The following is a 54921-nucleotide window of genomic DNA, read 5'->3' on the forward strand; positions in this document are numbered from 1 at the left end:
CCTTCTTACAACTGGCGTCTATTCGACTCATGCTGCGAAAGCTCTGCCAGAAAAAGATATGACTTCGGACAGACTCTAAGGAGATCTTGCCGAAGGAATGCCCACCGTCGGAAGCGATCGTGCCCAACAAAATGACAGTGATTCGCGCTCTTCAGGCAGGAACGCCAACCCCAGACGATTTCAAGTCACACGCGGCTCTGGGGAAGCAGAATCACTCGGATTGTTCGCCGTGCAGATGGGCTTCTTGCTCTGTCTTCGTCCCGCCTTCAAGGCTGAGTAAGCTGCCAAAAATAAGAAAATATGTCTATTGGGCTTACCTCGCCGTCGATGATCAAACCGGAAAGGTTTTGCCCGGCAAAAAAGGCCACATAGATCTGTGGATGTTTTCGTCGTTCGATCCAATGGCGGCCATCATCGATGTAGTTGAGAGGCCGTCCTGATGGCAGCGCGACAAGATTCAAAATCTGCCAAGTTGATACAAACTCTCGTATTTCACGATGAGCCGCAACTTGCGTTATTCGAAACAGATCAGGGCAGAAAGATGCTCGCCGTCGCGATAGACGACGCTATGTCAGAGAGCAAATTCTTTTGTAGTGAAGTGTTAGATAAGGCATTTAGGGCATACAAGAACGGGCGCGTAGACTTAAATTTTATCTTTAGGTTTTCAACAGGGCGGCGAAACTACACATTTGACTGGTCGGATATCTCTGATAATCTTGAGGTAAATCTCAATCGTGCTTCACAAGCAGAGATTAACAACAAAGAACTTTACCCGGACCGCGGGTTTTTTGAGGAAGATCATACAGAAGAGTGGATTTCAGGAAAAATCCTGTCTTCGAAAGAACGTTACGTGATAGATGGGAGATGGGAAGCATCTGATTTTTCTCGCTTTTATACGAAAATTGGTGATGTTTATTCTTTCCTGGCAATCGTAGAGGACTTAGAAAACGATAATATAGGTCCAGACGAGAAAAAGAAAATCATTGGTGCCGTTAACGACCCATCATGGCGTGGTGGGGGAAGTTACGTGGGATTTTACAATGACCTTGCGAGCCATAGTCAGGACGTGAGGCCCTTGCGTGTTTCCGCAATTCAGTATGCGTCCCTTGGGCATATAGAGGTTGAGGGTAGAGCATCAGTATTTCGTGAAATTGAAAACGGTATCGATGCTTTTAAAAACAGCGATGGGAAACTCAGGAAGCTCTATTCGGCGCTCAACCGCACTCTTGAGAGAGAAGGGTTGAAGACTGCATCGAAAGATGCAGACTTCTCAGATTCCGAATTGAAAAAATGGGTTTCGAAAAATAGTATGGAATTCGCATGTGAAATGAAAATCTCTGATGCGGGCAGAGTGTTAGATGCCTGCCAAAGCAATGTACTAATTTTTACGAAGATCATTATGTCTTATTACAGGCGTCTAAGAGATCTAAATGATTTCCAGAGAGAGGGTAGGTTATCAGTCAATTCGCCACTCGCTGCCAGTACGCCTTCCACGTCCGCGACACCGGATGCTGCAAGACCGCCTCCGTCGCCATGAGATACTGCTGCCCATTGGACACGCGACGGTTGTCTTCCCGCCACGCCATCTCACTGCTGCAAGCTTGGAGGTAGGGGCCGGCGATGTGGATGCCGGTCTTGGACCTGCAACCCGACCGCAGCCGTTCACTCCGGGTCCCTCTGCAGCCGCACGCCAATCCCACCTGGATCAAAGACAACACCAGCCGCCTCGCAAACTGCCTGGATGTTGGCAGCTTGAGCGATAGTGATGGGCGGCGTGCTGTCGGTGTTCTCGGCGCGCTGTAGGGTGGAGAGCTGCAGCTTTGCGCGCACACACAGCTTGCTGGCATCCATAATTACCTCCGCAGGGGACCGTCGCCTTTAGACGACGGGGGAATGCGGCCTCGCGACCGGGTTGACGTTATAAGGATGGCTACCGTATATTTACTCGCATGACGCGATACCGGCGCAATGCGGGCGCAACATTCAGCCTCAAGTTCCACATTGTGTGGTGCCCGAAGTACCGCAGGCCAGTGCTCGTGCCGCCGTTTGATGCGAGGCTGAAGGAGATCATCGCCGAGGTTGCGGCCGAAGCAGACATGATCATCCACGCGCTCGAAGTTATGCCCGATCACGTGCACCTGTTCGTCGAGGCCGACGCGACGCTTGCCGTGGCCGAGATTGTCAACCGCTTCAAGGGCAGGTCCTCCCGCCTGATGCGGGCCGAGTTCCCTGCTCTCAAATCCAAACTGCCGACGCTTTGGAGCCGAAGTTATTATGCGGGTAGTGTCGGCAATGTCAGCGCCGAGGCAGTCAAGGCGTATATAGCCGCCCAGAAGGGCGCCTGAGGCATGCCGCTGCGCTCCTACAAGTTCCGCATCAGACCGAACCGGGCGCAATCCCTCGCACTCGACGCGATGCTTCGAGACTTCTGCGGCCTGTACAACGCCTGCTTGCAACAGCGTATCGAAGCCTACGAAAGGCGTCGCGTCAGCTTGCGCTATAGCAACCAAGCCTCCGAACTCAAGGCTTGCCGTACCGATGACCCGGATGGGCTCGGGCGCTGGTCCTTCTCCGCCCTTCAGCAGGTCTTGCGGCGGGTTGACCAGACCTATGCAGCGTTCTTCAAGCGCAAGCGCGGCTTCCCGAGGTTTCGCGCCTCGGCCCGCTATCACGCCGCAACGTTCCGCGTCGGCGACGGAATGACGATTAAGAAGGATCGCCGCATCGGCATCGTCGGAATTCCGGGTGCGATTAAGGTGCGCTGGCACCGCGATATGCTAAAGGGCGCCAAGCTTGGAACCGGCATTTTGACCCGTCAGAACGGCAAGTGGTTCGTCGTCTTCTCCGTCGAAGCCGGATTTGCCGAAGCTTGCGGCACCGGGGATATCGGCATTGACTTCGGCCTCAACAGCCTGATCGCAACGAGCGACGGCGAGACCGTCGAGGCGCCACGCTTCGCCCGTAAGGCGCAGGCAGCACAACGTCGCAGGCAACGGGCGCTCGCGCGATGCAAGCGCGGATCGAAAAGAAGGCTGAAGGCCAAACATCGCTTGGCTGTCGGTTCCGCTAAGATTGCGAACCAACGCCGCGACTTCGCCCATAAGCTCTCGCGATCCCTCGTCAATCGCTACAAACGGATAGCCTTCGAAGATCTCAATCTGACCGGGCTCAAGCGAGGCATGCTCGCCCGGTCGATCCACGACGCCGCATGGAGCCAAATTGTCCAGTTCACCCAGTATAAGGCTGAAAGTGCCGATACCGAGGTGAAGATGGTCGATCCGCGCGGCACATCGCAAACCTGCCCGATGTGCGGAATCATCCAGGCCAAGACGCTCAAGATCCGGGTCCACCGCTGCGAATGCGGCGCTGTTCTTGATCGTGATGTCGCGGCTGGCATGATCGTCAAGCAAAGGGCTTTTGGGCCGGGACACGGCCTTCGGACGCCAAGCCAGCGGGTTGCCGCATAGCTTGTCCGAGAAGCCGCCTGCTTCAGCGGGCGGAGTTGTCACTCCCAAGAGCTTCCGAGCTTCACGGATCTGCCGGCCGGTGATCATTTCAACTTCGAACTCAGCCGACGACTTTTGAGGTTGGCGGGGTCGTTCTTCGGGACGGCTGGCGCATCACGTTCATGGCGCCGTGAAAACCTGCTGGCCACCGTAGGCCGTGAACGAGCTCAGCACCTTTTCGATCATGCCATCTTTGGCCTCGACCGAAACCCGGAGTTTGCCGGCGAGTGCGGGGTGCGGCTCGGTGCCGGCCTTGTCCCCGGCATTCTCATTGTCGCTTCCGGCGACCGCCGTGCCGGCGCTGTTCTCGGCTGTGACAGGCACGATTGAAATCGCGCTCGGATCGATCCCGTGTTCTTGAGCGAGATGCTCGACCGTCATTTCGGACTCTCGGCGTGTTTCAAATTCGGCGGCCAGTGTCTTCGGCATGTGAGGCTCCCTGGTGCCCGTAAGAGGCGGGCTCCCGCCGTCAACATCGTGCATGACCGGCTGTTCCCACCAGGTCCGCCGATAGACGTCTGCGTTTGATCAGCATCACGACCTCCGCTGTTCCCGCCGCGCACGTCTGACCTCGGTCGCGATCCGGTCGGACTCCTCCTTGGCTAAGCGCAAGGCGCGCAGCTTGGCCATCTTCTCGGCCTCGGCATCCCTGGAGGCTTCTTGGAGCTGCTGGCTCACATTGGGCACTTCTCGCTTGAACAGCGCTTCGGCTCTGGCTTTCGCCGCAGTCTTGTCAGGTGCTGCCGTCATTCTCGTGTTCGCTCATTTCCGCCCACTTTTCTAAGCTACACCCAGGCAACTGCGAGAGCACTCGATCGTTACAGAGCAACCGGTCGGAGATCATGCGATCGTCGGCGCAGCGGTCAAGCCTCGACGATGAAACATCCTGCCCGCGCCCGTGCGCCGCTCCGCCAAACTCGTGCGGTCGTTACGAGCACTTTTCATCGCCGCAACACCCTGGAGTGCTCAGTCTGGCTCGGCCGTGTGCTGGATGGGTCAGGCGGTCATGGCTGGCGCGGATTTCTCGGCCAAACCACCTTGTTTCCGCGGCTCAGCCGATAATGCCAGTCTGCCCGGCGGGTTTTCAGTGCGTCCTCTTCGGTCAGATATCTGCCAACATCCGACACCCACCGACCCTCGAGATCTACCCTGGTAAGGAGGTACGGCGGAAGCTTCTCCCCGTCATCCGGTACGGGGATGCCCGAGTCTTCCTCAATGGCGGTCATCGGCCTCTAATCCTTTGTGCAACAACTGTCTAACCGCCTCTGCCCTGAAGGTCGCGGGTCAGGCTGACGGGCGATCCACGCGTCGAGCGCTCTTAGGATAGGCTGTACGATGCGGCCGATGATCACTTCCGCTTCGGCCTCGGTTGGCGGCCTTTGAGGTTGGCGAGGTCGTTCTCCGCCAGGGCTTTCCGCATCACGTTCATGGCGGCCTCCGGGCTTGGTTCATCAGCATCGGGAATGGTGGCGATCTTGTCTTCGAGCGCCTCGATCTGAGTGGAGATGGCGGGCGCCACGTTCGCCGGCGGAATCAGGCCTTCATGGACAAGCCGGTCTTCCAAAATCTTCCGAATCATCTCAGAGCGCGAGGGTTTGGGATCTGGCTGACGGTCGGAGTAGGCATCGAGTCCGGCAACAATCTCATCAGTAAGTCTGGATGTGACTGCGGGGCCTCGCCCTGTCGCAGGACGACCGCGTCCTTTTTTCTGGTGTACCTTTATTGACGTGTCCATGATAAAGGTGTACCAGAAAGGCGGGCCGGGCGAAAGGGTGCAACCTTCCGATCCAGCCCTGACCACACCGAAACTTCTTGGAGTCTCGCCATGGCTGCTCCCGCCAATAGCACACCTATGCCTGACGGTCCGCCACTTGGCGCCGTCGGCCGCATCCCTTGCCGAGTGGATCTCGAAAGCGAGTTCCTGGCCCTCAGCGCTCTCCGGGACCGCACCACGGCCCGGCTCTATGAGCTGCTCGACATCCTGAAGCCGCCATGCCCGGTCCGGCCGACGGTCGCCCATCCGCCGCGATCCGGCCTTGTCCAGGCTGCGCCCCGCGTGCTCCTGTTCAAGGGAGGGCGCGATGCTTGAGCGACGCGGATTCCTGCGCGCGCTGGCCGCGCTTCCGCTCGTCGGCGGCGGCGTAAAGCTGATCGGCGAGCCGACAGCCGCCGCGGTGCCCGTCACCGAAGGGTTGATGCTGAAATACGCGACGTTCCTCGCTCACGAGCATAGGGAAGCGATGTTCCAATACATGCGGATGACAGCGGCGAGCGATCGGGATCGAGATAGGACCACGCGGCGCCTCGTGCCGATGGAGTGGTATCCAGAGGACGACCAGATCCATGGCCTCCTGCAGACTGTGGAGCCCGCCAAGCGAGCTGCGATCATCCTCAGCGCTGCGGGAGTTCCTTTTCGGAGTGCCGCGGCATGAACGCGAAAGCCGCCGTGGCCGCGCTCATCGAATATGAAGACGACGTGCGGAGTGTTCCGTCGGAACTTGCGGCCCTCAGCGCGCTGATGCGGCTTGCGGCGCTGTCCGGTGACCCACTGGATGCGGTCGAGCTAAGAGGGGTGGACGAACTCCTCAGCTTGGTGGCTTGTCAAGCGCGCAACGCCGAGAAGGCCTTCGACTGCGCGTTCGAAGCATTGCGCGACATCCGCTGACATCCCTGGCCCGGCCTGCACGCGCAGCGCCGGGTTCTTCTTGGGTGGGCTACTTGCCCTTCTTCGCACCCTTCCGCTGAGCCAGATCGGAAGCCGCCACTTCCTTCTCTTTCTTGCTCGATTTCGGATCGCGCAAGATCTTGCTGGCGTCAGACGCAGCCTTCTTACCGGTCGGCATTTACGTTCCCCTCTCGCTGACATTGTGCTGACACGCACAAGCTACGGAAAAGACAACCTAACCCTAAGTCTTTGAATATATTGGTGGAGCTGAGCGGAATCGAACCGCTGGCCTCTGCAGTGCGATTGCAGCGCTCTCCCATCTGAGCTACAGCCCCATGCGTCGCTGTTTAGGGCGGCGGTGTTCGGCTGTCAACGTGGCCCCCGAGACCGGACAACTCGACGGTCCAGCCTGCCCCGTAGCTTCAACAACTTCATCCCGTCCGGCAAGGCCCCACGATCACCATGCCGCCGATTGCATCGAAGATGTGTCGCGGCGTCCACCCCTCTCGCCCTTGAGGTCGCAAGGCTTCTCGATCGCCTCGCTTGATCACCCCATTCTTTGCATGTTGTCCCCACCGGTCCTGTCAGATGTCGCGACTGGTGCTCCCGCGAGGAGCAGGGCGCCATCCAGCGCATCGAGAAGAGGCGGGCTGAGCCGCATACGTGTGTCCTCCGGCAAGTGCGGACCAAGAGCCGACGCGAGGCCGCCGACGAGCGACACCCTTGGCGCCCCGCGCTGCACCAGGGCCGTAGCGAGCTCCGCAATCGCACGACCCGCTTCGACGGCAATTGCGAGTGCGGCGGCGTCGCCGATCGCGGCCGCAGCGAGAATCTGTGGCGCAAAGGCTGCGAATTCCGCCGATGTGGCTTGACGTCCCCAAGCGATCACTGCGACCGGGTCGTCTGCAAACCTCGACAAGAGATCGCTGAGCAAGGCTGTCCTTGGTTCCATCCCGTCCAAGGCCCGGAGTGCCCGTCGCCATGCTTGCCGGCCCACTACGGCGCCTGATCCGTCATCGCCCAGCAGAAACCCACGGCCACCGAAATTCGTGTCGCTTCCATTCAAGCGCAAAACGGCCCCGCTGCCAGTGCCGGCGATCACGATCCCTCCGTCGGCTCCCGCGTGCGCCCCCAAACACGCGATGACGGCATCATTGGTGACCGCAAGGCGACCAAAGGCATGTTGCAGACGTGTCGCTACGCGTGTCGCAACCGCCGGCGAAGACACGCCCGCAAGTCCGATGCCGGCATGGCACTGCGCCGAGGGGCCGAGGGAGCTGCACGCAACCTCAACTGTCCGCTCGATGACCGCGAGGGCGTTTTCAAAATCGAGATAGACGTTGGCAGATCCGCCTTCAGCGCTGGAAACCAGATGGCCGGCCCCATCGACGACCCTCACCCGGCACCGAGATCCACCCCCGTCGATACCGACATACAGCGAGCCACTGGCACAAGATCCGGGCATGCCCGCCTCACCTAGTTTGAAAGGTGTTGCCTGGGCCAGCACAGCCGAGTCGATCATCCGCTGCCATGCGTCATCGAACTGACTGTCGTCGTTGGAACCTTCTCAGGTTCCGACCGCGTCAGACACGCATTTTTTTGTGAAGCTGGTCCGAGCGGCGCCCGCGAGCTTTTTACCGGTTGCTGTCGTGTCGCAGGTTGCACCTGCATCCTTCTGGCACTTGGTCATGAAGCTGGTCAGCGCTGCCCCGGCCAATTTCTTGGCGCTCGCGCGGGAGGTGCAAGTGTCGTCCGCCTGAGCGCAAGTCACACTAGCCGCGAAGGCGCCTGCAATTACGATGAAGCGGAGCATCTCATTCCCCAGTTAGCCTAGTAGGTTAAGTGTAGCGCAGAGGCACAGGACCCGCAACGCGGTCAGAGGCAGCCTGGCAATTCGGACAGTGGGCTCAGTGGAAAACCGCCTGGGACCGGCAATGATGCCGAGGATCAGGAGACCGAGTGACGAAGCGAGCACGACGGACGGATAGCCCGGCCTTCAAGGCGAAGGTGGTGTTGGCGGCGATCAGGACGAGACGACGTTGGCCGAATCGGCGCAGCTTATGAGATCCACGCGAACCAGATCGCGGCGTGGAAGGCTCAGTTGGCCGAAGGGGCAGCCGAGATCTTTGGATCTGGTCCGGCCGGGACGCCTGCGGCACCGGCGGTGGACCTGAAGGTTCTGCACGCCAGGATCGGCGAGATGACGCTGGAGAACGATTTTTTGTCTGGTGCGCTCGGCAAGGCCGACCTTCTGAGCGCCCAGCGATGATCGACCGCCGTCATGGCTTGGCATTGTCTTCGTTGGACAGCCAAAAGTACTAATCTTTGGCCTCGGGTGGGCCGTTTCAGTTGCTCAACTGTTCTACCTGGTGCCTCGGGTCTACCTCGAGGTGCTGCGGGATTTTCGTATGATCACGATCTTGACAGCGTCCAGCGCGGTCGCCGGGATCTGGATCGTCACTGTTCTGCTGCTGACGGTCGCGGCAGTCTTCTCCCTCTTGGGCAACTTCGTCTCGGAATCCGTGGTCCTCGTTTGGTGCTGGGTCGCTGTCAGTCGGGCGGAGGCAATTCAGCTGAAGCGCGTCGGACACGTGGTTCTCCGAGATGCAAAAAAGGAATCGCGCGCGTTCGATGCGCCCGGCCGAACCGTGTAAAGCTATCAGGGCGGCAAAGCGGTCGAGGGGTTGGGATCATTGGACGACACTCACGCCCGCCTCGTTCCAGTGGAGAAGCACGGCTCTTTCTCGACTGCTCAGCCGCGAGAGCGTAACCAAAGTCCCTCAGCAGCGAACTTGTGCGTGCACCCGGAGGTTCACTGTGGAGATGCATCAGGTCCGCTATTTTCTAGCGGTTGCGAACCACCTTAATTTCACACGAGCCGCGGATGCTCTGTGCGTTGCGCAGCCCTCGCTCACGCGGGCCATTCAGAAGCTGGAGGCTGAGCTTCAGGGCCCTCTGTTCCGGCGAGAGCGAGCCAACACCCACCTCACAGAACTCGGGCAGGTGATGCTGCCGTATCTTCAGGCCGCGTTCGATGCCGCCGAGGCAGCCAAACGCCAGGCGCGCATCGTGCAGAAGCGGGAGGCGGGATCGTTGAGCTTGGGTGTCTGCGCCGGGATCGATGCGAGAGGGCCGGCCGAGCTCGTTTTCGACATCATCCGCAATATGGAAAATGTCGAAGTCTCCGTTGAGATCGCAGAACCGGAGGCCATCGAGCGGCGTCTAATAGGCGGTGACTTCGACGCGGCGCTCATGGCGCCCGTCTCAGACTTGCGCGAACGCTTCGATCTGCATGTCATTCACGATGACGCAATGGTGGTCGCCTTCGCGAACGGCCACGACTTCGCGAGACACGACCGTGTCGAACTCGAGGCGCTCGACGGCGAGCCGCTCATCGAACGCACGGACTGCCACTTTGAAAAGGCTCTTGCGGCGATCATGCACCAGCGCGGCGTCACGCGGATCGTCCGACATAACAGCAACGATCCCTGCTGGACTGCTGAATTCGTACGCAGTGGCCTGGGCTGCGCAATCATGCCGGCGGCCATGGCCGCGAGCCATTCGCTCCAATTTCGGGTTCTCGACGGATTGACCTTGCGGCACGCCACGATGCTCGCGACTGTGCGGGGACGGCGATATTCCACCGCTTTGGCGGCCCTGATGCAGTCGATCCGGCAGAGGTCGCGATCCTGATCAACACGACAATCGCCCTCGTTGCAGTTCCTCGACCAGGATTTTCGGGTCGAGCCTGCGCGTGAAATCCGACTCGAGATATGAGAGCGAGATGACACCATTGGCGCCAACGATGAAATCGGCGGGGATCGGCAGGAGCCACGACCCCGTGCTCAATTCCCGCGAGAGATCGAACTGCCTGGCCAAGTAAAACATTCGGAGGCTTTCTGGCACCAGATAGACGAGGCCGTATTGTAGAGCGACTCCAAGCATCGGATCCCGTAGCAGGTAGGCCGACGGTCCTAGTGTGGCGACTTCGCCGATCAGCTTTGCGCTCGCAGGCTCGGGAGAAACCAACACCAGGCTGGCGCCAAGCCGGGCCATGTCGGGCTGGCTAGCCAGCAGAGCATCGAGTTCGGCACGGCAGAACGAGCACCACTCGCCACGGAAGAAGCTCATGACGATGGGGCCGTCTCGCAAAAGCTCCGAGAGTACGACGACACGGCCATCGGCGGTCGACAGGGCGAAGTCGGGCGCCCGATCGCCAACCCGCTTCGCTCTCGCCGGCACACCCCAGAGCTCAAGTTGCCTGGCGGCGTCGGCGATCTGGTCGAGATAGGCAGGCTCGGCCGATGCACGCCTTGCACAGAGTTCAGCTTGCAAAGACATAACCGCGCCCTCTGGGTCTCGAACCGCTGTGATCAACGACGCCCGCCCCCAGTGGCAAAGCCGGGTGTACCCAACGAAGGCCGATGGAGGAAGACGGACGGCGTGAGCGCCTCTCAGGGCAAACCGAATCCGGTCCTCGACCGTACAAATCTGATCCGGCAATCACGGATCACGCGAAGCACGTTCGATGCAGTGCGCGCGTAGCTACGTCAAGACATGAAAACCATAGCTTTTAGGCATTTCCAATCCTTGGTGGGATGCCGTGAGGTTGGGTTCCGCAGGCTGCTGTTCGCGCCGGTCTCCGGTCCTGCATCCTCCGAGGTTAAATGTCGTCCACTCAGCGCGCCCTTCTTCACCCACGATCCCAGCGACTTCATCCCTGGCCTTTGCGGATCATGCATTGGACCAATGCCGTCGCGGTGCTGATGATGATCGCCAGCGGTTGGCGGATCTGGAACAACGATCCGATCTTCCCCGCGATCGAGTTTCCCGTCACCTGGACGCTCGGCGGCGAACCGGCCCTCACCTATCGGCTGCATGGCGATGCCGGGTTCGGCAATGCCTTGCTCTGGCACTTCGCCTTCATGTGGCTCCTTGTCCTCAACGGCCTCGCTTACCTGGCCTATGGGGTTGTGACGGGTCGCTTCCGCCGCATGCTTTGGCCGATCCGGCCAGCGGACTTGGTTGCGACTATCAAGGACGCATTGCGGTTCAAGCTCGGGCATGACGACGTCACCATGTACAACGCCGTTCAGAAGGTTCTGTACGTCGGGGTGATGGCCGCGCTCGTGGTGATCGTCGCGGCGGGACTCGCGATCTGGAAGCCCGTGCAACTGCATTGGCTCACCGCGCTCTTCGGCGGCTTCCAGGGCGCACGCCTCGTGCATTTCCTGGCCATGAGCGCAATCGTGGCATTTCTCGTCGTCCATGTCGCGCTGGCGCTGCTCGTGCCTCGCACGCTGTTGGCAATGGTGACCGGCGGACCCAGTGTCCCGGCGAGGCGCTTGCCGGCCTCCCTGCACACCGTTCCGGGAGAATGACCGGTGAGTGACGCTCCCCGCTTCGCATCGATGTTCAAGCCAGCCGGGGGTGTCGATCAGACGATCCTTTCCGAGCAGGCCCATCTTGTCGCTTCCATCAATCGGCGCGGCCTCTTGCGCGGCGCCGTCAGCCTGGGGGCGCTGACCATGCTGACCGGCTGCGATGTGTCCAACGACGAGCAGGTCCGCGGAGTGCTGAAGCGCGTCTCCGCCTGGAACGACCGCGTCCAGACCACCCTGTTCGACCCCAACAAGCTCGCGCCAACCTATTCGGAGGCCGAGGTCCTCAAGCCGCCGCGCTATAACGCCTACTATCCTATCGACAAGGTCAAGCCGGTCGACCGGACCGTATGGCGGTTGGAACTGACGGGGCTCGTGTCGGACAAGCGCCCGTGGAACGTCTCTCAGTTCGCGGCCATGCCGCAGGAAGAATGGATCATCCGGCACGTTTGCGTGGAGGGGTGGGACTACGTCGGTCAATGGTCGGGCGTGAATCTTCGGGTGTTCCTCGAAAAGATCGGCGCCGATACGACCGCCGCCTATGTGAACTTCCGCTGCGCCGATGGCTACACCTCGTCCATCGACATGCCGACGGCGCTGCATCCGCAGACCATCCTGGCGACCAAATATGCCCGCGAGACCCTGGCCGATCCATTCGGCGCGCCGCTGCGGCTGCGGACGGCGACCAAGCTCGGATTCAAAAATCCGAAATGGATCACCGGGCTGGAGGTCAGCAACACCCGTGGCGGCGGCTATTGGGAGGACCGGGGCTACAATTGGTTCTCGGGGCTCTGATGCTCGCATCGTCGTTCTCCGAGACGAGCCCCCGAGGCAGGTCATGCGGCATCGCCGTGATGGCCAAGGCATCCGCCCCTGGCCGCACAAAAACGCGCTTGGTGCCGCCGCTGACGTTCGAGGAAGCCGCGGACTTCAACACCGCCTTCCTGCGCGACATGGCCGCGAAGATGCTTCTTGCCGCCCGGCAGTGTCCAATCGCCCCCTTCATGGCTTTCGGACCGCCAGGGTCCGAACCGTTCTTCCGCGACATTCTCCCGACTGGCGTGGGTCTCATCGAGTCCTGGCTGCCAAACTTCGGCCAATGCCTGTTTCGGGCGATTTCCGCCCTGCTGGACTTGGGGCATGGTTCGGCTTGCGTGCTCAATGCCGACAGTCCGACCTTGCCGGTCGGCTACCTCGTCGAGGCGGCGCGCGTCCTGGATGAGCCAGCAGACCGAATGGTCCTCGGCCCTTCGACCGATGGAGGCTACTACCTGCTGGGGGTCAAGCAAGCGCATCGGCGTTTGTTCGAGGACGTGGACTGGAGCACGGAGTACGTCGCCGCGCAGACGCTCGATCGAGCCTCCGAGATCGGTCTTCCCGTACACTTGTTGCCGACCTGGTACGACGTCGATGATGCGGCCAGCCTTGATTTGGCTTTGAGGGACCTGACGGCTGGAGGGGACGCTGCAAACATGCCGGCGGGGCGACCGAGCGCGACGCTCGCCTTGATGCGACGGCTCGGTGGGCAACACTTGGCGGATCGCCTTGGCCTGGTTCAGTCGGAACCTACCTTCTCGCCTTCGGCCCCTGCGTTGAGCGGGGCGCGGGTTTGAGTTCGGAAGCAACGTCGGGTGGTTGGTCACCTACGGCCCCCATCTGCATGCCTGCGCTGGTTCGGTCGCCAGGAGTGGTTGCCGCTTTGGGCCTGGCGATGCTTGTTCTGGAAGGTTCCGCGTTGGCGGCACAGAGCTTCGATGCGCTGCACGCCAATCTCGTTTTCACCCTAGCAGAGGGCGTGGCCTATATCGCGGCGGTTGCGCTGCTTCTGCGAGGTGCCCCGGTCTCATTGCCCGTTGTCCTGGCACTGGCGTTGGCGTTCCGGCTGATGGTGCTGTTCGCCGCGCCGTTCCACTCCACAGATATTTACCGGTACGTCTGGGACGGGAAAGTCCAGGGCGCGGGGATCAACCCCTATCTGCATGTCCCGAACGACCCGGCGCTCGCGGCGCTGCGCGATGCCGCCATATGGCCTCGCATCAACCGGGCGGATTACGCTCCCACTATCTATCCACCTATGGCGCAGGCGCTCTTCTTCATGGTTACGCGCGTCAGCGCGTCCGTGACGGGAATGAAGCTCGCGCTCGTGGCTCTGGAAGGGGTCACGGCCTGGGCGATCCTGCGCCTGCTCGACATGGCCGGCCTGCCGCGCTCGCGCCTCCTTGTCTATGCGTGGAGCCCCTTGGTGATCTGGGAGGTGGCGGGAGCAGGTCATGTCGATGCCGCCATGACCGCCTTCGTGGCCTTTGCGGTTCTGGCGCGTGTGCGGGACCGCGATGGTTTCGCGGGACTCGCACTCGGCGCCGCGGTGCTGATCAAGTTCCTGCCGATTGTGATTTTGCCCGCCGTCTGGCGACGGTGGAACTGGACTTTGCCGGCCGCCGTCGTGGCCATGCTGGTGATCGGCTACCTGCCGTATCTCGGCGCGGGCTGGAAGGTGCTGGGGTTTCTTCCGAGCTATGCTGGCGAAGAGGGCTTGCGTGACGGAACGGGCTTCTGGATCGCACGGCTTGTCGGCCGCCTTACGGGGAGGCCGATCCCGCCGATCCTTTTCGTCTGCGCCACCGGCCTCGTCATGGGTGTGCTGGCCATTGCCATCACCGTGAAGATCGATGAGCGGGCACGTCCGATCGTCGGTTCGCTGGTTCTTGCCGCCGCCGGCATGGTCGCCCTTTCGCCGGTTTATCCGTGGTATTTTGTCTGGCTCGTGCCGTTCCTCTGCTTTGTGCCGAGCCCGCCGCTCCTCTGGCTGACCGCCGGCGGCGCGTTGCTCTACTGGGACGATGCCAGGACTGTGCCGTGGATGCGCGATGTCCTTTTCGGCGGCGCGGGTGTTCTCGCCGCCGCCATGCTGGTGGGCCGCTTCGCTCCCACTCGATCAGGAAGCCGATGACCCACGTCACGACCGCAACACGAACGGACCTGAACCCGCGTCGCTACCACGAGTCCGCGCCCGCGTTCCCGGTCGCGCGGGCCGAGCAGCCGCCGGTCTGCCTCTATCTGGAGACGACCAACCGCTGCAACTTGCTCTGCACCACATGTCCCCGCACCTACGTCGAACTCGAACCTCCCGCCGATATGAGTTGGGAGCTGTTCACCTCCATCGTCGACCAAGTGCCGGAGGCGAGGCGTGCCGTGCTGCACGGCGTGGGCGAGCCCATGCTGGTCAAGAACCTGGCCCGCATGGTGCGCTATCTCAAGGATCGCGGGACCTACGTCCTGTTCAACACCAACGGCACACTGTTGAACGACAGGAACGGCCGCGCGATGATCGACGCGGGCCTCGACGAATTGCGGGTGTCGCTCGACGCCTCGACGCGGGAATCCTACCTCGCGGTTCGCGGCAAGGACTACTTCCATCGCATCCTCCGCAACGTGCGTGCCTTCCGCACGCTGCAGGAGCGGGAGGGCCACACCAACCCGCGCGTCTCGGCCTGGTTGACCGGGCTGAAGGAGACCTTGCCGGAACTGCCAGCCTTCGTGCGAGTGGCGGCGGACCTTGGCGTCAAGGAAGTCTATCTCCAGCGCCTCGTCTATTTCGACGAGGCCATCGGTCACGCGCGGCCCGACCAAGCGCTTTACGAAAAGATGTCCCGCGAAGATGCAGCGTTCCTGGCCGAGGCGGAAGCGACGGCGGAGAGTCTCGGAGTCACCTTTTCGGCATCCGGGGCGGCCTCCGAGCCGGGCATGAGCCTGAAGCGCGAGGAGAAGGGCGCGGGCCGGAGTCCGTGGTCGATGTGCCGTCGACCCTGGACGGTCATGTATTTCACCGCAAACGGGCGGGCCCTGCCGTGCTGCATCGCGCCTTTCGCGCAGCGCGGCTACGAGCACTACACACTAGGCGACGCCACTCAGAGCAGCCTGCGCGACATCTGGAATGGCGAGGCCTACACCGACTTTCGCAAGGCCTTGCTGTCCGACATGCCGCCATCCGCCTGTGCAGGGTGTGGCATGCGCTGGAGCCTCTGAGATGATTGGCGCGCTTCGGGTCGCTCTGGTCGTTCCCACCCTCGACGAGGCCGATGCGATCGGCGTGGCCCTTGCCCGGGTTCCCCGTGATCTCGTCGATCGCATCATCGTCGCGGACGGCGGCAGCCGGGACCAGACGGTCGAACGCGCTCTCGTTGCAGGTGCCGAGGTTCTCGCCGTCGGGCGCGGTTACGGGCGGGCCTGCCGGGATGGTGCGAGCGCGGCGGCCGATTGCGACATCATCGTATTCATGGATGGGGACGGCGCCGACAGGCCCGAGGTTCTGCTGGCGCTGATTGGTCCGATCGCCGAAGGCCAGCAGGATTTCGTGATCGGTTCGCGCACACGCGGATCACGCGAGCCCGGCAGCATGGCGCCGCATCAGGTCTGGGCCGGCCACGTCGTGGGATGGCTGCTCGGGCTGTGGTCGGGTGTCCGCTACTCGGACATGGGAGCGTTCCGTGCGATCCGCCGCGACGCGCTCATCGGGTTGCGCATGCGCGAGATGGGTTTCGGATGGAACGTCGAGATGCAGATGCGAGCGGCGCGCGCGAGCCTGCGCATCCTTGAAGTGCCGGTCCCCTATGGTGTCCGGGCGGGCGGGCGCTCCAAGGTCGCTGGCTCGATGAGCGGGACGGTCCGGGCCGGTCTGCGTATCGCCGCCACGGTCGCGAGGGTCGCTCGTGAGCCCGCCTCCGCACACGCCAAGCATGAGGAACAGCCAACGTGAAACGCGTGCTCGCCGTGCAGAACTTGATCGGGTCCCCGCGCATGCCAGAGGGCTCTCCCCTGTTGGCCCGTGACGACCATGCTGCGCCGTCCGTGTTTCGCCCCGAGAACATGCTGCGGGAGGCGAGGCGGCAGAAAGGCCTGCGACTAGGATACGTTCCCCCCGTCTGCATTCTCGACCCCGACGGCGATATCGTCCGTCACGTTCGCGGGCTCCACCACGCGACTCGCTCGACACATTGGGCCTGCTACCACACTGACATGTGGGAGTGGCAGGACACGGTAGGGGACTTGGGCATCGTCGGCAGCGCCGTGGGCGGCTCATTCGCGGTCTTGGTCGCCGAGCAATTGTTCGCCTCTGGTTGCGAGCTTCTGATCAGCATCGCGTCTGCGGGCAAAATCGCGCTGGACCTGGAAGCATCGACCTATGTTCTGGTCGACCGTGCCCTTCGCGACGAGGGAACCAGCCATCATTACCTCCCGGAGGCGCCGTTCGTGGAGACCGACCCGCATCTTCTCGGCCTGGCCGACGCCGCCTTGAGAATGGCCGGCCACCGCGTCGCTCGTGGGTCCACCTGGACCACGGACGCACCCTTCCGCGAAACCCGCGACACGATCGTGGCGCGGCGCGGCCAAGGGATCCTGACGGTCGAGATGGAAGCCGCTTCTCTGCTGGCCTTCGGCCGTGCCTGCGAGCGTCCGGTGTTGTGTCTGGCACATGTCACCAACCAGCTTGGCTGCGTCGACGGCGATTTCGAGAAGGGAGAATTCAACGGCGCAGCCCGTTCGTTGAGCATCGCCCGGACGATGGCCGAGGCCTGCCGCGAAACGGTGAGGGAAAGACGGTCCGCGTGATGCCAATGGTCTGAAGGGCTTGAGAGCGTCGGACGCGGCTTCCAGAATCCGATCTATTAAAGTCGTTGCTTGGGTCCGCCCCCATCATGCCCGGTCGGATCTTGCAGGCTTGGCGTCTCAATGATCTCCCTGAGAGGATGCTAGTCTCGGCTCGCGGCGAACGCGAGGCGAACGCAATCAGGTCAGCGGCATGCGGAAGACAAACCGCGTCTCCTCGGGCGTCGAGTCGGCACTCAGGGCGCCACCGTGGGCCTTGGCAATCTGGGTCGCGATATAGAGCCCGAGCCCCAGCCCCTGCTGGCTGGGCTTCATCGCGCCGCGTTCAAACGGTTCGAAGAGGCGTTCGAGGGCGGCGGGCGGTATCTGTTCGCCGGCGTTGCTGACGCAGATCACAAGTATTCCATTCTTGGCGATTGCGGTGACATGCACGGGGCTTTCAGCCGCCCCATGGGTCAGGGCATTGGCCACCAGGTTCGAGACCAGTTGCGACAGCCGGCTGCCGTCGCAGTCGACGGGACCGTCCAGACCGAGTTCCGTTTGGATCAGGCGATCCGGTTGGCTCGACTGAAGTTCGCTCACGACTTGGCCGATGAGAGAGGCCACATCCCATTTGGCGCGAGTGAGCGTCAGCCCGGTGCCAAGACGGCCTCTTGCAAAATCCATCACGTTGTCGATCAGCCCCGCCATGCGGGCGATGCTCGACTGGACCATCGGAACGATCTTCGCCGCCCTGTCGTTGAGCGGCGTCTTGGCGATCAATTCGACACCACCGCCGATCGCCGCGAGCGGATTGCGCAAATCATGGCCCAAGACGGCAATGAATTGCTCACGCAATTCGGACGTGCGTCTCTCGTCAAGGAGGATGGCCGCGCTCGCGGTCAAATTGAGGTGGGCCTGCAACTGAAAGCCGATCATCTCAGCATACAGCGTGAACATGCCAATCGTCGCTGGCGTGTTGAGGCGGATCGGCTTGGCGTCGATGCCGCAAAGTGTTCCGAAAAACGTGCCATCCGGCAGGGTGATTGGCACGGAAATATAGCTTTGGAAGCCATACATGGCCGGAGTCGGGTGATTGCAGAATTCGGGATCATCCACGACATTGTCGATGACCACCAGCTTCCTGGTCTGCCGGATGTCGTTGCAGATCGTCGTGTCGAGCTTCAATTCACCGCCCGGCTGAAGGCCGAACTCGATGGTGTCGCGAACGCCGCAAGCGATCCAGCTATCCTCGGTGACGCGCGCAACCGCGGCGAATCCGAGACCCGTCGTCAAACAAACGACATCAAGGATCGTCGGGATCGCCTTGATGCGGCTGACCAACTCGATATCGGCATTGAATTTCTCATCGGGCTCCATAATGGCCCTGCTTTAACATGGTCTACAACCAAGTCCCAAAGACTTTCGCGGTTTCCAGATGGAAGAATAGATAACCTCCAGTCAACACTAGGCTCATTGAAGGAAAGCTGCACCGTGGCAATGTCTGAGTATAGGGCTTTTGCGGTCGACGACGTGGTTCATTCTTGTGCCGATACCCGAAGTCTGGACACGAACAGTGGAGTCTGAAAAGGCTCGCGAAATGCGAAGCATCGTAGGGCCAGAGGTAAAAATAACGCCGGGAATTTACTACGAGAAGATCTACAGATCTATCGTTGAACTGCCGGCTGCTCTAATGCCCGAATTCGACGCAACACCAAGAAAAGAGCCCGCCAGGCCCAACGCTGCCTTTGCAGGCGACCGATGTGAGCCTTCCTTGCCGCTATTGCGCAGGAGAAGTTGATTGTCGACTCATCACAGCAACCAGTTCGAACTGCACCACGGACGACGCCAGTCAGGTCGGTCCAATTGCGCGCGTCTGCCGTGCCAAGCACATACGCTACCCGGGAAGTCTACGCTCGACACGCTATAGGTTACTAGGGGAACACAAACAGTTTACATTAAATTTACAATTTGAGCAGAGTGTCACGTCGTCGCAGATGGCCATCATATGCTGATGTCATCCAGCGCACATCCTCTTTTTTGTTGAGTTTGCTAGCCCTTAAGGCAGCAAATGGAGCCAACTCCAATGGCACTTGTGAAAAAGGCAGCTCTGGCGTCCACCTCCGGCCGCACTTCGCCAGATGTGGCGATCGGGCGGCTCTCCCGATTGGCGGACGAAAATCGGAAGACGGTTCGAACGCATGCCCGCCAGCAAAAGGCGGCCGAGCGGATCGCCTCTGCGACGGCGCAGCTTGCCAGCGGCATCAGCGAATCCTCCTCGGCGGCCGAGGAATTGCGCAAGGCTATGGAATTGATCGCGGCGGGCGCCGAGGAAGCCTCGGCGGCGTCTGAGGAATCGCGCCGCGCCGTTACGGCCATCACGGCGACCCTGGCGCAAGCCAAGACGACTGCCGACACTTCCAAGCAGAAGTCGGACGCACTGCGGGTTCTGGTCGGCGATTTGTCGAAGCAGATGGCCTCGAGCATCACGAGCATCGGAACGGCCGCCGATCGGCAGACCAATTCCGTGACCATGATCCTCGAACTCGAGCGCCAGGCGGCGAGCATTGGCGACATCGTGCGTGCGGTCGGCCGGATCGCCGATCAAACGAACCTCCTCGCCCTGAATGCCGCCATCGAAGCGGCTCGCGCTGGTCAGCACGGGAAGGGATTCGCGGTGGTGGCCGACGAGGTGCGCACTCTGGCAGAGACATCGGAGAAGAGCGCCCGGGAAATCCAAGAACTCATTGGAAAAATCCAAACAGACGTAAAGGTGATCGCCGAGGGCATCAATGTTTCGGCCGAGTCGGCGCGCTCGGAGGTGATCAAAGGCAGGACGATCTCGACCCAGCTGGATTCGGTTCGCGGGTCGATGGCCGAAATCCTCAAGGGCGCAGAAGACATCCTCAAATATTCGATCGAGAGCGAGAAAGCCGCGACCGAGGCCCAGAAAGGATCAGAGACCATCGCGGCAGCCGCCGAAGAGCAGTCGGCGGCCTGCGAAGAAGCGCTGAAGACAGTCGACCAGCAGACGACCGCGCTGTCGCAGAGCGATCAGGCCTCCAACGAGCTTTCGGCCTTGGCCGAGGACCTCAAGAACGCGACAGACGTTGGCAAGAGTGCCGAGGGCGTTGCTTCGGCGGCGGAAGAACTGTCCTCGGCAGTCGAGGAAATCAACCGCTCCGCCACAGAGATCATGACGGCACTCGATCAGATCAACCGTGGCGCCCAGCAGCAGTCAGCAGGGGCTCAACAGTCGGCCACCTCGGTGGCGCAGATGGAGCGCGGCGCTACCGTCACCCAGCAACGCGCAAAAGACGCCCTGGAGCGCGGCGAGATCATCACCAAGCAGATCACCGAGAGCAGCGCGGGCGTCGATCAACTCATCGCGGGCGTGTCGCAGTCTTTGGAGGAAACCAACAAGACCCGCGATCAGGTCAACGCGCTGGAGCAGGTCAGCCGAAAGATCGACAAGATCGTCGATGCGATCTCGACGGTGGCGATCCAGACCAACATGCTGGCCGTCAACGGCTCCATCGAAGCCGCCCGCGCCGGTGAATTCGGCAAGGGCTTCATGGTCGTCTCGACCGATATCCGCAATCTAGCGCGCGATTCCTCGGAGAACGCCGAGCGGATCAAGGACCTCGTCAAGGCGATCCAGGACCAGATCGTCGTCGTGCGTCGCGATCTCGACGAGATCTCGGTGGCGGCGGCCTCCGAAGTCGAGAAGAACAAGCTCATCACCAACAATCTCGTGCTGGTACAGGACGATCTTGCTTTGGTCGTGACCGGCAACCAGGAACTCCTGATCGGCACCGAGCAGATCGTGCAGATGCTGAACGAGGCCAAGAAGGGGGTCGAACAGATCACGGCCGCGGCCCAGCAGGCTGCGACCGCCTCCGGCCAGGCGCAACAGGCCGCGAAGGAGCAGGGCAAGGGCGCGGAGGAGCTGGCGGCGGCCATCGAAGAGATCGCCTCGCTGGCCGACGAACTCCAGAGCCAGAGCTAAGCCCGTCCTTCAGGAGACGTCATCATGTCCAGCACAATGGAGGCGGTGCTCGAGCGCGACGCCGCGAGCGACCCCTCGGAGGCGGGTGCCGGACCCGGGTCTCGGGCCGAAATCCAGACAACGCGTCAGTTCGTCACCTTTCACATGGAGAATGAGACTTTCGCGGTTCCGCTGACCGACGTGCAGGAGATCATCCGCCTGCCCGCCATGGTGGAGGTTCCGATGGCGGCCGCAAGCCTCGAAGGGCTCGCCAACCTGCGCGGATCGGTGCTCCCGATCCTCAACCTTCGGCGCATCTTCCAGATGCCGGATGTGGTCCATGACGACTCGACCCGCGTGGTCGTGCTCAACAACGGCAAGCCTGTTGGCTTCGTCGTGGATCGGATGGCGCGTGTCGTGACGGCTGAGCCGCGCGAGATCGAGAGCATCGACGGGATCCGCGCGACGGTCGACACCGATCTCCTGGAAGGGATCATCAAGCGCGCCCAGGCGATGATCATGATCCTCAGCACGTCCAAACTGGCCGTCGAGATGGGCCAATTGGGGACGCGCGGACCAGGCAAGGCCGGGCACGACAGCGGGACTGGCGTCGTTGACGCAAAGGCCGAAGCAGCTGATTCGGACGAGATCCAACTGGTCTCGTTCGAACTCGATCGCCAGGAATATGCGCTGCCGATCGAAAGCGTGCAGGAGATCGTCCAGGTTCCGGAAACGATCAACTCAATCCCCAACGCACAGGGTCACGTGCTCGGGGTCATGAACCTGCGCAATCGCCTGCTGCCGCTCGTGAGCCTTCGCTCGATGTTCGGTCTGCCTTCGACTGCGGTCGGGGAGCAGAGCCGGATCGTGGTCGTGGCACATTCGGTCGACGGTCAGGTTCAGGCTGTCGGCCTCGTCACCGACACTGTCAAGGAGGTGCTGCGGATCCCGCGTTCGATCGTCGATCCCTTGCCCAATCTGCTCTCGTCGGGGTCAGGCCAGCGCGAAATCGAGAACATCTGCCGGATGGACGGCGGAAAGCGGCTCGTCTCGATCCTGCTGCCCGACCGCCTCTTCCTCAACAGTGCCATTCGCGACGCGATCGGTGGGATGGCCGAAACCGATGGGCAGAGCGACATGAAGGCCGAGGCGGAGATAGTCGCCGACCGCATCGATGACGAGGAGCAATTCGTCGTCTTCCGGGTCGCGGAGGAAGAATACGGCGTGCCGATCGACGCCGTACAGGAAATCGTGCGTATTCCCGATCAGTTGACCCGCGTTCCGAAGTCTCCCGCCTTCGTCGAAGGCGTGGTCAACCTTCGTGGCGCGGTGCTGCCGGTCATCGATCAGCGGCGGCGCTTTTCGCTGCCCGACGTCGAGCGCAACGACCGGCAGCGCATCATGGTCTTCATGGTGCATGGGGTCCGCACGGGTTTCATCGTGGATTCGGTGTCCGAAGTGTTGAAGATCGCGCGGTCGCAGATCTCCGAAGCGCCAGATGTCGCCGTCAACGACGGAAGTGCTGTGGCCCGCGTCGCCAATATCGTCAACCTGAAGCGCATGATCCTGATGCTCGACGTCGAGCGATTACTGACGAAGTCGGAAACCAATGCTCTGAAAAAAGCGCGGCCAACCTGACGTCTGAAGACGTTCGGCGACCCGGGACCTCGTCCTGGGTCGCCGCATTGCGGACACATCCTTTTTCGACGTCTGCAAACCGCACCGGAGAGCATCATGGTCAAGCTTCTGATCGTCGACGATTCCGCGCTGATGCGGAAGTGTCTGCGTGACATCTTCGAGGGGGCAGGGGGGTTCGAAGTGATCACGGCCCGCAACGGCCGCGACGCGCTGGCACAGGTTGCGCAGCACAATCCGGACGTGGTCACGCTCGACATCAACATGCCGGAGATGGACGGATTGACCTGCCTCTCCGAAATCATGACCACGGCCCCCCGCCCGGTCGTCATGGTGTCGTCCATCACGGCCAAAGGCGCGCAGGTGACCTTGGAGGCGCTCGAACTCGGCGCTGTGGACTATGTTGAGAAACCGGGCGGCACGGTGTCGTTGAATATCGACAGCGTGCGCAAGGAACTGTTGGTGAAGATCGAGGCCGCGGCCCGGGCCAAGCCGCGTCGGACACGTGGCCTCGTCCAACGGGTCCGCGCAGTTTCCGAGAAGCAACCCAAGGTGCGCCCCGCCCCGTCGAACGACGCCGTGTCAGGGATCGTCATCATCGGCGTATCGACCGGCGGGCCCCGGACCTTGGAAGATGTATTGCCGGAACTGCCAGCCGATTTTCCGTGGGCCGTCGTGGTCGCGCAGCACATGCCGGGCGCCTTCACGGCGTCCTTCGCGTCGCGGCTCGACAAGATCTGTCAGATGACGGTCGTCGAGGTGGCCGGCCCGCTGCCGTTGCGGCGCGGCCACATCTACATCGGCCGAGGCAATGCCGATGTAATCATCGACACGCGCCTCGGCCGCACCATCGTCAATTCCGTGCGCGAGGACAGCACGTTCCTTTGGCATCCGAGCGTCGAGCGGCTGGTGAGGTCCGCCATGCGGGCAACGGAGCCGGGCCGGCTTGTCTCCGTGCAGCTCACCGGCATGGGCAACGATGGCGCCGAGGCGATGACAGCCCTGCGCAAGGCTGGTGGCCGCACCATCGCCGAGCATGAATCGACGGCTATCGTCAACGGTATGCCGGCCGAACTGATCCGGCTTGGCGGAGCCGACACCATCCTTCCATCCGACAAGATTGCGGAACGACTGACTTCCTGGATCATGTGAGACATCCATGCCGCTGATCAAAGCTTCGAACGTCTCGGCCCGGAAGAAAGCGCAGCCAGTCGCGACGATCGACCGGCTGGCTATCGCTCGTGATCTCGAAAGCCTCGACGTCGACACCCGCATCGCGGCCATCCGGCTCGCCGCACGCTTCGGCGAGGCGGAGCTTCTCACCCGACACTTGGCGGCGGAAACCGACCCGGTTCTGCGCGAGACCCTGCTGACAAGTCTCGTGCGGATCGGCGGTGTCAGGGCTGCCCGCCCCCTGATTGCCTTGCTGGCCACCGATGACGCCTCTCTGCGCAATGCCGTGATCGAGACGTTGCAGAGCATGGGCGAAGAAGTACTACCCGAGATCGAGGCGCAACTTGAAAACCAGGATTCCGATCTGCGCATCTACGCGGTGAACATGCTTCTCTCGTTTCGTAGTCCGCGCGTACCGGATATCGCGCTGCGGGTCATCGCGCAGGATCCGCATGTCAATGTCTGCGCCGCGGCCGTCGATGTCCTGGCGGAAGTGGGACGGCCCGAGATGGTGGAGGCGTTGCAGGCCGCCGCCGCCCGTTTCTCCGACCAGCCCTTCCTGTCGTTCGCGGTTCGCGCGGCCGCCAAGCGGATTGGATAGACTGTGGCTGTCCCCTCGCAGAACGTGAGCATCCCACCGATCTCGGACGAAGACTTCTTGAAATTCAGGGAGTATTTTTACCGCAAGACAGGAATCATGTTCCAGGACAACAAGCGGTATTTTGTCGACAAGCGTATCCAGAGCCAAATGGAAAGCGGCGGTTTCAGGAACTTTCGGCAGTATTTCGACCGGGTTTGCTTTCAGTCCGACGGCGTCGAGCTGCAGGCTCTCGTCAACGCCATGACGGTCAACGAGACCTACTTCTACCGCGAAGAATACCAGCTCAAATGCCTCGTCCAGTCCATTCTCCCCGAGGTCGTGAAAAACATGCATTCCGGTGAGACCATCAAGATCTGGTCGATGCCGTGTTCGACCGGCGAGGAGCCCTATTCAATCGCCTTCTATCTTCTCGAACACTGGTCGCGTGTCGATGACTTCAACATCGAGATCGTCGCATCGGATATCGACACCGAAGTCCTGCGGAAAGCCAAACTCGGCCTCTACGCCGATCGCGCCGTCCAATATGTCTCGCAAGAGACAGTCGGCAAATATATGACGATGACCCGAGACGGCAAATTCCAAGTCATCGACGACCTGCGCAAATCCATCAAATTCACGCAGACGAATATCATCGACGCGATCGAGGATCGATTCTACAGGGGCTTCGATGTCGTCTTTTGCAGAAATCTCCTGATCTACTTCGACGATCTGTCACGTCGGGAGGCGGCTGAAGCCATTTTCACCGCCTTGAGCCCGGGCGGTTTCGTCTGCCTCGGTCATTCCGAATCCATGAGCCGCATCTCGTCTCTCTTCGAGCTTCGAAAGTTTCCCGAAGCGATCGTCTATCAGAAGCCTGCCTAATCATGAATAGGACTCAGATGCCGCACGTCCTGATCATCGACGATTCAAGTACGACGCGACTCTATTATCGCGAAATCCTGGAAGAGGCAGGCTTTGTCGTCGATGAGGCGATCAACGGCATCGAAGGATTGGAAAAGGCCATGAACCGGAGCTTCGACATCTTTCTGGTCGATCTGAACATGCCGAAAATGGATGGCTATACCTTCCTGGGTCAGATCCGTCGGACCGTCGAATTGGAGGCTGTTCCCGCCATCATGATCTCGACCCAAGCACGCGAGGCCGATCAGGTCAAAGCTTACGCGGCGGGTGCCAATCTCTACATGATTAAACCTGTTCACGCCGCCGATCTCACCACCCGAAGCCGGCTGATCACCGGCCAAGGGGCCTCGCCCCGGATGGCGTCATGAACCCGCTTCTCGCCCAGTTTATTCCCGAGGCCCGCGACCTCCTGGAACAAGCCGGTAACGGCATGCTCGCGCTCGAGCGCGACGCGGGATCGCAGAGCGTCATCAACGACGTGTTCCGCGCCGTCCACACATTGAAAGGCTCCTCGGGCCTGTTCGACGTTGGCCCGTTGACGCGCCTCGTCCACGCTGCCGAGGACCTGCTCGGCGAGGTTCGCACCGGCGAGATCCCTCTCAATTCCGATATCGTCGATCGTCTGCTCGACAGTCTCGATCTTGTCGGCCGCTGGATCGACGCGCTCGAGACGCGGGAAGCGCTGCCGAGCGATGCCGAAGCCACGATGACCGAGCGGGTCAAGGTGCTGCGCAGTTGGCTCGCCGAGCCGTCAACAGCCGGTCTCGACAGGGCGACTGCGCCCATGACGTCGGTCGTCACCGAGGTGCCGGACTGGCTCGACCGGTTTCCCGAAGCCGATCGGATGACGGCCTTCAAGGCGCTGTCGCGCCCACGGCTTCTCGCGTGGTCCTTCGAGCCGGATGAGGATTGCTTCTTCCGGGGCGACGATCCGGTCGCCATGCTGCGTCACGCGCCGGGCATTCTCACGCTTCGAGCTGGCCCGCGCGCGCCATTTCCCACCTTCGACAGCATGGACCCGCTGTCCTGCCTGCTGCGGTTCGAGGTCTTGAGCGACACGACACGCGCCGAACTCGACGAGCATATGCGCTACGTCATCGAGCGTGTTGATATCCGGGAGATCGCAAGTGCCGATCTGGCGTCGCCGGTCGGCAAAGCGGCGGGTGGGCCGGTGTTCGGCGACTTTGGCAGGCTCGCGCGCCAGCACCTGGCGGGTGGCGACCGCACGGCCCTTGAACGTGCCGTGTCGACACTGCTGACCATGATCGCGCCTGCCAGCTTCCAGGCTTCGGCCTTGCGGTGGGTGCAGGCTCATCTGTCTTGCCACGGACTGGACAGGCGTGGCGATCTCGAGCGCTTGATCGCGGCCGTCGAGACCGGTGTTCTTCCGCCGCGAAGCGAACATCCGGCGGCGACGTCATCCGCCGCCGAGCCGGCGCCATCGCCCACGGAAGGCGAAGCCGCGCTCCACGATACGGCCCGGACGATCGCGGCCGAGCAGATCAAGGTTCTCAAGACACCGGCTGATCCAGCCCTTGCCCAAGGACGCCTCGAAGCGGTCGCCACCGTGCTGAAGAATTTGGCCGACGCCCTCGGCGACAGTCACATGGCGGCCGAGTTGCCCAACGCCGTTACCGCCTTCCGTCAAACCGGCGATCTCGGACCCCTGCAGGCCCTGGTCGAGACGTTGGGAGAACAACGACCCGAAATTCCGCCGCCAGACCGGATCGCGCCATCTGCCGCCGAGCCGATACCAGCGAGCAGCAAGCCCGGGGCGGCGGTCGACGAGCACGGCGACGTCAAGGCCTTGCCGCGTGTGCTCCGCGTCGATCAGTCCAAGATCGACTCGATCATGAATCTCGTCGCCGAACTGATCGTCGCGAAGAACGGGCTCTCCTATCTGGCGACCCGGGCCGAACAGGTGCACGGATCACGTGTCGTGGCCCGTGAAATCAAAGATCAATTCGCCGTCATCGACCGGATCACCCAGGGACTTCAGGTCGGTGTCATGGCGGTGCGCATGATGCCGGTGAGCCAGGTGTTCCAGAGGTTTCCCCGGCTCGTACGCGACATCTCCCGAAAGCTCGGCAAGAAGATCGAGCTTGTGATCGAGGGCGAAGACACGGAAGCCGACAAGAACGTGCTTGAAAGCCTGGCCGATCCGCTGATCCACATGGTCCGCAACAGTCTCGACCATGGAATCGAGACGCCGGACGAGCGAAAAGCGGCTGGCAAGCCTGAACAGGGCGTGTTGAAGATCGTGGCGCGGCAGGAAAACGACTTTGTCGTGATCGAGGTCAGCGACGACGGCAAGGGCATCGATCCCCTTCGTGTAAAGGCGAAGGCGCTGAAACTCGGTTTGATCTCACCCGAACGTGCCGAGCAGATGAATGATGGCGAGGCCATCAATCTCGTCTTCGACGCCGGCCTCTCGACCAAGGAGGAAGTATCGGATCTGTCCGGCCGGGGGGTCGGAATGGATGTCGTACGCTCGGCCGTCATCAAGGCGGGAGGCGAGGTCTCGCTCCGCTCCACTCTCGGGGCCGGGACGCTCGTCACCGTTCGCCTTCCCCTGACGATGGCGGTCACCCGCATCGTGACCATCGAATGCCGCGGCCGAATCTTCGGCATTCCGATGGACCACGTCGTTGAAACTGTGCGGGTCAAACGCGAACACATCCATCGCATCAAGGCGATGGAGACCTTCGTGCTGCGCGACACGATCATTCCGATCGCGCGGTTGGCGCGCGCACTTCGCTTGCCCGAAGTCGCGAGCGACGCCCAACGCGACGAAGAGGCCGTCATGGTCGTCAAGGTCGGCCGCGAGCGGGTCGGCATGGTGGTCGATGGCTTTCGCGAGCGGCTGGAGGTCATCGTCAAACCGCTCGAAGGCGTGCTGGAAGGGCTACCGGGTTTTTCGGGAACCGCTCTGCTGGGTGACGGGCAGGTCCTTCTCGTCCTCGATCTTCAGGAGATGCTTTGATGCCGATCCGCACGGAAGACTCGCTGATCGCCCTCGATGGTCATTGCACCATCGAAGAGGCGGAAGCGTTGTTCGAGATTCTGCGCGGCATCGAAGAGCCGGTTTTCGACCTCGCGGCGACCAATACGCTGCACACCGCAATCGTGCAGTTGATCATGGCCTCGTCGGGTGTGGTTCGAAACATTCCCGATGACCCGGTTCTCGCGGCCTGCTTTCACAACCGTCGCGCGGCTTAGGGTAACACCATGCCGACGCAAGTCATCGCCATCGCCAACTGCAAGGGAGGAACCGGCAAAACGACGACGACGGTCAATCTTGCGGCCGAAATGGCGCATCGGGGACGCCGTGTTTTGCTCGTCGATCTGGATGCGCAAGGGCACGCGGGCCTCGGCTTCGGCGTCTTCGCCGACCAGGATGAGGCGACCGCGCATCAGGTCTTTCGCCGATCGGGTGTAAGCGTCGTGGGAGCGATCCGGCGCAGCGCCACGGTTGGGCTCGACATCCTGCCTGCCGATCCGACATTCAGAAATCACGGCATGGCCAATGATCCCCGTCGCCTTGCCCAAGCGCTAACGGACCTTGGTGATCGCTACGACACGATCCTCATCGACACGCCCCCCTCGGCCGATCTGCCGCTCGTCGCCGCTCTGGCGGCCGCGCATTGCGTCCTCGTCCCCAGTCAGCTGACACATCTGGCCCATCACGGTCTTGTTCAGTTTTCGCGGCTCTTCTTCAATGTCGCGACCGGGCTCAATCCTCTCTTAAACGCGTTCGCAATCGTTCCCGTCCAGGTCGACATGCGGATGCACCTCCAACAGAAAATCTTAGCGAAATTACTGCAAGATTTCGGGCCGGAGAGGATCTTTCGTGGTATTCGGACCGATGTCGCGCTTGCCGAGGCTTTTGGAGCTGGATGTCCCGTCCGAAACTATCGCCCGACAACGCGGGGAGCCCGTGATTACAACCTTCTCGCAGATGACGTATCTGGTTTTTGGACCCACTAGCCACCGATCGGGGCTGGAGACATCGAGATGAAACCTGTTCTACTTGTCGATGATTCGCCGACCATGCTGTCCAGTATGTCGAGCATCCTGAAGAAAGCGGGCTTCGCGTGCGAAACCGCGGGAACCGGTGAGGCAGCGCTAAGCAAAGTGAGCGGCGGGTTGTCACCTTGTCTCGTGATCACGGATTATCACATGCCTGGCATGCATGGTGTCGATCTGATCGGCAAGCTGCGCAAGCTGGCGCCAACCCGCTTCGTGCCCATGCTGGTGCTCACGACCGAATCCCAGCCCGAGAAGCGTGGCGCCGCCAAGGCCGCAGGTGCCACGGGCTGGCTCGTGAAACCCGTCGATCCGGCGGCTTTGCTTCAGGTTGTCAAGCAGTTGGTGCCGGGCGCATGACCAGCGTCGCCGTGTCGGTGCGCGCAGCCTCTACGTCCGACGCATACGACGACGTCGACGGCCCTGCCGCGGCTGCATCGACGTCGTCGCACGACATGAGAAGGACTGTGTTCAAGGCTTTGATCAGGGTCGGTGTTGCTGCGGTAGCGGTCATGGCGGATCTTGGCCTGCACCGGGTTCTCCCCGGTGCCTTGACCGCGCTTGCGCCTGTAACGGCATTTGCCTTCGGGATGGCCGCTCATTGGCTGACAGGGGCGCAGCGGCAGGGTGCGGGGAGCGGTGCCGAACCCGCATCGCGCCCCGATCGGGCTGCGGCTGAACCGGAAATGGTCGGAGCCGAACGTTCCGGTGTCACGTTGGTGGAGGCGAACGAACGCGACGGCCGTAACGATGTCATTGCATTTCCGGGCCGCCGATCGACCCCAGAGATGGACCGTGCCGTCCAGGAACTCGACCAGTATAGCGCGTTCACCGACATTCTGGCCAAGCAGTTGAAATCCGTCACCGATGTGAGCGAAGAGGCGGCGGGAACCATTCTCAGCAATTTAACCGGGGTCGACGAGAAGGTCAGTGACCTGCTGACCTTCATCCAGACATCTGGGTCGAGCGACCAGGTGACGCAAGTCATTTCCGAGATCGAAAGCCAGATGCAGGGCTGCCGCGAGCTCCTGGATCGATTTGCCATTCGCCAAAGGGACGACGCACAGGAGAGCCAAAGGCAGCGTTCACAACTCGGTGCCGACACGCGCAGTGTGCTCGATGCGCTCGATGGTGTGAACCGCATAGCCCGCCAGACGACCATGCTGTCGCTCAACGTGTCGATTGAAGCTGCGCGGGCTGGCGAAGCCGGGCGGGGCTTTTCGGTGATCGCGGTCGAAATCCGCAAACTGGCCTCCGAAGTCCAGGCGATTTCAAACGATGTTCACAGTCGCGTTGAAGCCTTGATGCAGTCGGTCACCGTCGATCTCAGTCTTCAGACCCAGAATCGCGAAGAGGCGGGGCACAACGCCATTGCAAATATCGCTCAAACGCTCAGCGCCCTGACCGACAACCTCATGACCCTGGTGGCGCATCAGCGTGACATTCTCCAGAAGGTCGAGATCGAGAACGAGGCGATTGCCAAGCCGCTGATGGATATGATGGGCAGCATCCAGTTCCAGGACATCATCCGCCAGCAGTTGGAACAATTGAGCCGCATGGCGACCCAGGTCGGCGAGCATCTGGCCGCTGTCTCCGCCATGCTCGGCTCCGCCAAGACCGACATGGACGACGAGATGCTGTCGGACAAACTCGATCAGATGTTCAACGGCTACGTGATGGCCGGTCAGCGCGAAACCCATATGGCCGCACGCGGCCAAGCCGTCACCCAAGACACGGCCGCACGCATTGAGCTCTTCTAGCCTACGATCAGGATATCTGTGATGGCAGCCGTATTGCTGATCGAAGACGTGGCCGTCGTGCGGACGACCTTGATGAAGTTCCTGGAGCGAGGTGGCCACGCGGTGACCGTCTGCGAGGGAAGCCATGAGGCGTGGAGGCTTCTGAACCAGCAACGCTTCGACGCGGTGGTGACCGACATCTGGATGAAGGACGGCGACGGCCTCGATTTGATTGGCCGCATCCGTGCCAGAGGTGATACGACTCCGATCGTCGTGATCACGGGTGGCGATCCGCGATCACCCCAATCGACCTCTGTCGATGCGGCCATCCGGGCGGGGGCAAATCAGGCCCTGATGAAACCCGTGACCAAGACGCTGCTGTTGGACACGGTGACCGCGTGTCTCCAATCTCCGGGGAAAGAGAATGACGGACAAGCCTGAGGCCAAGGGCCCGATGGTTCTCGGTGAACGCCGCGACGACATTGCCAAGTCCTGGATCCAGAAGATCCTCGCGGTCGCGACCGAGAGCGGCAGTTCAGCGCTGACGGTAACGATGCTTAAGGCTGAGGCCCTCGAACTCCTCAATGCCTTCTGTCGGTTCGTGAGTGTCGCCGGCTACGATATCGAGTCCCGTCACTTCGCACCTGTGGCGGAACTCGCGGCGCGGATCAGCGCCAATCATGCGCGCGAGGGGCTGACCCCGACCGAGACAGCCGTCTTCGTGCTGTCGTTCAAGGATGCGCTCCTGCCCGTGATGATTGAGGCCTTCGGCGACGATCCGCGGGGGCTTCTCGATGAACTGGCGAGCATCAATCGCGTGGTGGATTACCTGTCCATCGAGACCTTCGCGGCTTTCTCGCGGACGCGGGAACAGACGATCGAGCGTCAGAGCCGGGCCATTCTGGAACTGTCGACACCGATTCTCCAGGTCTGGCAGGACGTCATCCTGATGCCGCTCGTCGGTGTGATCGATACGATGCGGGCCCAGCAAGTGATGGAAAATCTACTGAACGCCATCGTCCGGGAACGTGCGCTCGTCGCCATTCTGGACGTCTCGGGAGTGCCCATCATCGACACAAGCGTGGCGCTCCATCTCACAAAGACCGTCAGCGCCGCCAGCATGCTCGGTGCGCAGGTGGTGCTCACCGGAATCAGCCCCGATGCGGCACAGACTCTGGTCAAGCTCGACGTCGACTTCTCCAATATCCGAACGAAGGGGACGCTCCGGGCGGGCCTTTCGGAAGCTCTGCGTCTTGTCGGTCAAAGCATCGAGGCGAGGCTCTAGAGTTCTGCCATGCGCATCCCCATACTCAGGCTCGGCCGAATTCTTCTGACATCGGTTCAGACCGATCTGACCGATGACGACGCTGGGCAATTGCAGGCTGAAGTCCTTCAGCTCTTTCACAGAGATGTTGCCGACGGGCTGGTTCTCGACATCTCGGGTCTGGATGTTGTCGACTCCTACATGGCCCGCCTCCTGAACGAGACAGCCCGCATGGTTCGCATGATGGGGGGCGAGGTGGTGCTCACCGGCATGCATCCGATGGTGGCCTTGACCCTGGTCGAAATGGGACAGGAGATCATCGGCATCCAGACGGCCATCGATCTCGAAGCCGGAGTGGCACGGCTTCGAGAGGTCATCCACGCCCGCGACAAGCGAACAACACAGGGTCGCACGACACCGTAAAACAAGGTCATGCATCATGCCGCCCAGCGCCACGAACCGAAAACATCGACCGTGAGCGACCGCGTGGACGCGATCGTCACCATCAAGGAGCAGACCGATATCCTCCATGCCCGGAGCGCGGGGCGTGAGGTCGCGCGCCAATTGGGCTTCGGCACCGTGGATCAGACACGGCTGGCCACGGCGATTTCGGAGATGGCCCGAAATGCGCTCAACTATGGCAAGGGCGGTACCTGCACCATCGTAACCGAGAAGGGCCAAGATGGCCGCTTGACGATCCGCGTCCTCGTCGAGGACCATGGTCCCGGCATCGCCGATGTCGCGCTCGCTTTGAAGCCCGGTTTCTCTAGCGGCGGTGGGCTCGGCCAAGGTTTGCCAGCCGTGCGCCGTTTGATGGACCATCTTGAGATCGACAGTCAGCCTGGCCGCACGACAGTCGTCGCGACCATGAGTCGTCGTCCGTGAGCGATGCGATGGATGTCACCGTCGCGGTCTTCGACGAAATGGATATTGCCCAGATCAGGATTGCGGCGCGCGACATGGCCAATCAACTGGGTTTTTCGAGTGCCAAGGCGTATCGGGTCGCCACGGCTGTCTCGGAGCTTGCCAACAATCTGCATGGCCATGCCTTGCCTGGCGGTACAATCCGTGTGACGCGGGTCAACAGGGCCGACCAGATCGGGATCGAGGTCGTGTCGCAGGACAGTGGACCCGGCATCCCCGATATCGCCCTGGCGATGCGGGACGGCTATTCGACCAACCGGGGTCTGGGCGGCGGTCTTCCCGGCACGCGGCGGTTGATGGACGATTTTTCGATCGAGTCGCAGGCCGGGGTCGGAACGAGGATCGTGGCGCGGATCTGGCGCCCATGATGTTTCACGGTCTGCGGCACTCACTGGATGCGAGCGCGCCGTGCGGCGACGCTTTCCTGTGCTGGCGGGAGGGGCCGCTCTGGACGATCTGTCTCGTCGATGGCCTGGGTCATGGTGCCGAGGCGGCGCTTGCCGCGGAGGCGGCGCTGACCGAAGCCGCGCGATGGAAGGCCCTCTCACCTGGCGATATCCTCAGTCGGGTCGACGACGCCATTCATGGCAGCCGCGGGGCAGCGATGAGTGTGGTGCGGATCGATGAGGCTCGCCGCACGCTGGAGCATGCCGGCGTGGGCAACATCCGCGTCGCCCTATTTGGCGACAAGACCCTTCGGCTCGATGGTAGAGCCGGGATCGTTGGTAACGGCTTCAAGCCCGGAGCATGGCCGTCACTGGGATGGCGCGACGGTGACGTTCTCGTTCTCTGGAGCGATGGGTTGGACCCCTATCTGAAGCTTGACCGGCTTAGCCTTCGCCTGAAAGGCAATCCCGAAGCGCTCGCCGAAAGGTTGATCGATCAATTCTCCACCCGACGGGACGATTCTTGCATCGTCTGTTGCCTGCTCGGAGAGGCATTGGGGTGATGGAGCGCTATGTCGGGCTCGTTCGGGCCTATGTGCGTGACGGCGACGAATCGAGCCTATTGGCGATCGGCGATCTACGCGACACGTTGCTGGCCCAAAACGTTCCCATGGAAGAGGTCGTCAATCTGCACGAGCAGGCCATGATGTCGCTCAAAGATCAGATGTCGCAGGGTCGTTTCGACGAAATCATCACCAGGACTTCGACATGCCTCGCTGAACTCGTTATTGCCTATTCGTTCGCCGACCAGAAGAAAAAAGTGGTCCGGGAGCGTAGTCAGCGGGTCGAGCAGGATCGACAACGTCTCGAAGCGCTCGGGCAGATGGCCGGTGGTATCGCGCACGAGTTCAACAATCTGCTGCAACCCATTATGGGCATGGCCGAGTTGGGTTTGGACGAAGCCGAACCCGGTAGCGAGCAGTCCGAGCGCTTGACGACGATCTTCGATTGCGCGAGCCAAGCGGCGATCATCGTGCGTGGCGTTCTGTCGACCGCCCGCAAGCAGGGTGCTGAGCCCAACCTGTGGCCTCTCGCGCCTCTCGTCGCGAAAACCGTGCAGTTTTTGTCAGCCATCATGCCGAGCGAGATCACGCTCGAGCTCGTCGTCGATTGTGGCGAGGAGCAAGTATTGTGCGACGAATCCGAACTGGGGCAGGTGCTCCTGAACCTCATCCGGAACGCTAGCGATGCAATGGCGGGCAGTGGCGTGGTTCGCATCCGGCTCGAAAAAAAGCCGGGGCAGGGGAGCGTCGAAGGGTCGAGTGGGTTCCCCGCAAGCGATGTGCTGCGGCTCTCAGTGTCCGATGCCGGCGCCGGCATGCCGGCTGATGTGGCGGCGCGGGCCGGCCAGCCCTTCTTCACGACCAAGAGCCCCGGCCATGGCACCGGCCATGGCCTCGCCATCGTTCTGTCAATCGTCCACGGCTGGCATGGTGATTTGCAGATCGATACCGCGCCTGGTCAGGGCACACGGGTCTCGATCACGCTTCCAATCATCGAGAATGCCGCGTCCGCCGTTGCTTGACGCCGTTGAGGCAGGCTAACGCGCGTCGGCGGCTATGGGTAGCCGTCCGGCGCGGTGTTGGTGGATTGCCTCATCTTCGACCTATGGAGTGTCAGACACAGAGTTTGACACGCAGTGAAAAAACGTATTCTCTTACTTGAGAAAACGTTTTCTCATCGATGAAGAGACATTGTGGGCAAACTCGAGGCATACGTTCGAAAGGGGGAAAGGGTCACGATCCGTGATGTTGCGCTAGGGGCCGGCGTGTCCGTCGCAACGGCGTCCAAAGCGCTCAACGAACAAGGCCGGATGACCGTCGAGACGCGAGAGCGGGTGCAAAGAGTTGCTCAGCGGCTGGGGTTTCGACCGAATGCCATGGCGCGGGCTCTCGTGGCGCAACGGTCCTTCACACTGGGATTGCTGACCAACGACACCTATGGGCGTTTCACGCTCCCCGTTGTCGCCGGGTTGTCGGCCGCAATGGCGGATCGGGGAGTCTCTGTCTTTCTCTGCGCGGTCGAGGACGATCCGGAGCGGGTGCGGCTCAATCTCAACGCGATGGAGGACAAGCGCGTCGACGGGCTGGTCATCGCCGGCAAGCGGATCGACAGGGCCCTGCCCATTGCGTTGCCGCCGCAGCGCATGCCGGTTGTCTACGTGAATGCGGCATGTCCCCCGCAAGGTGTGGGGTTCGTGCCTGATGATGACGGGGGTGCCTATGCGGCCGTCACTCATCTCCTCGGGCTTGGACGGCGACGGGTCACCCATGTCTCCGGGCCACGCGACTTCGAGGCTGTCGGATTGCGCGAGCAAGGATGGCGGCGTGCGCTGGACGAGGCCGGCTTGCCTGTGCCGAAGGCGGCGCTGTTCGGCAGCTGGTCGGAGGGTTTCGGCTACGAGACCGGTCACGCCCTGATGCGCACGCCCCGCGCGGCAGACCGGCCGGACGCGGTCTTCTGCGGCAACGACCAGATCGCACGGGGGCTGATCGACGCGCTGATGCATTTGGGAGTCCGCGTGCCCGACGATGTCGCCGTCGTCGGCTTCGACAATTGGGAGATCTTCGCCCAGGCGACGCGGCCGCCGCTGACCACGGTGGACATGGAACTGAAGGAACTCGGCAGCCAGGCCGGCCTGACCCTGCTGGACATGATCGACGGGAAACCCGTCACCGAAGGGCTTCAACGGCGCCCGTGCCGGCTCGCCGTGAGACAATCCTGCGGGGGCCAAGCGCGTTAGTCCGGCCCCCGAGTCAATCGCCCGACCACAAGGGTGAGCGCAATAACAGCGATGATCGAAGGCCCGGGACCCATGGGCCTCAAGGGGAGGATGAGTGATGAAGAAGTGGCTTTGCGGTGTAGGTGGTGTTCTGGCCGCGCTCGTGGCGGGTGCGGCTCAGGCTGAGACGATCACCATGTGGGCTCGGTCGGACGACTCGACCTTCATGCCCAAGCTGGTGGACGCGTTCAACAAGAGTCAGAGCCTCCATAAGGTCGAACTGCAGATCGTTCCGGTGAACGAGCTTGTCCAAAAATATGCGGTGGCGGCGGCCGGCGGCTCAGCGCCCGACGCGCTGTCGCTCGACCTCATCTACACGCCGGCCTTCGCGGCCGCCGGGCAGCTCAAAGACCTCACCGACATCGCCAAATCCATGCCCTATTTTGAGGCGCTGTCGAAGGCGCATCTGTCGGTTGGTACCTACCAGGACCACATCTACGGGATGCCGTTCTCGGCGGACGGTTCCGTGCTGATCTGGAACAAGAAGCTGTTCAAGGCCGCGGGGCTCGACCCGGACAAAGGTCCGACGACCTGGGCTGAGATCCGCCACGATGCCGAAAAGGTCAATGCGCTTGGTGGCGGCGTCCGAGGCTTCTATTTTTCCGGCAATTGCGGCGGCTGCAACATCTTCACCTTCACGCCTCTGATCTGGGCTTCGGGTGGTGATATCTTCGCCGACAACGGCCGGAAGGCGACGCTCGACACCCCCCAGATGCGGGACGCGATCGCTTTCTATCAGGAGATGGTGAAAGGCGGCCTCGTGCCGGCGGGCGCGCAGACCGACACGGGTGCTAACTTCTTCGCCGCCTTCGCGACCGGCAAGATCGGCCTGACCCCCTCAGGCTCCTTCGCGATCGGAGCGCTGAACAGCCAGTTCCACGATCTCGACTACGGCGTGACCTACCTGCCCGGTAAGGATGGCGGATGGTCGTCCTTCGCCGGTGGTGACAATTTCGTGGTCTCGAAGTCGACCACCAAGATGGAGGCCGTCAAAGCCTTCCTGGCCTACGCCTATTCGCTCGATGGCCAGACGCTGTTGGCCCACAACGGCTCACTTCCGGTGCGCCAGGACATCGCCAAAGAGGCCCTCAAGGGTCTCGACACCCGCTACCTCGTCGCAGCCGACGCGATGGCGCATGGCCGCACGCCCTATTCCACCGTGTTCAACGACCTGATCAACTCGGCCAACGGGCCCTGGAACACCATGCTCAACAAGGCCTTTTTCGGCGACCCCGACACCATCGCGCCGACGGTGCGCAACGCACAGGACGCGATGCAGTCGATCATCGACACCGCGCCCTGACAGGTGCTCAGCGGCGATCGACGTGTCGCTTGCTGACGAGCTGCACTTGGGAAAGGCAAAGCTCATGTCCATCACTCTCAAGAGCGAGGCCGACGTCCGCTCAGTCGGCGTTCCCCGTCGACGGCGCAGGCGGCACGACTTGGCCGCTCTCCTCTACGTCGCGCCGGCGATCATGTTCGTTCTCGTCTTCTTCCTGCTGCCGCTGGGCATGACAGTGTGGATGTCGCTGCACAATTGGCCGCTGATCGGCCGACCACGCTGGATCGGCTTCGCCAACTACAACGCGCTGTGGCGAGATCACGGTTTCTGGAACGCGCTCGCCTTCACGGGCCGCTATACGGTGGCGGCGACGATCGGGCTCCTGGCGGTCGGTCTCGCCTTGGCGCTGTTCGTCGAAAAGCCGCGTCCGCTGGTGGGGCTCTACCGTACGGTCTTCTTCCTGCCGGTGGTCATCGGTTTTGCCTCGGCAAGCCTTCTCTGGGCCTGGCTTTCGAGCGTCGATGCGGGCCTGTTCTCGCCGCTCGCCGAGCAGCTCGGCCTGACGAACGGGCGGATCAACCTGCTCGCGACCTTCGACCCCGCCTTCTGGTCGGTCACCGTGATGGTGATCTGGAAGATGGCGGGGTTCTATATGATCATCCTGATGAGTGGCCTGCAGGCCATCCCGGCCGACTATCACGAGGCTGCCCGGATTGACGGGGCGAATTTCTGGCAACGCTTCCGTTTCATCACCCTGCCGCTGATCCGGCGCCCGCTGGCCCTTGCCTCGATCCTCTGCGTCTCGGGTTCCATGCTGGCGTTCGACCAGTTCTACATCATCCTGGCCGGTGGGCCTCAAAACCAGACGATCACAGCCGTCTACTGGATCTTCAATCAGTCCTTCGTGTCGTTCCGTCTGGGCTATGGGTCCGCGCTCTCCGTCGTGCTACTCGGCATCCTCATGGTCCTGAGTGCGCTGCAATTGCGCCTCTTCGGTGATCGCGAGCCGCCTCGATGACCCTCGCGAACGAGATCATTCTTCCGTCGCGCGCGGGGTGGCGCCCGCGCTTCGGGCTGCATCGCGTGCTGTTCCACGTTGCGGCCGTCCTGGTCGCACTCTTGTTCCTCGCGCCGATCGCGGTTGTCGTCCTCGCCTCGTTCCGCCCGTCGTCCGAAGCTGGCCTGCCGCCACTGCCGCCGTGGCCCACAGGTGGGTTCTCCCTCGACAGCTACGCCCGTCTCGAGGCCTTCGGGGCCGGCATCCTCCACCACGCCGGGAACAGCCTGTTCGTCGCCCTTGGCACGGCAGCGATCACCGTGGTGGTGTCGCTGCTGGCTGGCTACGGCTTCTCGCGTTTCCACTTTCCGCTCAAGGGCACGCTGTTCGTGCTGATCCTCGCCACGATGATGATCCCGTTCCAGTCGATCCTGACGCCGCTGTTCCTAATCCTGGCCCGCCTTGGTCTGCAGAACACGCTCACGGGCCTCATCCTGATCTATGTCACGCTCCAGCTGCCGTTCTCGGTCTTCATGATGCGCAACGCCTTCGATACGGTCCCCAAGGAGATCGAGGAGGCGGCGCGGCTCGATGGAGCGACGGGTCTTCGGCTGCTCGCGCACATCATGAGCCCGATCGTGTTCCCCGGCATGGTGTCGGTCGGTCTGTTCGCCTTCCTGAATGCCTGGAACGAGTTCCTGGCTGCGCTGGTGCTGCTGACGGATCAGGACAAGTTCACGCTTCCGGTCCTGATGACGGCCGTCCGCTCGGGCCACTACGGCTCTGTGGATTGGGGTGCGGTGCAGGCCGGCGTCACCGTGATGATGATCCCCTGTCTCCTGCTCTTCCTCCTCCTTCAGCGCTACTACATCCGCGGCCTCACGGCCGGTTCGGTGAAGTGACGCGCGTCCCTCCAAGCCTCAAGGAACGATCGCGGTGAACCAATACCAATCCGCTTCCACCGCGACCCCGGCGCAGGCCAAGTTCCGCCCGCCGACGGTAGATCAGGTTCGCGTCGAGGGCTTCTTCGGCACACGGATCGATACGATCGCCACCGTCACGGCCCACACGCTGCTGGACCGGTGCGAGCAGGCCGGCATGCTGGACCAAGTCGATCCCGACCGGCCGAACCCGGGGCTCCGCATCCCGTTCCAGGCTGGCAACGCCACGGTGTCGACGCAGATGTTCTGGGACTCGGACTTCGGCAAGAGCATCGAGACGGCCGCCTATGCGCTGTTTCGCAAACCGGATCCGGTGCTTGAAGCCCGTGTTGACGCAATCGTGGAGGCCTATGCGCGGCTGCAGGACGACGACGGCTACCTGAACTCCTGGTATCAGCGGATCGAGCCGGGCAAGCGCTGGTCAAACCTGCGCGATTGTCATGAACTCTATGACGCCGGCCATCTGATGGAAAGAGCCGTCGCCTATTTCCATGCGACCGGGAAACGGCGCTTGCTTGATATCATGGCCCGCTACGCCGACCACATCGCCACGGTGTTCGGTCCGAACCCGGGCCAGCGGCGCGGCTATTGCGGTCATCCCGAGATCGAACTTGCCCTCGTCAAGCTCGGTCGAGCGACCGGAGAGCAGCGCTATCTTGACCTCGCGCGCTTCTTCATCGACGAGCGCGGTGCCCAGCCCTCCTTCTATGACGCGGAGGCAAGGGCGCGCGGCCAGGACCCGGTAGACTATCACTTCGGCACCTACCAATACATGCAGGCGCACGAACCGGTCCGCGAGCAGCGCCACGTGGTGGGCCATGCCGTGCGGGCCGCCTATCTCTATGCCGGGATGGCGGACGTCTCGACCGAGTTCGGCGACGCCACGCTCAGGCCGGCCCTAGAGGCGCTCTGGGACCATCTCACGCAGAAGAACCTCTACGTAACGGGTGGCTTCGGCCCATCCGCTCAGAACGAAGGCCTCACCTTCGACTACGACCTACCCAATGAGACCGCCTATGCCGAGACCTGCGCGGCCGTCGCGCTGGTGTTCTGGGCGAGCCGCATGCTCGGCCTGGGGGCCGATGGCCGCTATGGCGACGTGATGGAGCGCGCCCTCTACAACGGCGCGCTCGCGGGTCTTTCGCTCGACGGCACCCGCTTCTTCTACGAAAACCCCCTGGAGAGCCGCGGTGCGCACCACCGTTGGACCTGGCACCGCTGCCCCTGCTGCCCTCCCAACATCGCGCGCCTCGTCGCCTCCGTCGGCACCTACGCTTACGGCGTCTCGGACGACACGGTCGCGGTCCACCTCTATTGTGAGAGCGTGGCCGATCTGGTGGTCGGCGGTACGGCGCTCCGGTTGCGGCAAGCCACTCGCTACCCGGCCGAGGGCGAGGTCACGGTGAAGCTCGAGCCGGCAACACCGAGTGACTTCACCCTGTCATTGCGCCTGCCCGGTTGGGCACAGTCGGTGACGCTTCGTCTCAACGGCGAGCCCGTCGAGACGTTGGCGCTGACGGCACAAGGATACCTGCATCTGCGGCGGTGCTGGACGGCGGGTGACCGTGTCGACTTGTCGTTCGACATGTCGGTTCGCCGGCTCCATGCCAATCCGCGGATCGGCGTCGACCAGGGCCGCGTCGCGCTCATGCGAGGGCCGCTCGTCTATTGCCTTGAGGGCGCGGACAACGGCAACACACTTAACGCCGTGATCCTGTCGCCGAACAGTTCGTTTCGCTGCGAAGCTGTCGCCGAGCTTGGCGATGCAGTGATGTTGGTAACCGAGTCCGTTCGCGAGGTCACAGCCGATCCCCGGGCGCTCTACACTGTCGCTGCCCCAGAGCGGGCGCCCACGGCCACGCGAGCCGTGCCTTACTATGCCTGGGACAATCGCGCGCCGGGTGAGATGCTGGTGTGGGTGCGGCAGGAGGGGTAATCCGGCTTGCGCTGGGCTTTGATCCCGGCGAGACGCGAAGCCGTGTCATCATCCCTTTCGAGGTCTCGGCAATTCGGTGGCAGACCGTGGTCCGACACTGGCAACGCGGTCGTTGTTGGGGGGTCGAGTGCGCCCCAGGTGACGCGCATCGGCGGCGGAGCAGGGAGGCGCCAGATAGCCCAGCCACTGGCTCACCGGCAGCACCGCATAGGCATTGGTGTAGTAGTTGAGATTTGATCGGACAAATGGTGTCGTGGGGCTGAAGCGCGAGCCGAGGCTGGATGCGGAGTGGTCGGGGTCAGGACGCATCCGGCCTCGGCGTTTTGCAGGGACACGACCATGACGAAAGATCAGAACGTCATCCGGGCGAAAGTCGGCCTTTTGGAATTGGCCGAGCAGCTCGGCAATATGAGTCAGGCGTGCAAGATGCTGTACCGGCCGGATAGTGAGACACCGAATTTGATCCTAAGCGGCGATTGTCGCGGGTGAAAGCAGGTGCTGTCGGACGGCTGCGGGCGTGCGGTGGCCGAGGCGAGCGATCAGCCAGGTCGTGTTGTAGGTCTCCTTGAAGGCCGGCAGAGCGCGACGCAGGTTCTCGACGGTGTCGAAGGTATGAACCCAGAGCAGGTTCTCCTTGAGCGTGCGGATGAAGCGCTCGGCGCAGCCGTTGCCCTCCGGCGCCCGCACGAAGGCGGGCAAACTTTTGGCCCCGAGGAAGACGATCTCGTCCTGGAAGACGGCGGACATGTATTGGCTACCGTGATCGTGCCCGCATCGAGCGCCGGTTTCGTCGTATTCTGTTCCATGGCGTAATCTCCCCGGCGTGGACGCGCCGAGTCAGGGGTTGGACAACCTGGAGATTACGCCGCCTTCAAATTTCAACCACTCTCGCGACAGCACCCCTTAAGCTCCTATGAGGTCACATCCCGCTCGACCGGCAGGTGCTGCATGGACAGCCGACAGATCACCTCGACGACACGGGGTCAGTCTCATTCGGGGTCAGACCATCCAGCCAGCGCCCACACTCTCACAGTCTCGTTCAACCCTGAGGCGCAGGAACCCTAGACTTATGACTGCGCGGGGCCCAGCGGGCGGGCCGCCTCTCGTCGAGCGGAGATCCTTGATCCAGCGCAAGGCGCATGGCCCGCGTCAGGTCCTTGATGACCCGAGCGGGTATTTCCGGAGGCGGCATGTGAGAGTCGAAGCATGGCATGCTGAGTCAAACTTAAGCTTAATTATCAGCGAAGGTAAAGATTTAAGGTCAACGACCGACGACGAGTGCGCCTCCTGCAAACAACATCTTCACTACAATCGGTGTCTCAGCCCGTTGCGCGAGGTCTTTTAAATTTTCGGAAATGCTTCGGCTCCTAGCGTGCCAGAGTTTTTCTAGCATGACATCATGCTTTGGAGCCAATCACCCTGCGATCGATTGTAGCGCGCCAATTCCGACGTCTGACTGCAGATCACAGCGGCGCGGCAGCTGTGGAATTCGCGTTTGTGTCGCTGATATTCGTCTTGTGCATCCTGCTGACGCTCTCGATAGGCCTTGTGCTGTTTCTGCAGCAGCAGCTCGACTATGCCACCAGCAAGGCGGCCCGGCAGATCATGAACGGCACCGTGCAGCAGAATGCCTATAGCAGCACGGATTTTCGCGCACAGGTCGTCTGCTCCTACCTCCCGGCGATCTTTTCCTGCAGCGATGTCATCGTGAACGTGCAGACCGTCACAGAGGGTATCAATCCGGGTGGTTACTACGCCTTTCTCAATAGCGACACGACGGGACTTGTCATTCCCCAATTATCTAATGGTTCGACTCAGTACAATGTCGGAACGCAAGGGTCGTATGAGTACCTGCAAGTCATCTATCCGATCACGTTCCTGCCGTCCGTCGTCACGGCTCTGCTAACCAGTCACACCTACAATGGGTCTCCTGCCTATCTGGCAATGGCGACGGCAGCCTTCCGGAACGAGCAATATTGATGCGCGCGCGGCCACTCCGCCAATTCCAGCGGTCGGCCGCCGGTGTGGCCGCGATCGAATTCGCGATGATATTCCCTCTGCTCTTGGTGCTTCTTCTCGCCGGAGGCCAAGTCATTCTCTACGTCGACGCCGCGCGCAAGGTGCAACGCGTCGCGACATCGGTGAGCGAGATGCTGTCGCAAGCAGCGCCGGGGTCGAGTTCAGCCACGACCGCGACCGTCAACACGACCGACCTCAACTTCAGCTACGATGCCGCCACTGTCATTTTTCCTTATGTGCTGGGTGATGCGGCGCGGCGCAATCTGACGTGGCGTCAAGCCATCACGGTCAGTATGGCGGGTATCGCTTTCACGAAGTTGAGTTCCGCCTGCGATGGCGCCGACGACAAGAGCACCTGCTACGCCGCGACCGTGAAGTGGACCAGCACCGGCACCTCATCGGCAAGCTATCGGCCATGCCTTCCGCAACAGGTGCCGGTGGACAATGCCGCCCCCTACAACCGTCTCAACCTGCCCAGCTCGCTCTACGGGCCAGGCTTCATCATCGCTGTCGACGTATCGTTCACGTTCAACCCCACCTTCGGGGATGGACTGATCAGTCCGGTCACGATCATCAGATCGGCTTTCGTGCAGCCACGCTACGCCACGGAAATCGACTTCGACACGACCAACAGCGACGGGATTGCCTCGATATGCAGTTGAAAGACGAAATTCGCGTCTTCGCATGGCGATCCCGGACGTTTTGGCGCGAGCTCCGTGGCAACGTGAGCATCTTGTTTGCCCTCAGCCTTGTTCCGATGATCGGGGTGGTGGGACTCGGCGTCGACTATGGCATCGCGCTCAGTACCAAGTCCAAGCTCGACAGCGCGGCCGACGCGGCTGCCCTTGCAGCTGTGGCGACGGCAAAAGCCTATGTGGCCGATAATGCGTCGGATAATAACGTCACCGCCGACGCCATCGCGGCTGGCCTCGACCGAGCCAAGCGGGCCTTTGCGGTCAATGCCGCTGGCTTGAAGCTTGCCACCGCTCCCACGCCGGCCATCACCCTGACTCGCACCGGGCAGACTTTCGCCTCGAATGTTTCCTACAGTTCGGTGACTTCGGCCCAGTTTGGGCGCATGTTCGGCACGCCGACGCTGAACGTGGCCGGCACTTCGGCTGCACGGGCCGACGTACCCAGCTACCTCGATTTCTATCTCTTCGTAGACGAATCCGGTTCCATGGGCATCCCGACCGCGGCTGCCGACCAGACAACCCTTGCCAACGTGAACGGCGGCTGTCAGTTCGCGTGCCATTTCTCCGACCCCAAGCTGGCCACGGAGAGCGCTGGCAATTGGGGCTACAACATTGCCACGACCGGCTACACCAAAAAGAAGGCGAGCAACGGCACCTATGTCAACGACCAGCAAGTGCTGACGACGCCGATCCAGCTGCGATCCGGCGCAGTCAATAATGCAATCTGTCAGTTGCTGACCCGGGCTGCCTCACCCGCCGTCGCGAACCAGTACCGGGTTGGTATCTACCCGTTCATCAATCAGGTTGCGACTTTAGCGGCTCTGACGACCAACATCCCATCGCTTCAATCCACGGCCGATTGCTCCTCCAGCCCGCCGATGGCGCTGACCTCTCTCCTGGATCCGGGCGTCACGCAATTCTACTCTGGGAATGACCCGACGACCGGGACCGGCAGTGGCGGAACCCATTTCGAATCTGCCTTGCCGGGGATGCAGGCAATGGTGTCGCCCGTCGGCGATGGGTCTTCGGCTGTCAATCCCAAGCCGTTCGTGTTTCTGATTACGGATGGCATGGACAACGGACAGCATTATTCGTCAAAATCTGGCTCGTCTTACCGCTACGTGGGGGATCCCAACACTCTTTTCACGAGCTACGTTGGTAGTAACGGCAAGGCCGTAACTTCTGGTTTCGATGGATCTTCCCCGCAAATATTCAACTCTAATTATTGTTCTCAGTTGAAGTCAGCCGGCATTACACTTTCAATCCTATATATTCCCTACGTGACGCTGGCGGTGGGTACCAAAAATCAAGCGGAAACCATCACTGTCGACAATCTTATTCCCGGTGTTTCCAGTAACCTTCAGGCCTGTGCAAGCTCAGGGTTCTTCTACACGGCCAGTTCGGCATCTGACATCACCGCCGCGCTTTCCGCCATGTTCAATCAAGCGGTCCAGGTCGCACATTTGAGCAAATGACAGCCGTAGGCTCAAAGAAAGGTTAGGCTAAGCCGTTGCGGGTTTAACCTCGACCAATCTCGTCCATGACCCCTCAGCGTGCCCTAAAGATCATCCCCCAGCCTCGACAAGATGCTCTTGATGTTGTGGGAGGTCATCCGTGATGATGAACCACCTCGCCTTGGAGCCGACGAAGATGTGAGCAGTTGGGCGGATACTTGGTTCGTCGATGAGCGTTCCCATTGCCACATGGACAAATGCGCCATCGCGAACAACCGCAAAGAGCAGTGAGCCACAGACCTTGCATCGCTCGTCATGCCAATCCGGAGTGCCGAAGATCAAGATATCGTCCTCTCCTGTTACGACGCGCAGTTTGGCGCGCTCGATCCCGGCAAGAGGCTTGAAAGCCGCGCCGGTTGCGCGGCGGCAGAGCGAGCAATGGCAATTTACGGCGTAAACGAACTCGTCCGTCACCTCGTAGGTGACTGCACCGCACTGGCATGATCCGATCAATGTGCGGTCCGGTTTCTCTGTGGCCAAGGACGAGGTTCCTTCTGCTGTCTTGAAGGTAATACCGATCGAGGACGATGTCTGGACCTTGGGCGAGGTGCCGCCTTCGGCATCAGGTGGAAGCACGTTTGCGGAGCCGCCACCCTTGGGTGATCATCGATAGCTGATGCTTCTCCCAAGTGGCCCTCGATTTTCGCCAGGCAACGGTTAGACGGGCTCCTGCCACGATGGCTGCGGTGCACGACCGCCGATAGTGGGCGGCTATGACGAGTCTTTTATGGCTTTGAGGCGCATGTTTTCGGCTTCGAGGGTGGCGATCCGCTCTTCCAGTCGGGCGATGGCTGATGCGACGTCGGCGGCATCGAACTTCTGTGGGATATGCTGGGGGCAATTGCTGTCCCATGCATCGACCTTGAACAGGATCGCCTGTTCGGCCCGCGCACGATAACCCGGTGGAATCAGTCGCGCCAGCAACTCCGGATCATCCGCCACGACCCGGGCTCGGCCCCAAAGTTTGATGCGCCGCCGGTGAGCGTAATCCATCAGGAACAGGAAGGCGCGGTCGTTCTCGGCTAGGTTGCCAGTTGTGATATACTGGCGATTTCCCGAGAAGTCGGCAAAGCCGATCGTATGCTCGTCAATTGGGCGAATGAAGCCACTCGGCCCGCCGCGATGCTGTGCATAGGGCTGGCCAGCCGCAGTCGCGGTTGCCAGATATGCGGTCTCGACCTGGGCGAGAAAACCCGTCAATGTCTCGTCGATGACGGTATGGAAACCGCCGTTCGATTCCAGTCGCGCGTAAGCGGATCGCGAGCCTCGGGCTGTCTGAATAGCCTTGACCGCCGGTGTGAAGGCGACGTCGCTGCTCACCGGCGTCATGACACAGCCCCAGCCAAAGCCAGCACCACCGCAAGGCCAACACTCAGTTGGCAGAAGCACCGAACCTCCTTCGTCGCACCTGTACCGAGGTAACTTGTTGTCATTGGAGCCTCCTGCCTTCGCAATCGTGCGCCTGGACCGCCGCCCGGATCGGACGAGGCGCCAGCGACCGATCAGCCTACGTGGTCGCCAAGAAATTGGCGGATCGTCGCACCGATCTCAGAAGCATGGGTTTCGAGCGCGAAGTGGCCCGTCTCGAAGAAACGAACGTCGGCCGAGGGAATGTCGCGCCTGAAGGCCTCCGCACCGGCCGGAACGAAAAACGGATCGTTCCTGCCCCAAACGGCGAGGAGGGGCGGCTGGTGTGCACGGAAATAGGCCTGGAAGATCCCGTAGGCCTCAAGGTTCGATGCATAGTCGAGTAACAGGTCGAGTTGAATGTCATCGTTACCGGGCCGCGCCAGATACGCATCGTCGAGGGTCCATCCATCGGGTGAGACCAGACTCGGATCAGCGACACCATGCGTGTATTGGAACAGCGTCGTCTCCGGGGTGAGCAGGGTTCGGAGGGCGTTACGATTCTCGTCCGTCGGTTCCTCCCAGTACGCCCGCATCGGATTGAATGCCGCCGAAATCCCGTCCAGATAAGCATTGCCGTTTTGGGTGATAATCGCGGTGATCCGCTCCGGATGCCTGGCCGCGATGCGCAAGCCGATCGGCGCCCCATAGTCGAAGATATAGAGCGCGAACGTCTTCAGCCCGGCAATTTCAGTGAAACGGTCGATGACTCCGGCAATAGTGTCAAACCTATAGGCGAATTGTTCGCGCGGCTTGATTTCGGTCTGGCCAAAGCCGGGCAAGTCCGGTGCGACAACATGATAGGTGCCGGCGAGTTCCGGAATCAGGTCACGAAACATGTGGCTGGATGTCGGAAACCCGTGCAGCAGCAGGATCGTCGGCCGGCTGCGGTCGCCCGCTTCGCGGTAGAACACTGCGGTGCCGTTGACATCAACGGTCTTGAAGTGTGTGCTCATGGTGAAAAATCCTGTTATTTTTAGTCGTGGCGAGGGGAAGCACTGGTGCTGCCAGGGCAGCCGGAAACTCTGTGATGCAGAAGTTTCCGCGCGACGTTCAGGCGGCGTTGCGGGCGTTCACCTTCGGGAAATCGATCTCGGTCTTCAGCGCTTCGTTCACCATGTTGGTGAACGTGTTCAGCGCGACATGCGCGATGATTTCGAGGATCTGAGCGTCGGTATAGCCTGCCTCACGGACCGCCAAGAGTTCGGTTTCCTGGATATGCCCACGTTCGCGTGTCAGCTGGGCGGCAAAATGGACAGCCGCATTGGCCTTTAGATCGTTTGATGCGCCGCTCCGGTTGGCGGTGATCTCGGCATCATTGAGATGCACCACGTTCTTGGCGAGATAGGTATGCGCCGACAAACAATAGTCGCAGCCATTCACCTCGGCGACGGCAAGCGCGATCCGCTCACGCGTTGCGGCGGGCAGGGCGCCCTTACCGAGGGCGCCGGACAGGCCGAGGTAGCCCTCGAGAGTCTGCGGGCTGGCGCCGATCAACCGGAACATATTGGGTACGACGCCGAGCTGCTTATGGACGGCCTCAAGCGGACCTCGCGACTTCTCGGGTGCATCGGTAATGGTGGCTGGGGTTGGAATGCGGGACATTGTGGCGCTCCTGCTTCTGTAATCCGGCCTGCATTGGCCGGTGACAGGAAAATGGACCCGACGCGATTCTTTCGCTATTCCGTCGTTCAAGGAACCACCCTTCCACATTCCGGTAGGGCCCGTGGATCGTTTCGAGGCGATGCGGACGTTGTTGGCGGCAGTGGATGGCGGCAGCCTCTCTGCGGCATCTCGCACGCTGCGCGTTCCGTTGGCGACGGTCAGCCGCCGGGTCTCCGATCTGGAGGTGAACCTGAAAACGCAGCTGCTGGTTCGATCCAGTCGGCGTTTGTCGCTGACCGAAGCCGGCCGCGCCTTCGTGGAAGCCGCCCGTCGGATCTTGGACGATCTCGACAATGCAGAACGTGCGGCGGGTGGTGAATACCGCAGTCCGCGCGGTCATCTGACCATCACCGCCCCGGTCATGTTCGGCCGGCTCCATGTCGAGCCCGTGGTGCTCGCTTTCCTGAAAGCCTATCCTGACATCACCGTCCGGCTGGCGCTAGCTGACCATCTGGTCAATCTTGTCGAGGATCATATCGATGTCGCAGTGCGGATCGGGAGGCTTTCCGACAGCAGTATGGTCGCTCAAAAGCTCGGTGAGATTGCTTGGGTCACCTGCGCAAGCCAGGGCTATCTCCGTGAACGTGGAACACCCGCGACGCCAGCCCAACTCAACCAGCATGATTGCATCGCGTTCGAGGGTCTTTATTCTTCGCTTCACTGGATTTTTGCAACGAGGGGTGCGCCCTTGTCGGTGCCGATCCGTCCGCGTCTGTCTGTCAACACCGCCGATGCCGCGATCAGTGCGGCAATTGCCGGCGCGGGGATCACCCGTGTTTTGTCCTATCAGGTCGCAGCGGCGATCGAGGCCGGGACACTGCAACTCGTCCTGCGCGAACTTACGCCAGAGCCGCTACCCGTCCATCTGGTCTATACCGCACAGGGGCTCCTACCGCTGAAGCTACGTGCGTTTCTTGATTTTGCAACGCCGTGGCTCAAGGCGACCCTGAGCATCTGAGGCTCGAACCGACACTCGCGACCACAACGTCAAAAACGTTCAGGACGTTTGCCGGGTCTGATTTTCAGTGCTCTGCCTCAATGACAAAAACAGCCTTGTCCAAGAGCTTCGCCAGTTCCTTTCGGGCCGTCCGGGCGTCAGCCTCCGTCTTGAAGCCGAATGTGAGCGGAAAACGAGAGCTTCCGTCTGCGCTCAGCGTGAAGCCATGCCCGTGTTGGTCGGTAGAATGCACCGATTGGATCTGCCCGAGTTTCCCGGTCATTGTCGTTTCCTCTATCCCATAGACTTGCACACAATGCGCGAACTGCGGGATGCCACAAGCTGTTTCGGTGATGCGGGGCATTCGGGCCGGTCTTCGCCTGATCAGTTCGCTAAGCTAGCACTTGGCGTTTCAGCATGCGTCCGGATTTACTCCTCGTCTTCATCCTTGTACTGCCTGATCACCGCCGCGAGTGGGACGGCGTGAACATGTTCAAGCTCCGCCATCGCGGCTTCCGTATCGGCGTCGACAATCACGGGAGCGGCGCTGTCGAAGAGTGGACAACATGGAAATTCGAAGCTCTGCCCGTCAGATTCATCGACCGCTCGGCAGACACGGCGTCGTTCATCATCCGGACCCGTTCGGGTTCGGTTGAGCAGCCGGTCAGCAGGGGTCACGGATAGCGGCACGCGCCTGTGCCTCCCCTCAGCTCTGGGCACGAGGATCGTGCAGAGCTGGGGCATGATGGCGAACCTTCATGTTCCGCGCGTGCGAGCTTGGCTCCGAACAGTTAAACTCTTCTGAGGAGAACACCGAGAAGAAACGGCAGATGAAACCATGATTGATGAGATGTGAATGGTTGCGGCCATCAACCACGCCTCCGGCGAAGGATCTCATCTCGAGCGGCCGCAACATGAATGCGGGATAGCGTAGGGGGACAGACCCTGTTCATGCCCGCAGTGTTACCGGTCGGATGAAGCCCGCACATGGGTGAACCGAACAAAGGACAACCGATGAAATCTTTCGCCCGACTTCTGCTCCCGGCTGCCGCGCTGCTCGGCCTCCTCTCCGATGCAAGCTCCGCATCGGCGCAAGGTTACTTCGACGACGGACCGCCGCCTCCTCATTTTCGTCATGGCTGGGACGGACCGCCGCCGTGGGAGCGGCGGCATCACCGCCATCACTGGCGGGACGACGGATTCGAGGGTGGCGATCCGAGGCGGACCGACTTCAATCGCGCGCCCAGAGGAAATGAGCGACGGTTTGGCGACGAGCGAGACAGGAATGGAGAACGCCGTGGTGGCGGTCAGGAGCGGGGACGAGACGGCGGACGTCCGCGCGGGAACGGCAATTTCGACGACGGAACCTGACAGATCAGGCCGCATAAGAAGTTCAGTATACTCCCATTCGCAAATGAGTGTTCTTACACGCTGAAACAATGGTCCGGACAGCGTTGCCCGGACCACATGATCTTTTTGGGGGTAGGCATTGTCCCCGCAGTCTAACAACTGTGGAAGGAAAAGTCGCAGAAGTTTACTTCAGCTCCGACCTTTGAAAAGAGTTATGCGCGCGGTTTAACCCAAGACGTTTCATGACTTTGTCGGAGGAAAGTCACGTGTTTTGGTTCGTCATGCGCTCTTTGGACGCACTTCCCTCCTCACCGACGTTTTTAGCGTCCTTAACCATCCACAGCTGATAGGCCGCGACGGCCATTCCGGACAAGAGCGTAAACAGGGTCAGCATTGCAAGCACAGTCGACTTTTCCATGAGGAACTCCATTCATCTTAAACTTGCTAATCAACCCCCTGATCACTCTGGCGGTTCCTTGGTCGATTACGGATCGTGAACGGTAAAGCCGGAAGCGATGGTGGCCGAGCATGCCGACGAAGCATCAGTCATTTTGGTCTTGACCGGCGCTGCAGAGGCCTGCGCCCCAGGGTTGCCTGAGACACCTCGGAAGCGGACGATCTCCGCCGGCTGAACCCGCGCGGAACGCAGTCTACTAATCCCGGCGCGTCGCAGGGACCGCTTGGTTCAGGCGTGAAACGTCGCTTCTAAGCCCGCTATCGCCCCGCGCTGGGTGGTAAAACGATCGTGCTCTCGCGCAAGCCGTGGATCCACCCATGGCCTTTCCGATGCCCGCGGCGCGTCCGAAAATGACGAACACACGTCCGAAAGCGTAAAGCACGTCCGGCCGCTTTGATGCGTATCTGCGAAGGGAGGAGCACAGAATGCCGCTCAGAATGAATCGGGACGTGTTTATCACCTGTGCGGTCACCGGCGCGGGCGACACCGTGTCCAAATCGAAACACGTTCCGGTCACACCGCAGCAGATTGCCGAATCCGCCATCGATGCAGCCAAGGCCGGCGCGGCGGTGGTTCATTGTCATGTCCGCGATCCCGAGACCGGCGCCGGCTGCCGTCGCAATGATCTCTACAGGGAGGTCACCGATCGCATTCGCGCTTCCGAGGTCGATGTCGTGCTCAATCTGACCGCCGGGATGGGTGGCGATCTTGTCTTCGGAGACGTTGAACGACCGCTTCCGCTCAAGGAAGGCGGCACCGACATGGTGGGCGCGACCGAGCGCGTGAGCCATGTCGCCGAATGCTTGCCGGAGATCTGCACACTCGATTGCGGCACGATGAACTTCAGCCTGGGCGATTACGTCATGACCAACACGCCAGGCATGCTGCGCGCCATGGCCAGGCTGATGACGGATCTCGGCGTTCGTCCCGAGATCGAGGCCTTCGACACCGGCCATCTATGGTTCGCGAAACAGCTCGCCGAAGAAGGGTTGATCGAAGACCCGGTCCTTATCCAACTCTGCATGGGCATTCCTTGGGGCGCGCCGGACGATCTCAACACCTTCATGGCCATGGTGAACAATCTGCCCGCGAGTTGGACGTTTTCGGCCTTCTCGATCGGCCGCAACGCGATGGCCTATCCGGCGGCGGCCGTACTCGCCGGTGGCAATGTCCGGGTCGGTCTCGAAGACAATCTCTATGTCGGTAAAGGCCAACTGGCCACGAACGCGCAGCTTGTCGAAAAGGCCGTGCAGGTTGTCGAAGGCATGGGCGGCCGCATCATCGGGCCGGCCGAGGTCCGCGAAAAACTGAAGCTCACCAAGCGCTGAGGATCACATCATGAGCCTCGTCAAGAAGGCCGCCTGCATCGGCGGCGGCGTCATTGGTGGCGCATGGGTCGCGCGGTTCGCCCTTGCGGGCATCGACGTGAAGATCTTCGATCCGCACCCGGAAAGCGAACGGATCATCAATGAAGTCATGGCCAATGCCGAGCGGGCCTATGCCATGCTGACGATGGCGCCGCTGCCCCCGAAGGGGATGCTGACCTTCTGCGGCAGCCTCGCCGAAGCGGTCGCTGACGCGGACTGGGTTCAGGAAAGCGTGCCCGAAAGGCTCGACCTGAAGCGTCGCATTCTCACGGAGATCGATGCCGCTGCACGGGCCGATGCCTTGATCGGTTCTTCGACCTCCGGGCTTCTGCCGACCGAGTTACAGGCCCAGATGAAACATCCCGGGCGGATGTTCGTCGCCCACCCCTACAATCCGGTTTATCTGCTGCCCCTCGTCGAACTGGTGGGCGGCAAGGCAACCTCTGCCGCCACGATCGAGCGCGCCCAGCGAGGAGCCGAACAGATCGGCATGAAAGGTGTGGTCATCGCCAAGGAGATCGAGGCCTTCGTGGGCGATCGCCTGCTTGAAGCCTTGTGGCGCGAGGCGCTCTGGCTCGTGCATGACAACATCTGCGACACCGAGACGCTCGATGACGTCATTCGCTATTCCTTCGGCCTGCGATGGGCCCAGATGGGCTTGTTCGAGACCTATCGCATCGCGGGGGGTGAAGCCGGCATGCGCCATTTCCTGGCGCAGTTCGGCCCGTGTCTCAAATGGCCATGGACGAAGCTCACGGACGTGGTCGATCTCGACGACGCGCTCGTCGAGAAAATCGGCACTCAATCCGATCGCCAGGCGGCGGGTCGTTCGATCCGGGAACTCGAACGCATTCGCGACGAAAACCTCGTCGGCATCATGCAGGCCCTGAAGGGCGGCAACGGCGGCAAGGGATGGGGCGCGGGCAAATTGCTGGCGGATTTCGAGACGAAACTCTGGGCGAACGCGGGCGGAGCCCAGCGGAGTCCTGATCTCTCGGCTCCGCTCAGGCTGGTGAACACGAAGGTCAGTGCCGCCTGGGTCGACTACAACGGGCACATGACCGAGCATCGTTATCTGCAGCTGTTCGGCGATACTTCCGATGCGCTTCTGCGCATGATCGGCGTCGACTTCACTTATGTCGAGGCCGGGCACAGCTATTACACGGTCGAAACCCATATTCGGCATCTCGGCGAAGCGAAGCTCGGACAGGAGCTCTTCACGACGGTTCAGATCATCGCGGTCGACGACATTCGCATTCGATATTTTACGAAGATCCACGATGCTGCGTCGGGGAAAGTCCTGGCGACGGCCGAGCAACTCATGCTGCATGTCGACTCGAACGCCGGCAAATCCGTCGCCGCGCCCGCAGCAGTCCGATCAAAGCTCGCGGGACTCGCGGACGCGCATGCCAAGCTCGAGCAACCCGACGGTCTCGGTCGCCATGTCGGACAGAAAAGATAGGTGCCATCCCGAAGGGAACGGTGCCAGGATCGATTGATCCCTCGGGGCCGTCTCTTCAGCTTGCGCCGCCTCCAAACAAAGCCTCCAAGAGATGCTCGGGCTTGAACGGCTTCTGGACATGTTTGATGTCTGAAAAGCGGGCCGGTATCACATGTCTGTCATAGCCGGTGACGAAGACGAACATGACGCCGCGGTCCACAAGGGCATCGGCGACCGGATAGACGGGACCATATTCCCCAAGGTTGATGTCGAGAACAGCCGCATCAATCCGCGCAT

General features: G+C 61.5%; 61 protein-coding genes, 1 tRNA gene and 4 pseudogenes (1 of these 66 only partly in view). 46 read left to right on the top strand and 20 right to left on the bottom strand.

The features are described 5' to 3' along the window. Positions 1-439 precede the first annotated feature (439 nt). Entirely contained in the window at positions 440-1537 is a 1098-nt protein-coding gene (locus M8523_RS26545; protein WP_282587905.1) for a hypothetical protein, read from the top strand. Here the strand turns inward: M8523_RS26545 and M8523_RS26550 are convergent. Both M8523_RS26550 and M8523_RS26555 read right to left on the bottom strand, forming a co-directional pair. Then, positions 1461-1631, bottom strand: a pseudogene (locus M8523_RS26550) (IS1595 family transposase); the annotation flags it as partial. The gene M8523_RS26545 and the pseudogene M8523_RS26550 overlap by 77 nt on opposite strands. 31 nt (positions 1632-1662) lie before the next feature. Next, entirely contained in the window at positions 1663-1851 is a 189-nt protein-coding gene (locus M8523_RS26555) for a hypothetical protein (RefSeq protein ID WP_282587970.1), read from the bottom strand. 98 nt (positions 1852-1949) lie between these two features. Between M8523_RS26555 and tnpA the strand changes: the two genes are divergently transcribed. Beyond that, positions 1950-2345, top strand: a complete 396-nt coding sequence (tnpA, locus tag M8523_RS26560) for an IS200/IS605 family transposase (protein WP_282587906.1) — start codon at positions 1950-1952, stop codon at positions 2343-2345. A 3-nt stretch (positions 2346-2348) separates the two neighbouring features. Continuing rightward, entirely contained in the window at positions 2349-3467 is a 1119-nt protein-coding gene (locus M8523_RS26565) for an RNA-guided endonuclease InsQ/TnpB family protein (RefSeq protein ID WP_282587907.1), read from the top strand. Between the two features lie 159 nt (positions 3468-3626). Here M8523_RS26565 and M8523_RS26570 read toward each other — a convergent pair whose 3' ends face one another. The 3 genes from M8523_RS26570 to M8523_RS26580 all read right to left on the bottom strand — a co-directional run bounded on the left by M8523_RS26570 (position 3627) and on the right by M8523_RS26580 (position 5241). Further along, entirely contained in the window at positions 3627-3935 is a 309-nt protein-coding gene (locus tag M8523_RS26570; RefSeq protein ID WP_282587908.1) for a hypothetical protein, read from the bottom strand. 105 nt (positions 3936-4040) lie between these two features. Further along, positions 4041-4256, bottom strand: coding sequence for a hypothetical protein (locus tag M8523_RS26575; RefSeq protein ID WP_282587909.1), 216 nt, complete (start codon positions 4254-4256; stop codon positions 4041-4043). 598 nt (positions 4257-4854) lie between these two features. Beyond that, positions 4855-5241 (bottom strand): hypothetical protein, encoded by a 387-nt coding sequence (locus M8523_RS26580; protein WP_282587910.1) that lies wholly within the window; start codon positions 5239-5241, stop codon positions 4855-4857. Between the two features lie 90 nt (positions 5242-5331). On the opposite strand from M8523_RS26580, the gene M8523_RS26585 reads away from it, so the two are divergent. The 3 genes from M8523_RS26585 to M8523_RS26595 are packed head-to-tail and all read left to right on the top strand — an operon-like array spanning position 5332 to position 6171. Further along, positions 5332-5595 (top strand): hypothetical protein, encoded by a 264-nt coding sequence (locus tag M8523_RS26585; protein ID WP_282587911.1) that lies wholly within the window; start codon positions 5332-5334, stop codon positions 5593-5595. Then, the gene (locus tag M8523_RS26590) at positions 5588-5938 is read left to right on the top strand and encodes a hypothetical protein (RefSeq protein WP_282587912.1); all 351 of its coding nucleotides are present in this window, start codon (positions 5588-5590) and stop codon (positions 5936-5938) included. Before M8523_RS26585 ends, M8523_RS26590 begins: the two co-directional genes overlap by 8 nt. Continuing rightward, positions 5935-6171, top strand: coding sequence for a hypothetical protein (locus tag M8523_RS26595; RefSeq protein ID WP_282587913.1), 237 nt, complete (start codon positions 5935-5937; stop codon positions 6169-6171). The genes M8523_RS26590 and M8523_RS26595 overlap by 4 nt, the downstream gene beginning before the upstream one ends. A 49-nt stretch (positions 6172-6220) precedes the next feature. Here the strand turns inward: M8523_RS26595 and M8523_RS26600 are convergent, their stop codons facing one another. From M8523_RS26600 to M8523_RS36870, 4 genes are all read right to left on the bottom strand, one after another. Further along, positions 6221-6349, bottom strand: coding sequence for a hypothetical protein (locus tag M8523_RS26600; protein WP_282587914.1), 129 nt, complete (start codon positions 6347-6349; stop codon positions 6221-6223). Between the two features lie 81 nt (positions 6350-6430). Continuing rightward, a tRNA-Ala gene (locus tag M8523_RS26605) sits at positions 6431-6506 on the bottom strand. A gap of 212 nt (positions 6507-6718) precedes the next feature. Next, the gene (locus M8523_RS26610) at positions 6719-7693 is read right to left on the bottom strand and encodes a glucosamine kinase nucleotide-binding domain-containing protein (protein ID WP_345894307.1); all 975 of its coding nucleotides are present in this window, start codon (positions 7691-7693) and stop codon (positions 6719-6721) included. Positions 7694-7738: 45 nt separating this feature from the next. Continuing rightward, complete coding sequence (locus M8523_RS36870) at positions 7739-7984, bottom strand: PsiF family protein (protein ID WP_282587916.1); 246 nt, start codon at positions 7982-7984, stop codon at positions 7739-7741. 146 nt (positions 7985-8130) lie between these two features. Here M8523_RS36870 and M8523_RS36875 point away from each other — a divergent pair. From M8523_RS36875 to M8523_RS26630, 3 genes and pseudogenes are all read left to right on the top strand, one after another. Beyond that, positions 8131-8466 (top strand): annotated as a pseudogene (locus M8523_RS36875) (IS3 family transposase); the annotation flags it as partial. Positions 8467-8579: 113 nt separating this feature from the next. After that, positions 8580-8825, top strand: coding sequence for a hypothetical protein (locus M8523_RS26625; RefSeq protein WP_282587918.1), 246 nt, complete (start codon positions 8580-8582; stop codon positions 8823-8825). A gap of 169 nt (positions 8826-8994) precedes the next feature. Further along, complete coding sequence (locus M8523_RS26630) at positions 8995-9864, top strand: LysR family transcriptional regulator (RefSeq protein ID WP_282587967.1); 870 nt, start codon at positions 8995-8997, stop codon at positions 9862-9864. On the opposite strand, the gene M8523_RS26635 is transcribed toward M8523_RS26630, so the two are convergent. Further along, complete coding sequence (locus tag M8523_RS26635; protein WP_282587919.1) at positions 9865-10512, bottom strand: peroxiredoxin-like family protein; 648 nt, start codon at positions 10510-10512, stop codon at positions 9865-9867. A 326-nt stretch (positions 10513-10838) separates the two neighbouring features. Here M8523_RS26635 and M8523_RS26640 point away from each other — a divergent pair, with 326 nt between their 5' ends. Genes M8523_RS26640 through M8523_RS26670 form a run of 7 tightly spaced genes read left to right on the top strand, consistent with a single transcriptional unit; the run spans position 10839 to position 17162 of the window. Then, positions 10839-11552, top strand: a complete 714-nt coding sequence (locus tag M8523_RS26640; RefSeq protein ID WP_282587920.1) for a cytochrome b/b6 domain-containing protein — start codon at positions 10839-10841, stop codon at positions 11550-11552. Between the two features lie 30 nt (positions 11553-11582). Continuing rightward, positions 11583-12347 carry a molybdopterin-dependent oxidoreductase gene (locus tag M8523_RS26645; RefSeq protein WP_282587968.1) on the top strand — a complete coding sequence of 255 codons (765 nt, stop codon included), beginning with the start codon at positions 11583-11585 and terminating at the stop codon, positions 12345-12347. Between the two features lie 59 nt (positions 12348-12406). Further along, a complete protein-coding gene (locus M8523_RS26650; protein ID WP_282587921.1) occupies positions 12407-13165 on the top strand; it encodes a TIGR04282 family arsenosugar biosynthesis glycosyltransferase in 759 nt (252 codons plus the stop codon). A 47-nt stretch (positions 13166-13212) separates the two neighbouring features. Then, a complete protein-coding gene (locus tag M8523_RS26655; protein ID WP_282587922.1) occupies positions 13213-14502 on the top strand; it encodes an MptA/MptB family glycosyltransferase in 1290 nt (429 codons plus the stop codon). Beyond that, positions 14499-15578: a radical SAM protein gene (locus M8523_RS26660; RefSeq protein WP_282587923.1), complete on the top strand. Its 1080-nt coding sequence runs from the start codon at positions 14499-14501 to the stop codon at positions 15576-15578. The genes M8523_RS26655 and M8523_RS26660 overlap by 4 nt, the downstream gene beginning before the upstream one ends. Position 15579: 1 nt before the next feature. Next, positions 15580-16308, top strand: a complete 729-nt coding sequence (locus M8523_RS26665; protein WP_282587924.1) for a glycosyltransferase family 2 protein — start codon at positions 15580-15582, stop codon at positions 16306-16308. Next, positions 16305-17162: a nucleoside phosphorylase gene (locus tag M8523_RS26670; RefSeq protein WP_282587925.1), complete on the top strand. Its 858-nt coding sequence runs from the start codon at positions 16305-16307 to the stop codon at positions 17160-17162. Before M8523_RS26665 ends, M8523_RS26670 begins: the two co-directional genes overlap by 4 nt. Before the next feature lie 177 nt (positions 17163-17339). On the opposite strand, the gene M8523_RS26675 is transcribed toward M8523_RS26670, so the two are convergent. Next, complete coding sequence (locus tag M8523_RS26675) at positions 17340-18518, bottom strand: GAF domain-containing sensor histidine kinase (protein WP_282587926.1); 1179 nt, start codon at positions 18516-18518, stop codon at positions 17340-17342. Positions 18519-19224: 706 nt separating this feature from the next. Here M8523_RS26675 and M8523_RS26680 point away from each other — a divergent pair. From M8523_RS26680 to M8523_RS26795, 24 genes and pseudogenes are all read left to right on the top strand, one after another. Further along, on the top strand, positions 19225-21147 hold the full coding sequence (locus M8523_RS26680; RefSeq protein ID WP_282587927.1) for a methyl-accepting chemotaxis protein: 1923 nt from the start codon (positions 19225-19227) through the stop codon (positions 21145-21147). Positions 21148-21171: 24 nt separating this feature from the next. Continuing rightward, positions 21172-22764 carry a chemotaxis protein CheW gene (locus M8523_RS26685; RefSeq protein WP_282587928.1) on the top strand — a complete coding sequence of 531 codons (1593 nt, stop codon included), beginning with the start codon at positions 21172-21174 and terminating at the stop codon, positions 22762-22764. A gap of 96 nt (positions 22765-22860) precedes the next feature. Then, the gene (cheB, locus tag M8523_RS26690) at positions 22861-23913 is read left to right on the top strand and encodes a chemotaxis-specific protein-glutamate methyltransferase CheB (protein ID WP_282587929.1); all 1053 of its coding nucleotides are present in this window, start codon (positions 22861-22863) and stop codon (positions 23911-23913) included. A gap of 7 nt (positions 23914-23920) precedes the next feature. Then, positions 23921-24535 carry a HEAT repeat domain-containing protein gene (locus M8523_RS26695; RefSeq protein WP_282587930.1) on the top strand — a complete coding sequence of 205 codons (615 nt, stop codon included), beginning with the start codon at positions 23921-23923 and terminating at the stop codon, positions 24533-24535. Between the two features lie 3 nt (positions 24536-24538). Beyond that, complete coding sequence (locus tag M8523_RS26700; RefSeq protein ID WP_282587931.1) at positions 24539-25396, top strand: CheR family methyltransferase; 858 nt, start codon at positions 24539-24541, stop codon at positions 25394-25396. Between the two features lie 17 nt (positions 25397-25413). After that, positions 25414-25803 (top strand): response regulator, encoded by a 390-nt coding sequence (locus tag M8523_RS26705; protein ID WP_282587932.1) that lies wholly within the window; start codon positions 25414-25416, stop codon positions 25801-25803. After that, a complete protein-coding gene (locus tag M8523_RS26710; protein WP_282587933.1) occupies positions 25800-28418 on the top strand; it encodes a chemotaxis protein CheA in 2619 nt (872 codons plus the stop codon). The genes M8523_RS26705 and M8523_RS26710 overlap by 4 nt, the downstream gene beginning before the upstream one ends. Continuing rightward, positions 28418-28654: a hypothetical protein gene (locus M8523_RS26715; protein WP_282587934.1), complete on the top strand. Its 237-nt coding sequence runs from the start codon at positions 28418-28420 to the stop codon at positions 28652-28654. The genes M8523_RS26710 and M8523_RS26715 overlap by 1 nt, the downstream gene beginning before the upstream one ends. A gap of 9 nt (positions 28655-28663) precedes the next feature. Next, the gene (locus M8523_RS26720) at positions 28664-29422 is read left to right on the top strand and encodes a ParA family protein (RefSeq protein WP_282587935.1); all 759 of its coding nucleotides are present in this window, start codon (positions 28664-28666) and stop codon (positions 29420-29422) included. 27 nt (positions 29423-29449) lie between these two features. After that, positions 29450-29821, top strand: coding sequence for a response regulator (locus M8523_RS26725; protein ID WP_282587936.1), 372 nt, complete (start codon positions 29450-29452; stop codon positions 29819-29821). Then, on the top strand, positions 29818-31221 hold the full coding sequence (locus M8523_RS26730) for a methyl-accepting chemotaxis protein (protein ID WP_282587937.1): 1404 nt from the start codon (positions 29818-29820) through the stop codon (positions 31219-31221). Before M8523_RS26725 ends, M8523_RS26730 begins: the two co-directional genes overlap by 4 nt. 21 nt (positions 31222-31242) lie before the next feature. Further along, a complete protein-coding gene (locus M8523_RS26735) occupies positions 31243-31641 on the top strand; it encodes a response regulator (RefSeq protein ID WP_282587938.1) in 399 nt (132 codons plus the stop codon). Further along, entirely contained in the window at positions 31625-32485 is an 861-nt protein-coding gene (locus tag M8523_RS26740) for an STAS domain-containing protein (RefSeq protein WP_282587939.1), read from the top strand. The genes M8523_RS26735 and M8523_RS26740 overlap by 17 nt, the downstream gene beginning before the upstream one ends. Before the next feature lie 9 nt (positions 32486-32494). Next, on the top strand, positions 32495-32887 hold the full coding sequence (locus tag M8523_RS26745) for an STAS domain-containing protein (protein WP_282587940.1): 393 nt from the start codon (positions 32495-32497) through the stop codon (positions 32885-32887). Between the two features lie 51 nt (positions 32888-32938). Then, a complete protein-coding gene (locus M8523_RS26750) occupies positions 32939-33349 on the top strand; it encodes an ATP-binding protein (protein ID WP_282587941.1) in 411 nt (136 codons plus the stop codon). After that, entirely contained in the window at positions 33346-33756 is a 411-nt protein-coding gene (locus M8523_RS26755) for an anti-sigma regulatory factor (protein ID WP_282587942.1), read from the top strand. Before M8523_RS26750 ends, M8523_RS26755 begins: the two co-directional genes overlap by 4 nt. Continuing rightward, positions 33753-34337: a SpoIIE family protein phosphatase gene (locus M8523_RS26760; protein ID WP_282587943.1), complete on the top strand. Its 585-nt coding sequence runs from the start codon at positions 33753-33755 to the stop codon at positions 34335-34337. Before M8523_RS26755 ends, M8523_RS26760 begins: the two co-directional genes overlap by 4 nt. Continuing rightward, complete coding sequence (locus M8523_RS26765; RefSeq protein WP_282587944.1) at positions 34337-35359, top strand: ATP-binding protein; 1023 nt, start codon at positions 34337-34339, stop codon at positions 35357-35359. Before M8523_RS26760 ends, M8523_RS26765 begins: the two co-directional genes overlap by 1 nt. A gap of 171 nt (positions 35360-35530) precedes the next feature. Continuing rightward, positions 35531-36577, top strand: coding sequence for a LacI family DNA-binding transcriptional regulator (locus M8523_RS26770; RefSeq protein ID WP_282587945.1), 1047 nt, complete (start codon positions 35531-35533; stop codon positions 36575-36577). A gap of 97 nt (positions 36578-36674) precedes the next feature. Beyond that, positions 36675-37919, top strand: a complete 1245-nt coding sequence (locus M8523_RS26775) for an ABC transporter substrate-binding protein (protein ID WP_282587946.1) — start codon at positions 36675-36677, stop codon at positions 37917-37919. 64 nt (positions 37920-37983) lie between these two features. Further along, entirely contained in the window at positions 37984-38916 is a 933-nt protein-coding gene (locus M8523_RS26780; RefSeq protein ID WP_282587947.1) for a carbohydrate ABC transporter permease, read from the top strand. Continuing rightward, complete coding sequence (locus M8523_RS26785; RefSeq protein WP_282587948.1) at positions 38913-39797, top strand: carbohydrate ABC transporter permease; 885 nt, start codon at positions 38913-38915, stop codon at positions 39795-39797. The genes M8523_RS26780 and M8523_RS26785 overlap by 4 nt, the downstream gene beginning before the upstream one ends. Before the next feature lie 34 nt (positions 39798-39831). Then, positions 39832-41772 carry a glycoside hydrolase family 127 protein gene (locus M8523_RS26790; RefSeq protein ID WP_282587949.1) on the top strand — a complete coding sequence of 647 codons (1941 nt, stop codon included), beginning with the start codon at positions 39832-39834 and terminating at the stop codon, positions 41770-41772. A gap of 339 nt (positions 41773-42111) precedes the next feature. Then, positions 42112-42219: pseudogene (locus M8523_RS26795) on the top strand (IS481 family transposase); the annotation flags it as partial. An 18-nt stretch (positions 42220-42237) separates the two neighbouring features. Here M8523_RS26795 and M8523_RS26800 read toward each other — a convergent pair. After that, positions 42238-42546: pseudogene (locus M8523_RS26800) on the bottom strand (integrase core domain-containing protein); the annotation flags it as partial. A gap of 708 nt (positions 42547-43254) precedes the next feature. Here M8523_RS26800 and M8523_RS26805 point away from each other — a divergent pair. Genes M8523_RS26805 through M8523_RS26815 form a run of 3 tightly spaced genes read left to right on the top strand, consistent with a single transcriptional unit; the run spans position 43255 to position 45961 of the window. Then, positions 43255-43752 carry a TadE/TadG family type IV pilus assembly protein gene (locus M8523_RS26805; RefSeq protein WP_282587950.1) on the top strand — a complete coding sequence of 166 codons (498 nt, stop codon included), beginning with the start codon at positions 43255-43257 and terminating at the stop codon, positions 43750-43752. Beyond that, the gene (locus M8523_RS26810) at positions 43752-44453 is read left to right on the top strand and encodes a TadE/TadG family type IV pilus assembly protein (RefSeq protein WP_282587951.1); all 702 of its coding nucleotides are present in this window, start codon (positions 43752-43754) and stop codon (positions 44451-44453) included. Before M8523_RS26805 ends, M8523_RS26810 begins: the two co-directional genes overlap by 1 nt. After that, positions 44444-45961: a TadE/TadG family type IV pilus assembly protein gene (locus M8523_RS26815; RefSeq protein WP_282587952.1), complete on the top strand. Its 1518-nt coding sequence runs from the start codon at positions 44444-44446 to the stop codon at positions 45959-45961. Before M8523_RS26810 ends, M8523_RS26815 begins: the two co-directional genes overlap by 10 nt. A 90-nt stretch (positions 45962-46051) precedes the next feature. Here M8523_RS26815 and M8523_RS26820 read toward each other — a convergent pair whose 3' ends face one another. The 4 genes from M8523_RS26820 to M8523_RS26835 form a co-directional block, all read right to left on the bottom strand. Next, a complete protein-coding gene (locus M8523_RS26820) occupies positions 46052-46480 on the bottom strand; it encodes a GFA family protein (RefSeq protein WP_282587969.1) in 429 nt (142 codons plus the stop codon). 231 nt (positions 46481-46711) lie between these two features. Continuing rightward, positions 46712-47329: a pyridoxamine 5'-phosphate oxidase family protein gene (locus M8523_RS26825; RefSeq protein WP_282587953.1), complete on the bottom strand. Its 618-nt coding sequence runs from the start codon at positions 47327-47329 to the stop codon at positions 46712-46714. Positions 47330-47502: 173 nt separating this feature from the next. Then, complete coding sequence (locus M8523_RS26830) at positions 47503-48363, bottom strand: alpha/beta fold hydrolase (protein WP_282587954.1); 861 nt, start codon at positions 48361-48363, stop codon at positions 47503-47505. A gap of 97 nt (positions 48364-48460) precedes the next feature. Further along, positions 48461-49012: a carboxymuconolactone decarboxylase family protein gene (locus M8523_RS26835; protein ID WP_282587955.1), complete on the bottom strand. Its 552-nt coding sequence runs from the start codon at positions 49010-49012 to the stop codon at positions 48461-48463. 121 nt (positions 49013-49133) lie between these two features. Between M8523_RS26835 and M8523_RS26840 the strand changes: the two genes are divergently transcribed. After that, positions 49134-50030 (top strand): LysR family transcriptional regulator, encoded by an 897-nt coding sequence (locus tag M8523_RS26840; RefSeq protein WP_282587956.1) that lies wholly within the window; start codon positions 49134-49136, stop codon positions 50028-50030. 64 nt (positions 50031-50094) lie between these two features. On the opposite strand, the gene M8523_RS26845 is transcribed toward M8523_RS26840, so the two are convergent. From M8523_RS26845 to M8523_RS26855, 3 genes are all read right to left on the bottom strand, one after another. Next, positions 50095-50373 (bottom strand): hypothetical protein, encoded by a 279-nt coding sequence (locus tag M8523_RS26845; protein ID WP_282587957.1) that lies wholly within the window; start codon positions 50371-50373, stop codon positions 50095-50097. Positions 50374-50438: 65 nt separating this feature from the next. Beyond that, complete coding sequence (locus tag M8523_RS26850) at positions 50439-50753, bottom strand: hypothetical protein (protein WP_282587958.1); 315 nt, start codon at positions 50751-50753, stop codon at positions 50439-50441. Between the two features lie 868 nt (positions 50754-51621). Next, positions 51622-51777 (bottom strand): hypothetical protein, encoded by a 156-nt coding sequence (locus tag M8523_RS26855; RefSeq protein WP_282587959.1) that lies wholly within the window; start codon positions 51775-51777, stop codon positions 51622-51624. Positions 51778-52241: 464 nt separating this feature from the next. On the opposite strand from M8523_RS26855, the gene bcoG reads away from it, so the two are divergent. Further along, positions 52242-53144, top strand: a complete 903-nt coding sequence (gene bcoG, locus M8523_RS26860; RefSeq protein WP_282587960.1) for a 3-dehydrocarnitine:acetyl-CoA trimethylamine transferase BcoG — start codon at positions 52242-52244, stop codon at positions 53142-53144. Positions 53145-53154: 10 nt separating this feature from the next. Further along, the gene (locus M8523_RS26865; protein ID WP_282587961.1) at positions 53155-54645 is read left to right on the top strand and encodes a carnitine 3-dehydrogenase; all 1491 of its coding nucleotides are present in this window, start codon (positions 53155-53157) and stop codon (positions 54643-54645) included. A 55-nt stretch (positions 54646-54700) separates the two neighbouring features. Here M8523_RS26865 and M8523_RS26870 read toward each other — a convergent pair whose 3' ends face one another. Then, positions 54701-54921 carry the 3' portion of a response regulator gene (locus M8523_RS26870; RefSeq protein ID WP_282587962.1) on the bottom strand. 160 nt of this gene lie beyond the right edge of the window, so the window shows 221 of its 381 coding nt (coding positions 161-381); the start codon falls outside the window, past its right edge; its stop codon occupies positions 54701-54703.

The organism is Lichenifustis flavocetrariae, assembly GCF_026130545.1.
In the GTDB taxonomy this organism is placed as follows: domain Bacteria; phylum Pseudomonadota; class Alphaproteobacteria; order Rhizobiales; family Beijerinckiaceae; genus Lichenihabitans; species Lichenihabitans flavocetrariae.

Coding starts and splice junctions, on each gene's coding strand:
- M8523_RS26545 (WP_282587905.1), top strand. CDS start 440: ATGGCAGCGCGACAAGATTCAAAATCTGCCAAGTTGATACAAACTCTC.
- M8523_RS26555 (WP_282587970.1), bottom strand. CDS start 1,851: ATGGATGCCAGCAAGCTGTGTGTGCGCGCAAAGCTGCAGCTCTCCACC.
- tnpA (WP_282587906.1), top strand. CDS start 1,950: ATGACGCGATACCGGCGCAATGCGGGCGCAACATTCAGCCTCAAGTTC.
- M8523_RS26565 (WP_282587907.1), top strand. CDS start 2,349: ATGCCGCTGCGCTCCTACAAGTTCCGCATCAGACCGAACCGGGCGCAA.
- M8523_RS26570 (WP_282587908.1), bottom strand. CDS start 3,935: ATGCCGAAGACACTGGCCGCCGAATTTGAAACACGCCGAGAGTCCGAA.
- M8523_RS26575 (WP_282587909.1), bottom strand. CDS start 4,256: ATGACGGCAGCACCTGACAAGACTGCGGCGAAAGCCAGAGCCGAAGCG.
- M8523_RS26580 (WP_282587910.1), bottom strand. CDS start 5,241: ATGGACACGTCAATAAAGGTACACCAGAAAAAAGGACGCGGTCGTCCT.
- M8523_RS26585 (WP_282587911.1), top strand. CDS start 5,332: ATGGCTGCTCCCGCCAATAGCACACCTATGCCTGACGGTCCGCCACTT.
- M8523_RS26590 (WP_282587912.1), top strand. CDS start 5,588: ATGCTTGAGCGACGCGGATTCCTGCGCGCGCTGGCCGCGCTTCCGCTC.
- M8523_RS26595 (WP_282587913.1), top strand. CDS start 5,935: ATGAACGCGAAAGCCGCCGTGGCCGCGCTCATCGAATATGAAGACGAC.
- M8523_RS26600 (WP_282587914.1), bottom strand. CDS start 6,349: ATGCCGACCGGTAAGAAGGCTGCGTCTGACGCCAGCAAGATCTTGCGC.
- M8523_RS26610 (WP_345894307.1), bottom strand. CDS start 7,693: ATGATCGACTCGGCTGTGCTGGCCCAGGCAACACCTTTCAAACTAGGT.
- M8523_RS36870 (WP_282587916.1), bottom strand. CDS start 7,984: ATGCTCCGCTTCATCGTAATTGCAGGCGCCTTCGCGGCTAGTGTGACT.
- M8523_RS26625 (WP_282587918.1), top strand. CDS start 8,580: ATGATCACGATCTTGACAGCGTCCAGCGCGGTCGCCGGGATCTGGATC.
- M8523_RS26630 (WP_282587967.1), top strand. CDS start 8,995: ATGCATCAGGTCCGCTATTTTCTAGCGGTTGCGAACCACCTTAATTTC.
- M8523_RS26635 (WP_282587919.1), bottom strand. CDS start 10,512: ATGTCTTTGCAAGCTGAACTCTGTGCAAGGCGTGCATCGGCCGAGCCT.
- M8523_RS26640 (WP_282587920.1), top strand. CDS start 10,839: ATGTCGTCCACTCAGCGCGCCCTTCTTCACCCACGATCCCAGCGACTT.
- M8523_RS26645 (WP_282587968.1), top strand. CDS start 11,583: ATGTTCAAGCCAGCCGGGGGTGTCGATCAGACGATCCTTTCCGAGCAG.
- M8523_RS26650 (WP_282587921.1), top strand. CDS start 12,407: ATGGCCAAGGCATCCGCCCCTGGCCGCACAAAAACGCGCTTGGTGCCG.
- M8523_RS26655 (WP_282587922.1), top strand. CDS start 13,213: ATGCCTGCGCTGGTTCGGTCGCCAGGAGTGGTTGCCGCTTTGGGCCTG.
- M8523_RS26660 (WP_282587923.1), top strand. CDS start 14,499: ATGACCCACGTCACGACCGCAACACGAACGGACCTGAACCCGCGTCGC.
- M8523_RS26665 (WP_282587924.1), top strand. CDS start 15,580: ATGATTGGCGCGCTTCGGGTCGCTCTGGTCGTTCCCACCCTCGACGAG.
- M8523_RS26675 (WP_282587926.1), bottom strand. CDS start 18,518: ATGGAGCCCGATGAGAAATTCAATGCCGATATCGAGTTGGTCAGCCGC.
- M8523_RS26680 (WP_282587927.1), top strand. CDS start 19,225: ATGGCACTTGTGAAAAAGGCAGCTCTGGCGTCCACCTCCGGCCGCACT.
- M8523_RS26685 (WP_282587928.1), top strand. CDS start 21,172: ATGTCCAGCACAATGGAGGCGGTGCTCGAGCGCGACGCCGCGAGCGAC.
- cheB (WP_282587929.1), top strand. CDS start 22,861: ATGGTCAAGCTTCTGATCGTCGACGATTCCGCGCTGATGCGGAAGTGT.
- M8523_RS26695 (WP_282587930.1), top strand. CDS start 23,921: ATGCCGCTGATCAAAGCTTCGAACGTCTCGGCCCGGAAGAAAGCGCAG.
- M8523_RS26705 (WP_282587932.1), top strand. CDS start 25,414: ATGCCGCACGTCCTGATCATCGACGATTCAAGTACGACGCGACTCTAT.
- M8523_RS26710 (WP_282587933.1), top strand. CDS start 25,800: ATGAACCCGCTTCTCGCCCAGTTTATTCCCGAGGCCCGCGACCTCCTG.
- M8523_RS26715 (WP_282587934.1), top strand. CDS start 28,418: ATGCCGATCCGCACGGAAGACTCGCTGATCGCCCTCGATGGTCATTGC.
- M8523_RS26720 (WP_282587935.1), top strand. CDS start 28,664: ATGCCGACGCAAGTCATCGCCATCGCCAACTGCAAGGGAGGAACCGGC.
- M8523_RS26725 (WP_282587936.1), top strand. CDS start 29,450: ATGAAACCTGTTCTACTTGTCGATGATTCGCCGACCATGCTGTCCAGT.
- M8523_RS26730 (WP_282587937.1), top strand. CDS start 29,818: ATGACCAGCGTCGCCGTGTCGGTGCGCGCAGCCTCTACGTCCGACGCA.
- M8523_RS26735 (WP_282587938.1), top strand. CDS start 31,243: ATGGCAGCCGTATTGCTGATCGAAGACGTGGCCGTCGTGCGGACGACC.
- M8523_RS26740 (WP_282587939.1), top strand. CDS start 31,625: ATGACGGACAAGCCTGAGGCCAAGGGCCCGATGGTTCTCGGTGAACGC.
- M8523_RS26745 (WP_282587940.1), top strand. CDS start 32,495: ATGCGCATCCCCATACTCAGGCTCGGCCGAATTCTTCTGACATCGGTT.
- M8523_RS26760 (WP_282587943.1), top strand. CDS start 33,753: ATGATGTTTCACGGTCTGCGGCACTCACTGGATGCGAGCGCGCCGTGC.
- M8523_RS26765 (WP_282587944.1), top strand. CDS start 34,337: ATGGAGCGCTATGTCGGGCTCGTTCGGGCCTATGTGCGTGACGGCGAC.
- M8523_RS26775 (WP_282587946.1), top strand. CDS start 36,675: ATGAAGAAGTGGCTTTGCGGTGTAGGTGGTGTTCTGGCCGCGCTCGTG.
- M8523_RS26780 (WP_282587947.1), top strand. CDS start 37,984: ATGTCCATCACTCTCAAGAGCGAGGCCGACGTCCGCTCAGTCGGCGTT.
- M8523_RS26785 (WP_282587948.1), top strand. CDS start 38,913: ATGACCCTCGCGAACGAGATCATTCTTCCGTCGCGCGCGGGGTGGCGC.
- M8523_RS26810 (WP_282587951.1), top strand. CDS start 43,752: ATGCGCGCGCGGCCACTCCGCCAATTCCAGCGGTCGGCCGCCGGTGTG.
- M8523_RS26815 (WP_282587952.1), top strand. CDS start 44,444: ATGCAGTTGAAAGACGAAATTCGCGTCTTCGCATGGCGATCCCGGACG.
- M8523_RS26825 (WP_282587953.1), bottom strand. CDS start 47,329: ATGACGCCGGTGAGCAGCGACGTCGCCTTCACACCGGCGGTCAAGGCT.
- M8523_RS26830 (WP_282587954.1), bottom strand. CDS start 48,363: ATGAGCACACACTTCAAGACCGTTGATGTCAACGGCACCGCAGTGTTC.
- M8523_RS26835 (WP_282587955.1), bottom strand. CDS start 49,012: ATGTCCCGCATTCCAACCCCAGCCACCATTACCGATGCACCCGAGAAG.
- M8523_RS26845 (WP_282587957.1), bottom strand. CDS start 50,373: ATGCCCCGCATCACCGAAACAGCTTGTGGCATCCCGCAGTTCGCGCAT.
- M8523_RS26850 (WP_282587958.1), bottom strand. CDS start 50,753: ATGCCCCAGCTCTGCACGATCCTCGTGCCCAGAGCTGAGGGGAGGCAC.
- M8523_RS26855 (WP_282587959.1), bottom strand. CDS start 51,777: ATGGAAAAGTCGACTGTGCTTGCAATGCTGACCCTGTTTACGCTCTTG.
- bcoG (WP_282587960.1), top strand. CDS start 52,242: ATGCCGCTCAGAATGAATCGGGACGTGTTTATCACCTGTGCGGTCACC.
- M8523_RS26865 (WP_282587961.1), top strand. CDS start 53,155: ATGAGCCTCGTCAAGAAGGCCGCCTGCATCGGCGGCGGCGTCATTGGT.